This is a genomic window from Mycobacterium neglectum, assembly GCF_002591975.1.
GTDB lineage: Bacteria > Actinomycetota > Actinomycetes > Mycobacteriales > Mycobacteriaceae > Mycobacterium > Mycobacterium neglectum.
Window position 1 is genome coordinate 1 of sequence record NZ_NVQE01000034.1, and the last position, 55839, is coordinate 55839.

Consider the following 55839-nt stretch of genomic DNA (forward strand, 5'->3'; position numbering starts at 1 on the left):
GCTCGTCGCTGTGGGTTTTGGTGATCGAGGGCGGCCGCTCGGGCTCAGGTGGGGGTGCGCAGTCAGGGTCGGGGTCGGTATTGCTCCAGGGATCGGGTTCGGGTTCTAGCGGTGGTTCGGCCTTCAACGCGGTGCCCAGCTGACTGACGGTCGCGCACCGGGCCAGGCCCGCGTAATGCTCATCAGATCCCTCGCCGGCTTTCTCAGCGATGATGCCCACCTGATCCAGCGATAGCCATCCTTCACGCATCCCTTGCGCGCAGCGCGGGAACTGCGGCAGCCGGTGGGCGATGGTGGCGACCTTCGCGGCGTTTCTGGCCGAGCTACCGGTCTTCCACGCCACCAACGCCGCAAGCGAGCGGGCCCCGGTGATGCCCACCAAATTGTCGTGGTCCAGCTCGGCCACAATGTCCACGATGCGCCCATCGATGGCGTTGCGCTGACCCATCAACTCACCCAACTCGCCGAACAACACCTCCAGACGATCCACCGGACGCACCACCGGCGAGTCTGGCGCTGCGGTCGAGGACATAACCCCATCAAAACAGAAGGGTCCGACAAGTTTGGACGCCGCGAACGCGCCTGACCATTGACATGCAGCCGTGCGGCTGCCTATGGTGGAAATGCAGCCAGGTAGCTGCATAAACGGATATGACAGAGATAGACGAGGTATTCAAGGCGCTGGCCGACCCCAGCCGGCGTCTGCTGCTCGACAGCCTCAACGCACGCACCGGGCAGACTCTGCGCGACCTATGCGCGGAGCTGTCGATGGCGCGGCAGTCGGTCAGCAAGCACCTCGCTGTGCTGGAGGCGGCCAACCTGGTCACGACGGTGTGGCGCGGGCGAGAAAAGCTGCACTACCTCAATGCCGAGCCGATCAATGCCATCGCCGACCGTTGGATCAATCAATACGACCGTGCGCGGGTGCAGACACTCGCCGATCTGAAAATCGCACTGGAGGCCGAACCAATGAGCAGCAGCACCGAATTCGTCTACACGACCTACATCCGGACCACGCCCGAAAGGCTGTGGCAGGCCATCACCGATCCCGTGTTCTCAAACCGCTATATGGGCCACGCGATGGCCTCGGATTGGCAGAAGGGCTCCACCTACGCCTGGGAAGACCGCGGGCTGAAGATTGAGCACCCGGAGCAGGTGATCCTCGAATCCGATCCGTACCGCAGGCTCGCCTTCACCTTCCACACCTTCGTGCCCGAGCTCACGGAGCTCGGCCTCGACGCGGACGTCATCGCCGAAGCGGCGACAGAACAGCGGTCGAAAGTGTCCTTCGACATCGAACCGGTCGACGACGGGCAGGTGAAGTTGACCGTCGTCCACGACGACTTCCCGCCGGAAAGCACGGTGCGCGGACTCATTTCGGGTGGCTGGCCGTGGAAGCTGTCGAACCTCAAGACCGCGCTGGAGGAGTCGTGACGGGTATACCTGCGATTGCCGACCGGGCGACGTGGCAGGCCGAGATCGATGCGCTTCGAGTCCGCGAGAAGGCACACACCCGGGAAGGCGATGCGATCGCGGCGGCCAGACGCCGGCTACCGATGGTGGAGCTGGACGCGTCGACCCCGCTACGCGGTCCGAATGGGCCGGTAACACTGCTCGACACCTTCGAGGGGCGTACGCAGTTGATCGCGTACTACTTCATGTGGCACACAGGCCATTCCGCGGCTGAACAGTGCGAAGGTTGCACGTGGTGCACAACCAGCGTCGACGAACTGTCGTATCTGCATTCGCGTGATATCACCTACGCGGTGTTCTGCCAGGGCCCCCTTGACGAGAGCCGCCGCTATCGAGACTTCATGGGCTGGCAGATGCCCTGGTACTCAGCGCAAGAATCCCTCGATACCTTGCTCGTGGGACGTCAGAAAGGCCTCATGCACCTCGTCTGCTACCTGCGCGACGGTGAGCGCGTGTTCGAGACCTACTGGACGAATTACCGGGGCGTTGAGGCGATGGATTACAGCCTCTCGCTCATGGACCTGACCATCTATGGGCGACAGGAAGATTGGGAGGAATCACCGGTTGGCTGGCCGATATTCCCGCTCGGCGACGATCGCCAACCCATGCGAAAGGACGGACGCCCGATCGCCCAGTGGCCTCGGCTGCAGGCTGGTCACTCCGACGATTTGACGTCGCAACGAGATGGGAGACAGAAATGATGAAGACGCCGCCGGTGGTGTCAGCGGGGGAGTGGGACGCCGCGCTCCAGAAGATGCTCGCCGAGGAGAAGGAAGTTCAGCGTGCGCGCGACGCCCTGGCCGCCCAGCGGCGCCGGATGCCTTGGACGCCGGTTGAAAAGGACTATTCATTCGACGGGCCCGACGGCAAGTTGAGCCTGCTTGATCTGTTCGATGGGCGTCGTCAATTGATCGTGTACCGCGCATTCATCGAACCCGGAACAGGTGGCGACGATGTTCCCGGGCATCCCGGCTGGCCCGAACACGGCTGCGTCGGCTGCTCTTTGATGGCCGACCACGTACCGAACCTGGCTCATGTCAACGCCCGTGACACCACGTTCGTGTACGTTTCGCGCGCGCCGCAGGCCGAACTCGACCGGATGAAGGCGAAGATGGGGTGGCGGCACCCGTGGTACACGCTCACTGACGACTTCGACAGGGACTTCGGCGTTGACCTGTGGCACGGCACCAATGCGTTCATCCGAGATGAAAATGGCCGCGTATTCCGCACCTACATGATCAGCGGCCGTGGCGACGAGGTGTTCGTCGGCACATGGAACCTCCTCGACATGACGGCCCTTGGGCGTCAGGAGAATTGGGAGGACTCGCCGGAGGGCTATCCCCAGAGTCCGCCGTATGAGTGGTGGCGTTGGAACGACACGTATGCGGAGGAGCGTGGCGGTCCCGGCGCGTGCTGCTGAGTAATACCTAGGACTTCACGCTCGCCAGTGCCTGTTCGATGAGCTCCGACCATCGCGCAGCATCGACGGCTTCGATCGGCGTTTCGCCGGCGAATGCGCTGGAGATCACGATGTCGGGTTGGACGGTACCCAGCAGCTTGACGCTGTCGCGCATTGCCGCGGCATCGCCTCGACCTGGTACGACGAATGTCGACCAGGTGCCGTCCCCGGCGGGGAAGATCGTGTCGCCGGTGAACAAGTAGCGATCGCCGCCCGCGCCGGTCACGAGGTAGCACGTGCTTCCAGGCGAATGACCCGGTGTGGGAAGCACTTCCACATCGTTGACGTCGACGTGCCTGACCGCGTCCAGTGGTACGTCGACGTGACCGTGCTCGGTGATCTGCTCCAGTTCGGCTGCGGGGGCGTGTAACTGACGTCCGAAGCGGTCGGCGATGCGGTTCAGGTTCGGGCCCGCCTCGTCGAGGTGCGACAGATACTGGGCGCTGACCCCACCGAGCGTGTCGATCGCGTTGAAGTCTGCCTCGCCGGCAGGACTGTAGAACAGGACATTGCCGGCCGGTCGCCGCCACAGGTAGGCGTGAGTGGTCAACCCCGGGAACGGCGAGTCCATCCGGGTCTGAAAGAGATCGTCACGGATCTTGGTCAAAGTAGCCATGACCCCACCGTGCTACCTCAACCATTGTTGAGGTCAAGTGTCTCGCGAATATCGCTCGACAAACCTTCGCAGAATTGAGTGCGGATAGCGGACATTCCATTGCCGGGCTTCGATTTTCAACTCCTCCGCCGACTCGGGCGCAAAGTAACCGTGGTTCTTGTAGGCGTTGAGCCGGACGTCGATGCCGTCGAGGTCGAGTTCGGGATGGAACTGCGTGGCATAGACATTCTCGCCGACCCGGAAGGCCTGGACCGGGCATTGCGGTGAGGTGGCCAGACATTCCGCAATCGTCGGCAGCGTCGTCGCCGCCTCCTTGTGTCCTCCGTAGGCATCGAAGACGTCTGGTGTCTCGGCGAACAGCGGATCGTCGCGACCCGCGCCGGTAACCGTGATCGACATGCCGCCGACCGGTTCCGGATACGAGCGGTCGATGGACGCCCCGATGACGGTGCCCAGCGTGCCCACGCCGTAGCAGCACCCGAGAAATGGGAAATCGTCGTCGACCATGCGCCCGATCAACGCGAACAACTCGGACTCGACACGTTGTTGCGTCGTCGATTTCGACTCCGGCGGGTCGCTGACGTTGTACGGTCCGCCGCCAAGGATGATGCCCGACCAATCACCGAGATCAATGGACCCGAGCGACTCGTGAGTGAGGCGGATGCGGCGCATGCCGGTGGCATCCAGGCCGGCGAAGCGCATGAACGCCTGATACTCGTCGTCTGCCGCTTCGTCCTCGCCGCGGATCGACAAGAGCAGAAAAGGCAATGGATGCACAACACCCCGCGAGCTTTCAGAGCCCGCGGGGTGTTGCACGTCTTCAGTGTCGATCAGGCGAGGTCGAACCGGTCGTTGTTCATGATCTTCACCCAGGCGGCGACGAAGTCCTCGACGAACTTCTGCTTGTTGTCGTCCTGGGCGTAGTGCTCGGCGAGCGCCCGCAGCTGCGAGTTCGAGCCGAACACCAGGTCATTGGCGGTTGCGGTCCACTTCGGCTGGCCCGACGCGCGGTCCACGCCCTCGTAGACGTTCTCCGCTGTCTCCGACGCCTTCCACTGCGTGCTCATGTCGAGCAAGTTGACGAAGAAGTCGTTGGTCAGCGAGCCCGGCTTGTCGGTGAAGACACCGTGCTTGCTGCCGCCGTGGTTGACATTGAGCGCCCTCAGCCCGCCGACCAGCGCCGTCAGTTCCGGCGCCGTCACGCCAAGGAGGATGGACTTCTCCATCAGCAGCTGCTCCAGCGGCGCCTTCTCGCCAGGACGTACGAAGTTGCGGAACCCGTCCCACCGCGGCTCGAGCACCGCAAACGACTCCACATCGGTGGCCTCCTGCGTCGCGTCGGTGCGCCCGGGCGCGAAGTGGACGTCGATCTCGAAGCCGGCGTCCTTGGCCGCCTTCTCAACCGCCGCCGAGCCCCCAAGCACGATCAGGTCGGCCAGCGACACGTTCTTGCCCCCGGCGCCATTGAACTCCTGCCGGACCTTCTCCAGCACCGGCAGAACCTTGGCCAACTCGGACGGCTCGTTGGCCTCCCAGTTCTTCTGCGGCTCAAGGCGAATGCGCGCACCGTTCGCACCACCGCGCTTGTCGGTGCTGCGGAAGCTGGCTGCCGACGACCATGCGGTCTTGACCAACTGCTGCACAGTCAAACCGGAGTCGAGCACCTTCGCCTTCAGCGCCTTGGCGTCGGCTTCGTCGATCAGTTCGCCCTCGACCGCGGGTACCGGATCCTGCCACAGCTGCGGCTCGGCGATCCAGGGGCCAACGTAGCGGCTGATCGGACCCATATCGCGGTGCAGCAGCTTGTACCAGGCCTTGGCGAACGCCTCGTTGAGCTCCTCCGGGTGGTCGAGCCAGCGGCGGGTGATCGCGCCGAACTCCGGGTCCTGGCGCATCGAGATATCGGTGACCAACATCGTCGGCTTGCGGTTCGGGCCACCGAACGGATCGGGGATGATCGCTTCGGCGTCCTTGGCCTCGAACTGCCACGCGCCCGCCGGGCTCTTGGTCAGCTCCCACTCGTGGCCGTAGAGAATCTCGAGGAAACGATTGCTCCACTGCGTGGGCTTGTCGGTCCAGACCACCTCGAGCCCGCTGGTGACCGTGTCGCCGGCTTTGCCCGACCCGAACGGGCACTTCCAGCCGAGGCCCTGCTGCTCGATCGGCGCGCCCTCGGGTTCGGGGCCCATGCCTTCGTCGGGGCCGGCGCCGTGGGTCTTGCCCAGCGTGTGGCCACCGACGATCAGTGCGGCCGTCTCTTCGACGTTCATGGCCATCCGGCCGAATGTCTCCTTGATGTCGATCGCAGCGGCGATCGGATCCGGCTTGCCCTCGGGGCCTTCGGGATTGACGTAGATCAGGCCCATCGTGGTGGCACCGTACGGTTCGGCGAGGTCACGCTCACCGGAGTAGCGCTTGTTGGTTCCGAGCCACTCGTCTTCTTCGCCGAAGAGGATCTCTACGGGCTCCCACACGTCGGGGCGGCCGAAACCGAAGCCGAAGGTTTCGAAGCCGGCCGACTCCAGCGCCACGTTGCCGGCGAACACCAGCAGGTCGGCCCAGGAGATCTTGTTGCCGTACTTCTGCTTGACCGGCCACAGCAGACGACGCGCCTTGTCCAGGTTGGCGTTGTCCGGCCAGCTGTTCAACGGTGCGAAGCGCTGCATGCCCTCGCCACCGCCACCACGACCGTCGTAGATGCGGTAGGTGCCCGCGGCATGCCAGCTCATGCGGATGAACAGACCGGCGTAGCTGCCGTAGTCGGCCGGCCACCAGTCCTGCGAGGTGGTGATCACCGACATGACATCGGCTTTGAGGGCCTCGGGGTCGAGCTTGGCGAACTCCTCGGCGTAGTTGAAATCATCGCCATACGGGTTGGAGAACGAGCCGCGCGCGTGCAGCTTCGATACGTCGACCTGGTCGGGCCACCAGTCCTGGTTGGTCCGGGGAGCGTGCGCCTTCGGCTTGGGCGTGTCGATTACCGGGTTTTCGCTCTCACTACCGCTGCTCGCTGTGGGCTTCTCCGGTGATGGCGGCTTCGCGTCTGATGTATCAGTTGACACAACATTCCTTCCAGGGGTTGATGAAACGGGCTGTGATCACGGTTGTGATCGCGAAACTTGTGATGCGGCGCAGTCCGGGCACAGGCCCCAGTAGATGACTTCGGCCTCATCGAGGACGAAGCCGTCCAGCGCGCCGTCCGGATCCGAGGGGACCAGGCACGGCGTATCGCCGACGGCGCAGTCGACATCGGCGATGACCCCGCAGGAGCGGCACACGACGTGATGGTGGTTGTCACCGACGCGCGACTCGTAGCGAGCCACCGAACCAGAGGGTTGGAGCCGCCGGATCAGGCCCGCGGCCGTCAGGGCCGCGAGCACGTCGTACACCGCCTGGCGAGACACCTCGGGCAGATCGACCCGGACGGCGGAGAAGATCGATTCGGTGTCGGCGTGCGGATGCGCACAAACCGCCTCGAGCACCGCGAGGCGGGGTCGGGTCACCCGGAGGTCTGCCAGCCGCAGCTGCGCCGAGAAATCCGACATCGATGACACGCAACCCATCATGCCCCTTTTCTGGATTCAGTCAAGACTTGATCACCGGCGTGTTGGGGCGTGTCGCGCCGATGGCCCGACGGTTCACTTTTCTGATTCGTCCAGAGCGCCTGGTTGGCAACATTTTTCGTCATTGCACAGCGAATTGACAGCGTGTCTGAGTATGTCGCTGGGGTGGCACCGCTGGTAGCCTGCTGAACTGCTGGAGCGTGGTCGCGGGGAGGCGCACCGCCCGGCCGACGAGCGAAACCGACCGATTCCCACACGAAGAGAGTGTTGTGCGCACCGGCGAGATCAAGGCCTTATCCGGACTGCGCATCGTCGCCGCAGTGTGGGTCGTGCTCTTTCACTTCCGGCCCTTGCTCGAGCAGGCAGCCCCCGGTTTCAGATCGGCGCTCGCCCCGGTGCTCGACTGCGGCGCCCAGGGTGTCGACCTGTTCTTCATCCTCAGCGGGTTCGTGTTGACGTGGAACTATCTCGACCGCATGGGGGAGTCCTGGGCATGGCGATCCATGCTGCACTTCCTGTGGTTGCGGCTATCCCGCGTGTGGCCGGTGTATCTGGTGACGATGCATCTTGCTGCGCTGTGGATCATCTTCACGCTCAATGTCGGCCACGTCCCTTCGGAAGCCGCCAACACGCTGACGGCCACCAACTACGTCCGGCAATTCTTGCTCGTACAGCTGTGGTTCGCGCCGTACTTCGACGGCACCAGCTGGGATGGACCCGCGTGGTCGATCAGCGCCGAATGGCTGGCCTACATCCTGTTCGGGGCGCTGGTGCTGGTCATCTTCCGGATCGCTCGGGCGACCAGGGCGCGCGGGTTGATCTACCTGGCCGTCGCCGCGTCGCTTCCGCCGGTGCTGCTGCTGATGGCGACCGGCCTGTTCTACACGCCGTGGAGTTGGTTGCCCCGGATCGTCATGCAGTTCACCGCGGGGGCCCTGGTCTGTGCCGCAGTCCGTAAGCTGCAGCCGAGCGAGCGCGCCCGCATGGTCGCGGGTGTCGCGTCGCTTCTCATCGCCGTTGTCATCGTCGGCATCCTGTACTGGCTGGACGCGAACCCGATACCGACGATCTACGACTCGGCCGGGCTGGTCGACGTGCTGTTCGTGCCGCTGGTGTTGACCCTGGCGATGGGCGTCGGCACCTTGCCTGCGATGCTGTCGATTCGCCCGATGGTCTATCTCGGGCACATTTCGTTCAGCCTGTACATGGTTCACGAGTTGGTCCACACGACGTGGAATTGGATGGTCATGCAATTCGAGCTTCGCCTCGGCTCCGATCTTGCGGGCAAGGCAGTACTCGTCGGGCTGATCGCGGTCGCGTTTGTGGGTGCGGTGCTGCTGTACCACCTCGTCGAGGAGCCGGCGCGCCGCTGGATGCGCGGCATGATGAGCCCGCCCCGTGATTCTCGCGCGGGTACCGTCCCCGCGAAGCTGCAGACGATCGACGGCCAGCGCGGAGAACCGACATCTGTGGTTTCTGCACGTGCAGGGTGAGTTCGCGCGTCGTCAACGTAATTTGGTCAGATGAGTCATAGGCTGGTCCGGTGAGCCGTTTGATCACGGCCATGGTTGCGCTTGCGCTCCTGGTCAGCGCGGGCATCAGGATGGACCCGGGGCACCCAATGGGGGTGAGCCGCAACGACATACTGCCGCTGAATACCTCCATGAACCGGGTGGCCGTCATCGGCGATTCCTACACGACGGGCACCGACCTCGGCGGTCTTGGCTCGAATGGCTGGACAGCGCGCGCCTGGGGCGAGCTCGGAACACATCGCGTACCCATCACGGCGGACGTTGGCGCCGAGGGCGGAGCGGGCTACGGCACACGAGGCAACAGGGGCAGCCTGTTCGAGGATTTGACTGCCCGCACGGTCATGCCTGACGACGTGCTGGTGGTGTTCTTCGGCTCGCGCAACGACCAGAACGTCGACCCCGCGCAGTTGTCGATTCTGGCCTATGGCACCTTTCAATTGGCCCGCCGTATCGCACCGTCGGCGACATTCCTGGTGATCGGGCCGCCATGGCCGACCGCCGATCCTCCCGCGGCCATCGTGCGGATCCGCGATGCACTGCAATATCAGGCGGGCGTGGCGGGGGCGAAGTTCGTCGACCCCATCGCCGAACACTGGTTTGTGAAACGGCCCGAGTTGATCGGCGCCGACGGCGTGCATCCGACCGACGCCGGGCACAAGTACATGGCGGACAAGATCGCACCGCTCATCGCAGCCCAGTTGCCTGTGCGCTTATGACACTGGCTAGCGCTCGCCACGATGGCCTTCGATGAGGGGCCTCGGCGAGCGCCTATACGAACTGCTGGCGCGGTCGCTGTCGCTGCGCATCATCGTCATCGTCGCCGCGCTCTCGGTCGTTGTGCTGGTGATCACGCTCGGCGCGTGGGTGTGGTTCGGGGTGACAAACGACCAGTACAGTCAGCTGGACCGGCGACTTGATTCGGTGAGCAGTCTCGGCGACATCAGCACCCTGCTGCGCGCCGCGCAACAGACGGGTACCGACCAACCCCAGGCGCCTGACGGGAATCTGGTGCGCACCGCCCGCATCGGCGACGCGACGGTCTCGATTCCGAGCGAAGTGGTGCTGCCGAAATTCGACATCGGCTACGCAAACACCACGATCGAGGGCGTCGAGTACCGGGTCCGCACCTTCGCCGCCGGTGAGGCGATGATCGCGGTGGGTGCGCCGTTGGCCGAAACCCAGCGCCGCATCAACGAGCTGCACCGACGGGTGCTGTTGATCTGTGGCGGCGTGATCATCGGTACCGTCCTGGTCGGCTCGGTGATGTGGTCGATCATGATCAATCCATTCCGGCTGCTCGCACAGCAGGCCAGGGCGATCAACGCACAGTCCAACCCCGACGAGGTGAAGGTACGCGGTGTGCAGGAAGCCGTGGAGATCGCCGAGGCGGTCGAGGGAATGCTTGCCCGCATCGGCGACGAACAACAGCGCACGAAGGCGGCGCTCGAGTCGGCCCGTGATTTCGCGGCTGTGGCCTCCCATGAATTGCGCACGCCGCTGACGGCCATGCGCACCAACCTCGAAGTGCTGTCCACCCTCGAGATGCGTGACGATCAACGTGAGGAGGTCATCGCCGACGTCATGCGGACGCAGTCCCGGGTCGAAGCGACCCTCACCGCGCTGGAACGCCTCGCGCAGGGCCAACTGACAACCATCGACGACTTCGTCCCTGTCGATATCACCGAGCTGCTGGATCGTGCAGCGCATGACGCGGTACGCAATTACCCCGAAGTACGCGTGTCGCTGGCATCCTCGACGACGGTGATGATGGTGGGTCTGCCTGCCGGTCTGCGACTGGTCATCGACAATGCCATCACCAACGCGGTCAAGCACGGCGGTGCAACCGAAATCCAGCTCAGCGCAGACAGTTCCGGCGAAGGGGTGGAAATCATCGTCGACGACAACGGCGCCGGCGTGCCGGAGGATGAGCGGGCCTCCATCTTCGCGCGGTTCTCCCGTGGATCGACCGCAGCAAGGTCCGGTTCGGGGCTCGGATTGGCCCTGGTTGCCCAACAGGCGGATTTGCACGGCGGTACGGCGGCGATGGAGGCCAGTCCGATGGGGGGCGCACGCCTGGTGTTGCGGCTGCCAGCGCCGAGTTAATTTGAGCGGCTGACGAATTGGGCGATGACGGCCGCCAGCTCCTCGCCCTTTTGTTCGGCGATGAAGTGCCCCGCCCCGGCAATGGTGGTGTGCTCCTGATTCTGGGCGCCGGGAACATATTCCTGGAATACCTTGTCCCAGCCACGGGTCGGAGGATCGGCGTCGGAGTAAGCGGTGAGGAAGGGGCGTTCCCACTGTGCAAGCGCCGCCATGGTCTCCCGGCCGATCGCCGCCCCCGGATCGTTGCGCGTCAGCGGGATGAGCGCGGTCATCTGGCGCAGACCGGCCTGGTAGCGCGAGTCCGGGAAGGGTGCGTCATAGGCGGCGAGGACATCGGCGTCGAGCGGACCGGCCACCGCATCGAGGAACATGCTCGGATTGAGTTCCGGTGCACGCTGATATAGCGCGACATAGTCGAGCAAGGTTTCCTGCAGCATCACCCGGTCGTCGTCGACACCGTGGTGCGCCCACGTGAGTCGGCCCGCCAACGCCGGGTCGCAGGTGTGCAGGATCGTGTTCGTTGCGACGACCCTGGCGAACCGGTCGGCCTCGCGGGCCAACACGCTCAACCCGATCGGGCCGCCCCAGTCCTGAACCACCAGCGTCACCTCGCGCAGGTCGAGTCCGCTGACCAGACCCCGGACCCAGTCGATGTGCCTGCGAAAGGTGTAGGCCGTCGCATCGGTGAGCTTGTCTGAACGACCGTATCCGATGTGGTCGGGCGCGATGACTCGCATGCCTGAGTCCGCAAGTACCCGAACGACATTGCGGTACATGAACGACCAGGTCGGCTGTCCGTGCAAGAGGACGACGACGGGGCCGCCGGCGGGTCCGGCATCGACGTAGTGCATCCGCACGGCAGGGATCCCGCGGGCCTCCACCTCGACGTAGTTGGGCGCAAACGGGTAGCCGGGCAGGTTGTCGAATCGTTTGTCGGGTGTTCTGAGGACTTTGATGTCGTTGGTGCCATCCATGATTCGGCGGCGCGGTCCGATCAGTCCTCCTTGGCGATCAACCGCTTGAGCGCCTCGCGATCGGACGCAAGCAGTTCATCGATGCGCGGCTGGTTCACGTCGGCGACGATGATCTCGCCGACCTCCTGGTACACGTTGCTGAAGATGCCGTGGGACTTCATCTTCTCGGTCTGATAGATGTTGTCCTCGGTCGGCGTCACGTAGTACACGATCTCCGGCTTGAAGCGGTGGATCAGCCATAGGTGGATGACGTCCATCAACCGCTTCTTACGCATCTTCTCGGAGAACGTGTTCTGGTCGCGCACCGTGAGGATGTTGCGGCCGTGCCGGTCCTTGATCGGGTCGACGACCACGTTGGCGACCGGATCCTCACCGTCGCCGTAGATGCCGAGATCCAACACGTCGGACCCGGCGCGCCGCGGCCGCAGCTGCACCCGCAGCTTCTCGCCGATCTGATAGTGGTCGCTCCACAGCGCCAGCCATTCCTCCAGCAGCTTCTTCGGCACCTCGGTCTGCACGAGGTGCTGATGCTGTGTGCTGCCCTCGCCCATGGACTTCGTGGTGGCCGTCCGCCCGGATGAAGCGGCGAGCGCGGCATCGCTGCGTGGGCCACCGACCAGGGTTTGCGGTGTGCGATAGGGAGATTCGACCAGTCGCATCTTGCGTTGTAGGCGGGCGAGCGCCAACATGCCCTCTTGTCGCAGCGACGTGGCGAACTCCTCGCAGGCGACTCCGTCGACCTGGTGGCCGCCGTAGGTGATGAAGTTGAAGACGAATCCCATCTTGCCGAGTTCCTCCGGGAACGCGCGCATCTCGTCGTCGGTCATGCCGGTGGTGTCCCAGTTGAACGACGGTGACAGGTTGTAGGCCATCATCTTCTCGGGGAACTCGGCGTGGATCGCGTCGGCGAACTGCTTCGCGTCGGCGAGATCGGCGGTCTTGGTTTCCATCCAGAGGATGTCGGCGAACGGTGCGGCGGCCAGCGACTTGGCGATCGCATAGGGGATACCGCCACGGATCTGGTAATAGCCTTCCGGTGTTTTCGCCCGCTCGCAGTCCCATGCGACGTCGGCGCCCAACGCCTTGGCCTTTTCCCGTGCGGAGTACAGCGATGCCTTGGCGGCGAATTGGCGCCAGTCCGCGGCGCTCGTGTCGGCCGGCTCGCCCTCCCGCTCGCGGAAGTCGAGCAGATCACCGACGGCCTCGCCATAGGTCTGCAGTCCGGCGTCGACCTGCCAGGCGTCGACGAACTTGGACTCGACCTCGTCGAACATCGCGTCGACCGAATCGTCCGCGCCGTCCTGCCACGCCTTGGCGGCGTCGGCAATCACGCTCTGGATGCCGTGGCGTTGCAGCCACGCGTCGGCGGCGGCGTACTCACCGTCGGGTAGCGCGTAGAGCAGATGCCCCTTGAGGTCTGTGACTCCAGCATCGTGGAACTGGCGCATCATGGCGAGGAAGCAGGACTTGTAGGACGGGATCTTGAGGTTGGTGACACCGAGCAGGAAGGGCTGATCGCGCTCGTCGGCTCGGCTGTCCAGCAGGTTGGCGGCTTCGGCGTCCGTGCGGGCAACGATTATGCCGGGCACGCGCATGATGTCGAGCTGAAAGCGGGCGGTGTTGAGGCGCTTGATCTGTTCGTCGGACGGCACCAGTACCTTGCCACCTTGGTGGCCGCACTTCTTCGTGCCAGGGCGCTGATCCTCGATGTGGTAGCCGGGCACACCCGACTCGACAAAACGGCGAATGAGGTTACGCACGTGGGGATCACCGCCGTGGCCGGTGTCGGCGTCGGCGATGATGAACGGGCGGTAGTCGTAGGCCGGGGTCGCCTCGCGTTGTTCGGGGGTCATGCGCAGCCGCAGGTACTGCTGATTGCGGTCCGCGGTCAGCAGGGCGCGCACCAGTCCGGCGGCCTCGTCGGGCACCTGGCTCAGCGGATAGCTGGCCAGGTCGGGCCCGGGATCCTCGCTGATCGAGCCCTTCGCCGAGGTCGCCCAGCCGCCGAGGTAGATCCCCTCGATGCCCATGCGCTTCATGACCACGGCTTGGCCAGGCGAGTAGGGGCCGAAGGTGGTGATGCTCTTCTTCTGGGCGAACAGCTCGCGCAGGCGCGGATGAAACGCCGCGGCCGCCTCGCGCGCGACGGTGTAATCGGTCGGGATCGTCCCGCGCTGCTCGACTACCTGGCGCGCTGAGTACAGACGAATGATCCCGTCGAACCGCGGGCTGTCGAAGTACTGCTGGGTGTCTGCTACGTCTTTTTCGAAGGACCGCTCGGACTGGGTCTGGGGCGCTGCATCCGCTTCGATAATGGCCATAACCTCACACTACGACCGACGCCTTGGAGTCGATGGCGTTATCGCCTACGGCCGGCCCCGCCAGGACCGGGGCGTGGTCCCGTGGGTGCGGCGAAACAGCCTGCTGAAGTACCCGGCGTCGGCGATCCCAACCCGCCTGGCCACTTCCTGAATTGGCAGGTCGGTGTCGGCGAGCAGCCGACGACTTTCGGTCATTCGGCGGTCGATGATCCAGTCACCCACGGTGCGACCCGTCCGGCGGCGCACGATGGTCGTGAGGTGACCGGGCGTCATGCCGACCTCACGGGCCACGTCCCGCAGTGACAGCGAGTCAGCATGGCGACGTTCGATCACGGCGAACACGTCGGCCAGCACCGGTTCCCCGCTGTGCCGAAGGTCGCTCACGACATCGGTGGCGAGCCGGGCGAGGTCGATGAGAAGCAGAGTCAGGTGGGCCAGCGCCGCCTGGCGATATCCCTCCAGCCGCGAAGCCAGCTCCCTGTCGATCGCTTCGATCGCGGCGTCCCATACAGGCCGGTGCGCGGCGGGCAGCCGCAGTTCCAGAAGTCCGCCGGACTCTCCGTGCACGAACGGAAACAGCAGGGGATGGCTTCGCCATGCCGGCCACGCAGATTCCCCGTCCACACCCAGTGCGGCGGGGTCGAAGATCACGCCCACCCCGCCCGCAGATCGGCCGACATGACGCGGATCGACGACTTCTCGCGCCGCGACGACGTACACGGTCGCTCTTGCCTGGTCGTACCAGATTGCGGGGAAGTCGTGGATGTGTCGTCCGCGGTCGAGCACGTCGTCGCGTGCGGCGTGCACCACCTGTACCGGAGGCGTGCCGGGATCGGTCGGATACCGGTACATCGGGATGCCGCTGCGGAGTCGGATCAATCGGGACGCGAGCGCCACAAAGACAGAAGATAGTCCTAGTCTTGCCGATTATCACCCGAGTCGCTTGAGAACAAGTGCCTCACCATGGAGATATGACCAAAGATCATCCGAATTCTACTAAGCACCACGATGGGCACGGCCACGACTACCTGCCGGCCGCAGGCCGGGACGCGTTTCTTCCGTTCTACGACTTGCTCACCCGCTTGCTGGGCATGCCCACGGTTTACGACAGCCTCATCGATCAGGCCGACATCGCAGAAGGGATGTCTGTCCTCGAAATCGGTTGCGGTACCGGTAACCTCACCACGCGAGTGCACCGGGCACATCCAGCCGCCAGCGTCGTGGGCGTCGATCCCGATCCGCGTGCGCTGACCCGGGCCGAAAAAAAGGCCACCGTCGGAGACGGCATCGGGTTCGTGCGCGGCTATGTCCAGAAGTTGCCGTTCGAAGACCACGCGTTCGACCGTGTGCTGTCGTCGATGATGTGGCACCACCTGGGCGGTGAGACCAAGACCGCGGCGGCGAGCGAGATTCTTCGCGTCCTCCGGCCCGGCGGCAGCCTGCATCTCGTCGACGTCGGCGGCGACATGACCGCGGAGGACGGACTTTTCGCCCGGCGGCTGATGCGCAGCGACCATGCGGCGGGCAACCTCGGTGACGCCATTCCGATGCTGTTTCGCAGCATCGGCTTCGAGTGCACTCAGGTCGCAACGCATCGTCAACGCGGCGTCGGACGGCTCACGTACTACCGGGCTACCCGGCCGTAGGCGCGAAGCGCTAACGCACCGGGTTGGTCAGCGATGCGAGCTCGTCGCCCAGCTCACATCGCACAACGTCGCCCGGCTCGATGGCGACGGCGCCCGGCGTTCCGGTCGAAAGGATGTCACCTGGATAGAACGGCATCACCTGGCTGTGGAAGCTGAGCAGCTCGGCGGGCGAGAACGTCATACCCGAGACGGTGTCCTTGCGGTGGACGGCGCCGTTGTGCACGGTCGCGACCCGAAGGTCCGCCAGTGGCCCATGGGCCAGCACCTCGTCGAGCGTGATCAGATCGGGCCCGAAGGAGAAGAAGGTGGGATAGTTCTTCACCCGCGTCAGGTAGCGCGGATTCTCCATCAGCACCGTCTCAGCCGTCTGGTCGAGAATCGGTACCACCCCCGCCACGAACGACATCGCCTCATCGACGCCGACCTGGTAGCAGGTGCGGCCGATCACCAGACCCAACTCGGCCTCCGCGGTCACCTTTCCGATGCCCCGCGGTACGACGATCGGTTCGCCAGGGCCGACGATGGTGTGGTCGCCCTTGATGAACGACGCGGGCGACGTACGCGGCGTCTGCTCACCGAGGTCGCCGGCGTGCGCTCCGTAGTTGAGCCCGATGCCCAGGATCTTTCGCGGTCGCGTCCACGGGGCCAGCACTGGCACACCCGGGTCCACACAACCGTCGTCGTCGACTCCGGTGGCCATCGCCACGGCCAGAGCGTCCAGCTGCTCAGCCGCCATGAGAGACAACAGGTCCGAAGGCCCGCCGGGTAGCAGCCGGTCGATCCTGGCGAGGCGGCCGTCGGCCAGAGCGACGCACGCGATCGGTTCGTCACCCAGCTTGACGGTGCGCAGGCGCATCAGGCGACCCCCCGGATCAGGCCGCCGTCGACGCGGACCACGGATCCGGTGACGTACGAGGCCCTTTCGCTGCACAGGAATGCCGCCATGTCGGCGTACTCTTCGGGACGGCCATACCGTCCCAGCGCCATCGTCGCCGCACTGTCTCGCATCACCTCGTCGGCCGTGCGACCTTCCCTTTCCGCCCTACGCTCGTCGAGGAATCGTGTCCGGTCGGTCTCGATCCGCCCCGGCACAATCACGTTGGACGTCACGCCGTCACATCCCACTTCCTCGGCGAGCGTCTTCGACCACGCGTGCAGGCTCGCCCGAAGGGTGTTCGACAGGCCGAGATTGGGGATGGGAGCGAGCGCGCCCGACGAGGTCGACGTCAGGATGCGACCCCACCGCCGCTCGCGCATCCCGGGCAGGACGCGGTCGGTCAGCATGATCACCGACAGGATCATCTGATCGAAACTTGTCCGCCAAACAACGGCCTCCTGGCCGGTGACGGTCGTCGGCGGTGGGCCGCCGGTGTTGTTCACCAGGATGTCGACCGGCCCCAGCGTCCTTTCGATTTCCGTCACGACGGACTCCATGCGATCCAGATCGCCGAGGTCCCATTCGAGTGGCAATGCCTGCACGCCCGCGGCCTCCACCCGGGTCGCGGTCGCAGCCAGCGCATCGGCCGACCGTCCCGCCACCGCGACATGGGCGCCTTCATCGGCCAGCCGCGCCGCGATCGCACTACCCAGGCCGCCACTCGCGCCGAGCACCAGGGCCGTGCGTCCAGAAATTCCGAGATCCATTGTGGCGCTCCTTCAGTGGTGTACGTGGTCAAGCGCGGGCAGCGCGGCAAGATGCTGGTCGAGAAGCGGCACCATCGTCGCGGGCAGCGAGCGCGCCGGTCTTCGCACCCGACTTGAGGTAATGACCCCACGGCGTCGAAGCACCTCTTTGCGAATCGCCAGACCCACCCGCAACTGTCCTTCGAAGTTGGCCAGGGGCAGCCACGGCGCCCACACGTCGCGGGCGGCGTGAAAGCCGCCGTCGCGGTGCGCGGCCAGCACCGCGGCCAGCGCCGCGGGATGGCTGAATCCGGTCATCGCACCGGCCGAACCGGCGGTCAGTTCGTCGAGAAGACCGACACCTCCGAGTCCGCCGAACACCGGAACGTTCAGCCTGGGCGCCAAGTGTGCGATCGCCACGGACGTAGGTGGTGACTCAGATTTCACGCCGACCACGAAGGGGCATGACTCCACGATGCTCACCACTTGCTCATCGCTGACGGCGATACCCGAAACGACCGGATAGTCCTGCAACAGGATGCCGATGCCCGTCGAGTCGTACAGCCTGCGAAGTGCCGAGGCGGCCACCGCCGGATCCCCGTCGGCGATCTGTGCCATCAGAGCTACCGGTGGGCGCGGCGCTGCGGCGATCAGTCGTCGCGCCTGCAGCACCGTGGCATCGGGATCCCGTTCGGACAGTCCAAGCACGTACGGCAGATCGGTTTCGGAAGCGACGGCGTTGGCCACTTCGTCGGCCTCATCGGCAGTCAGTGCCGCGGCCTCACCGAAGACGCCGAGCACTACCAAACCACCGCATCCGTCGGCGGCAAACGATTCGACCTCGCAGCGCAGTGATGCGATATCAACGGCGAGGCCATCGTCGAAGGGTGTCGCCAGAACACCCCAAAGCCCCTTGGAAAGAACTCTATTCACCCACACTCCCGTCATCGGCGATCATGGAGACGATATGTTCGGCGATCGCGAGTGCCGACGTCGCGGCCGGTGACGGCGCATTGCGCAGGAGCACGATGCGGTCGCGGATGCTGATCCGAAAGTCGTCGACCAACGCGCCGTCGGCTTCGAGAGCCTGCGCGCGGATTCCGGCGGTGCCCGGCACCACGTCGTCGTCCCCGATTTCGGGGACATAGGCACGGGCCGCCGCGACGAACCGCCGCTTGCTGAGCGAGCCGTACATCTCGCGAATCCCGGTGCGCCAGTGCTGACGGGCGAATCGCCAGAACGCCGGTGTGCGAGCGATTTCGGCCACGTCGCGCACCGAGGCGGTCCGCCAGGTGTAGCCCTCGCGGGCCAATGCCAGTACCGCGTTGGGGCCGACGAGCACTTCGCCGTCGACGCGCGGGGTGATGTGGACTCCGAGGAAGGGGTACCGCGGGTCGGGCACCGGATATACCAGGCCGTTGACCAGACCGCGTCGCGCCGGCTTCAACGCGTAGTACTCGCCGCGGAACGGCATGATGACGGGTTCCGGTCCGTCCCCGGCGAGTTCGGCGAGCCGGTCGCTCTGCAGGCCGCCGCACGCGACGACCTGATCGAAGGCCTCCTGATAGGATCCGCCTGCCGTGCGCGCGGTGACGAGGACCTCGGCGCCCGTGGACCGCAGGCCGATGACCTCTTGCCCGAGAAGCACTTTCGCCCCAGCAGTGACGGCATCGGCGGCAAGCGCCTTGGTGACCTCTGCGAAATCGACGATCGACGTCGTGGGTGAGTGCAGCGCGGCAACACCGCGCACGTGCGGTTCGATCTCACGCAACTCTTCGGGTCCGATCGTGCGGACACCGGGGACTCCGTTGGCCAGTGCACGCTCTTCGATGTCGCCGAGCCGTGCACGTTCGGTGTCGTCCAGCGCAACCAGCACCTTGCCGCACTCGACGCGCCGGATTCCGCGCTGCGCACAGAACTCCTCGAGAAGGCCAACGCCGCGGCGGCAGAGCACAGCCTTGTTCGAACCGGGCTGGTAGTACAGGCCCGCATGGACGACCCCGCTGTTACGTCCGGTCTGGTGCGCGGCGAGACGGTCTTCCTTCTCGAACAGCGTCACCTGCGCGTCGGGCCTGCGGGTCAGGATCTCGCGCGCAATGGCGACACCGACGATGCCACCGCCGACGACAGCGACGCGGTCGGTCATCGGCCGCCCTCGGCGCGCACATAGTCGGCGAACACGTCGTCCTGATCCACTCCCAGCGCGGGCGGCGCCTCGCGGCGCGGTTCGGTGTGCTCGGACAGGCGCAGCGGTGAACCGGGGACGTTGAGGTCACCCAGTGTGGGATGCGGCAAAGTCAGCACCATCGATTCGCGAACCTGTTCCCAATCGTAGACCTCGGGGATGGTGCGGATCCTGCCCGCGGGGACACCGGCGCCATCCAGGGCAGCAAGAACCTCCCCGGCCGGGCGGTCGGCGAGCAGCGCGTCGATCTCCTTCTGCAGTGCCTCGGCATGTGCCACTCGCTGGGTGTTGGTGGCGATATCGGGCCGGTCGGGGTCCAGTCCCATGATCGGCGCGAACTTCCGCCACAGCGAATTCGATGCCACCGCGATCGCGATATCGGCATCCGCGCAGCTGAACACCCCGTACGGCGCGATCGAAGGATGCCGGTTGCCGGTCAACACCGGCTCGACGCCCGCGGCGAGCCAGCCAACACCGTGAAAGACATGTACGCCGACAACTGCTGCGAGAAGCGAGGTTTCGACGTGCTGACCGCGGCCGGTGCGTTCACGTGCCTGCAGGGCGGTCATCACGCCGAATGCACCGAACATGCCCGCGAGGATATCGGCAATGGGAATGCCGACACGCTGTGGCGAGCCGCCGGGGTGGCCGGTGAGCGTCATCAGTCCACCTTCGGCCTGCACAATCTGATCGAACCCTGGGCGTTTTCCGTCCGGCCCGCCCCGGCCGAAGCCGGTGATGGACAAGGTAACCAATCTGGGGTTGGCGGCTCGCAGATCGTCGAGTCCGAGTCCGAGGCGGTCGAGTACGCCGGGACGGTAATTCTCGACGAGCACGTCGGACTGGCCGGCGAGCCATCGCAGGCGGTCAGCGCCGTCGGCGGACTTGAGGTCGAGCACGACGGAGCGCTTGTTGCGATTGGCGCTCATGTAGTACGCCGACTCGCGGTGCCCGTTGCGGTCGACGTAGGGCAGCCAACCCCGGCTGTCGTCGCCGGCCGGCGGTTCGACCTTGATCACTTCGGCGCCGGCGTCAGCCATCATCATGGTCGCGTAGGGCCCGGCCAGCGCGCGGCTCAGATCCACGACCCGCATGCCGGACAACGGTCGTTGTGCGCTCACGCACGCCCTCCCATCATTTTCAGGCCCACCGTCATCAGCACGATCACCGAGGTGATGCGGAGAACGTGGATGGTCAGCACGATCGGGACATTGGCTCCTGCGCCTGCGGACAGCGCACCCATCTGGGCGATGCCGCCCGGCGCGGTGGCCAGCAGCGCGGTCAACGAGTCGAACGAGGTGAACTTCCACAGCAGCCACGCTGCCACCAGCCCGAACACCAGGAACGCCACGACCGTCACGACGATCGGCACCGCGGCGGCCTTCAACTGCTTCAGCGTCTCGGTGTTCACTCCAACGCCAAGCAGCCAGCCGAGGCACGCGAACACGATCCACTTGCCGGCTGACCCGATTTCGAACGCCGACGACGTGAAGATGTTCACCAGTGCGACACCCACCATCGCGCCGAGCAGCGGCGCGGCCGGCAGATGCAAAAGCGTCGCAATCGTGGCACCGACCATTGCCGCTGTGGCCGTCAGCGCCAGCGAACCGAGGTTCATGCGACGTGTTCCGGGTCACGGTCGCCGTCAGTGCGCCTGCGTGCCGAAAGTGACTGCAGTGCATGCGCAGTCGCGTTCCGCAAGGGATTCGCGACCAGGGGGATGGTGAGCAGGAACACGATGAACACCAGGATGCCCACCGAGGTGCCACGCTCGACGAACACGCCGAGGCTTCCGCCGGAGATCAGCATGGTTTGTCGCAGCGTCTCCTCGGCCATCGGTCCGAGCACCAGGGCGATGACGAGTGCCGCGGGAGAGAGCCCGTATTGGCGCATGAAGAACCCGAGAACACCGCACACCAGCATGATCTGGACATCGACGAAACTCTTGTTGACAGCGAAGGTGCCAAGGACACACAGCACGATGATGATCGGGCCGAGAACCCGGAACGGGACACGAGCGATGCTGGCGAAGGCCGGGATGCAGAAGACGTTGACGCCCAACAACATCACGTTGCCAAGGAACATGCTCGCGATGAGGCCCCATGCGAACTCCGGGTTTTGCTCCATCAGCAGCGGTCCGGGCTGCAATCCCCACATGAGGAATCCGCCCAGCAGGACAGCGGTGGCCCCACCACCGGGGATGCCGAGGGTGAGCAGCGGGATCATCGCGCCCGACGACGCGGCGTTGTTCGCGGCCTCCGGCCCGACCAGACCGGGCATCGCACCCTTGCCGAATTTCCACGGCGTGCGGGAGATCGACTTCTCGACGTTGTAGGACATCAGCGAGGCGACCGTCGCGCCGGCGCCGGGCGTGGTGCCGACGCCGAACCCGAGGAACGAACCTCGCAGCGACGGTCCCACGGACTCGCGGAAGTCATTGCGATTGGGCCAGAATCCGCGGCTGCGCGCCGAGACCCCGAAGAACTTCAGCTTCTCGAGATGCCCGCCCCGCCATAGTGTGTGCAGTACTTCGCCGATCGCAAACAGGCCGATCGCGACGGGGATGAAGTCGACGCCGTTGATCAGCTCCACCGTGCCGAAGGTGTAGCGCTGCTCGCCACCGCCGATATCGACACCGACGGTGCCGATGGCGAATCCGATCAATGCCGACAGGGCGCCGAGAAGCTTGTTTCCGCGCAGGATCACGATGACCGTCAACAGGCCGGCCATGACGACGAGGAAGTACTCCGGCGGCCCGAATGTCTTGGCGAACGACGCCATCGCCGGGGCGGCGAAGGTCAGAAGGCAGGCTCCGATGATGCCTGCGACGAACGACGCGACTGCAGCCATCACCAGCGCGGGCCCGGCCCGACCCTGTTTGGCGAGTGGATACCCGTCGAATGTGCTTGCCACTGTGGCTGATTCGCCAGGCGTATTGATCAGCACCGACGTGATCGTCCCGCCATACATCGCGCCGTAGTAGACGGCGGCCAGCATCACGATGGCGCCTGTGGGGTCGAGCCCGAAGGTCACCGGTAACAGAATCGCCAGGCCCGCCGAGGGGCCGACGCCCGGGATGACGCCGACCACCATGCCGATCGTCACGCCGAAGACGAGCAGGAGAACATTCTGCACCGTCAGCAGGGCGACGATACCGGTCATCAATTCATGCATGTGTCACACCTCAACCGAGTGGCAGGATGCCTTGCGGCAGTCCGACGTTGAGTCCGGTCTGGAAAGCCAGGTACAGGAGGACGGGCACGGCGACCGCGATGATCACGGCGCGAATGTGGTGCTCGGGATCAAGGAACCACAACGTCGCGCCGAGGAACAGGATGCCCGCGACGACGGCGCCCAGGATGCCGAACAACGCGACGAACAGCGTGGCCGCGACGATGAAGCCGATCAACGCGATCGGGTGCCGCCCGAGGTCGGGTTCGGCGATCTCATCGGCCGCCTCGGCCACGGAGACACGCTTCTCGGCGCGCCGCGAGACGATCTCACGGACACCCGCGAGCACCGTGACCGCCATCGCGGTGAAGCCGAGGATCCGCGGGAAGAACCCCGGACCGATCCGACCCGCCTGCGTGCGCCACTCCATGCCCATCGCCGACTCGGTGTAGACGGCGAAGATCAGTAGCAGCACAGCCAGGAAGGTCAGCTTGGGCCAGTCGACTTTCCGGCTCGACGGCTGCTCTGACACATTCACGCGGGTCGGTTGCGGTGCCGTCGCGGTCACAGCGCTCCCTGCTCCTTCAACGTGCTCTCGAACTCGGCCGTGGTGGTCTCGAGGTACTTGGTGAAGTCATCACCCCACAACTCGTTCTTGGTCAGATAGTTCTGCGCGAGGTACTGCGTCCACTGGTCGGACTTCGCCACTTGCTGCATGGTCTTGATCCACCAGTCGCGGGCGTAGTCCGGCACCTCGGGCGGAAGGATCAGGCCGCGCGGCATCGAGGGCAGGTCGGCCATGCCCTTCTCGGCGCCGGTCGGAACATCGGGCAGCGCGGGGAGGCGCTCCTTTCCGGTGAACAGCAGCGCCGTCATCTCGCGACCTTCGACCTGACCCAGGATGGAACCCGGGTTGGACACCATGGCGTCGAGTGCGCCACTGAGCAGCGAGGTCTGCACCTGGCCCTCTTCGTTGTAGGGCACGTACTCGATCTCGTAGCCGGCGTGCTCGGCGATCAGCGACTGCAGGATGAAGTCAACGTTCACCGTGCCGATGCCGCCGACGACCACCTTGCCCTTGCCCTTGGCGAAGCTGACCCAGTCTTCAAAGGTCTTGATGTTGCTCTTGCCGTCGACGAGCAGCAGCGCGTCATCGGTGGCCATCAGGCCGACATGCGTGAAGTCTTTGTACGTCCATCCCGGGTCCGACTGGAGCGGTGTGGTGAGGAACGAGCCCGACGTGGTCGAGATATTGTACGGATCACCGGCTTTCGACATCAGGTAGCCCCAGCCGGTCGCCCCGCTGCCACCCTCGCGGTTCTCCACCGCGATATTGGCGGGATAGAGCTTCTCGTCGCCAATGATCTGGACCAACTTGCGGGCCATCAGGTCGTTGCCGCCGCCGGGCCCGAACGCGATCGTCCAATCCAGATCCTGGGACGGGTAGTCCTCCGCGGATTCGGAGCTGGTGCTCCCACCGCTACATGCGGACAGCACAAGGGCTATCACGGCGAAGACTGTCGTCACTACGACTTTCAGTCGCATGGTGTTCTCCTCGTTGAGTTGGGTGGGGGGCTATTCGGTGGCGTCGTGTCTGAACCAGGAGCCTGAGGCGACGGCGGCAAGTCGCCCTTGGTCGTCGAGCATGCGCGATTCGAGCGAGACGATCCGCCGGCCCGGCTTGAGGATGCGACCGGTGCAGACCACGTCACTCTTGACGGGGCGCAGGAATCGCATCTCCATCTGGATCGTCGATCCGGCCGACAGGAAGTGCTCGCACGCATGGCCCATCGAGATGTCGAGTGCGGTCGACAGGACCCCGCCATGCATGGCGCCGCCCGCGTTGCACAGGTGCAACGCGAAAGGCATTGTCACCGAGCATGATTGCTCATCGTCCTGATAGGCGATCGACAGCCCGAGGAAGTGGATGAGGAAGTAGCGTCCGAACTCCGGGACGGCGGCGGCCGCCGCATACTGCGCGGCCTCGACGGGGTCGGGTATCGAACGTAGGGAATCGGTGGTGGTCATGACCAGGTGAACCTCGGTGGCCGCTTCTCGAGAAAGGACCGAACGCCTTCGGCGTAGTCCTCGGTGTCGAAGGATGAATTGCGGATGTCGACGGTGATTTCGTCGTCCGCGGTCTGGCCCCCGACGACCAGGTCGACGATCCGCTTGGCCGACCGCACGCTGAACTGAGCGCGCGTGGTGACCAGTTTGGCGAACTCGTAGGTGTGCTTCTCGAGATCGTCGGCGGGCAGCAACTCGTCGATCAGACCGAGTCGCAACGCATCGTCGGCGTAGACGTGTTGGCCGGAGTACAGGATCCACTTCGCGCGCGAGGGCCCGACGACATCGACGAGGCGCTTGGTGGATTCGAGGCTGTAAACCAGCCCGAGCTTGGCCGGCGTGATGCCGAAGCGGGAGCGCTCGTCGGCAAACCGGATGTCACACGCGAGAGCGATGCCGCACCCCCCGCCGATGCAGTAGCCGTGCACCATCGCGATGGTCGGCTTGGCAAAACGTTCGATCGCATGCTCGGCGCCGGCCACTTGCTCGTTGTAGGCCTTGGCCGACGCGCTGTTGCCGCGAACCTCTTCGAACTCGCTGATGTCGGCGCCGGACGCGAAGCTGCGGGTGCCCGCGCCGCGAACGACGACGACCTTGACGCCTGCCTCGGCGTCCAGTTCGGCGAATATCTCGGGGATACGCCTATACATGCCAAGCGAGATCGCATTGTGGGTGTCGGGCTTGTTCAATACGACGGTGGCGATCCCGTCGTCATGCTCGACGATGATGTCGTTGGTCGTGCTCATGCGGTGCGTCCCTCCTGCAGGTCGGGGTGAGCGTCATACAGCGTGCCGTCGGCGAACAGGCGATCGAGTTCGTCGGACCCGACTCCGATCTCGGTGAGGACGGAGGAGGTGTGCTGGCCGAGCCACGGGGCGGGGGAGCGCACGCCGAACTCGAGTTCGGAGAACCGCGTCGGCGGTGCGATCGTCTTCATCGGCCCGATGATCGGATGCTCGAGGTCGACGATCATGCCGCGGGCCTGCACATGAGGATCTGCGAGCGTCTCCTCGTAGGTGAGCACCGGCCCGCCCGGCACGCCCGCGACATCGAGCCGGTCCACCCATGCGTCGGTCGGCAAAGTCGTTGTGATCGATTCGATTTCACGCTCCAGATCGTCGAGATGGGCCATCCGCGCGGGCAGATCGACGAATCGGGGATCGGCGGCCCAATCCGGCCGTTTCAGGACATCGTTGATCAGTCGCAGCCACAGGCGGTCGGTGTTGGCGCCGATCGTGACGTACCCGTCTGCGGTGCGGTACGCCTGATACGGGGCGGAGCGGCGATGCCGGGTCCCGGTCTGGGCCGGTGCCTCGCCACTGCCGAAGAAGGCGCCGGATTCCCACACTGTCCAGGCCAGGCCCGCATCCACGAGTGAAATGTCGATGTACTGGCCGGCGCCGGTCTTCCGACGTTCCAGTTCCGCGGCGAGGATCGAGTAGATCGCGGTGGCGCCTGCGGCGATGTCATTGATGGCGATGCCGACCTTGGTGGGCTTTCCGTCTGGCTGACCGGTCATTCGCAGGAAGCCGCCGATGCCCTGGGCCATGATGTCGAACCCCGGCCGATCGCGATACGGGCCGGTCTGGCCGAACCCGCTGATCGAGCAGTACAGGATGTCGTCGCGGACTCGTCGCATCGACTCGTAGTCAATCCCCAGTCGACTCGTGACCCCGGGGCGGAAATTTTCGATCACCAGATCCGCACTGGCCCCCAGTTTGTGGAAGAGGTCCCGGCCGCGTTCGGATTTGAGGTCCAGGGCGATGGAGCGCTTGCTGCGGTTCGGCATCGCGAACGGATAGCTCTCGCCGTTGATCTTCGGGGCCATCCGGCGCGAGTCGTCGCCAGTGCCTGGCTGCTCGACCTTGATGACATCCGCACCGAGCTCGGCGAGAACCATCGTGCAGTAGGGGCCAGACAGGAAACGCGTCAAGTCAAGGACCCGGAAACCGGTGAGGGGATGCATTCGTCCTTCCCGCATTGTGGAATCTGTATTACGCTATGCAGGAAGCCTAAGACGGTGATCGGCATCACGTCAACCATGAACAGCGCCGTGGATCACAGTGCAAACCCGCGGGCGTGTGCGATCTTGAGACGGGGAGCGAATGAGGGGAAGCCGCGTGGAAAGCGACGAAAATGGTGTGGAACTGCAGCGACGCAGCGGCGTGCAATCGATCGATCGCGCCGTGGCGATCCTGCGGTGCTTCGACGGCCGTAAACCCGAATTGGGCATCAGCGAAATCGCGCGATCGACGGGGTTGTCCACCAGTACGGTGCATCGGTTACTCGGCGCCATGCAGGAAAACCACTTGGTACGGCAGACCGGTACCAAGCGGTACGGCCTGGGGCCGCTGCTGCTGCAGTTGGCCAATTCAGGTGCGATGCCGAGGACTCTTCGCGAGGCCGCGCTGCCGTTCATGACGGATTTGCGCGACGAGTTCGACGAAACGATCGGGTTACACGAGCTGCACGGTGACCACCGGATCGTCGCGGCCCAGGTGGAAAGCCATCAGGAGCTCCGCCGGACCTACACCGATATCGGCGTGCCGATCAGGCTGGCCTACGGGGGGCCGGGAAAGGCGATCCTCGCCGTGCTGCCTGCGGCAGAGCTCGAACGTCACCTCGCGGAGCCGATCCAACCGATCACCACCGCCACCGCGGTCGCGGTCGCCGATATCGAACAAGAACTGCAGACGGCGCGCCTCCGCGGATACGCCGCGTCCAAAGGTCAACGCACAGTGGGGATCTACGCTGTCGCCGCCCCAGTGTTCGACCACACCCAACAGGTCGTCGGAGCACTCGGGGCTTCGGTTCCCGAGGTCCGGATGGACGCCGAGCGCGCGCAACAGATCGGAGGTCGTGTCCGCGAAGTCGCCTGGCAGCTGTCCACCGCGCTGGGCGCGACGGCCGAGGGTGTGCACGCGGTGATACCGGACATCAGATTGGGCTAGGCATCGCGGGGATCGCGTCCCGCATAACGCCATTGGGCTACGGTGTGACGCCGTCAGGGTGACGCGAACCACTTGAACGGCGTCTGTCGGTCACTTTTCGATCACGGTACGACAACTCATTGGCCATGTGCCACGAGGCAATTGGGCTGCACGCACGTGCTGGCTGTACAAGTGGAGTAGCGAACTGTGGGTCGGAGTGGATCCACACCGTGCGCGTCGTATTTCGAGAAAGAAGAATGTCCGATGAGAAGTATCTACGCCTTGGCGATCAGCCTGGCGCTGTTGGTTGCGACACCCGGTCTGGCGACCGCTCAGCCTTACCAGCGGTCCGCCAGTCAGCAGCAGGCGATCCAAACAGTGATTGCGCGTGGACTTGCCCAACGGGGCGTTCCCTTTTCGTTCGGTGGTGGCGACGTCAATGGGCCCACCCGCGGTAGCGGCCCAACCGCCAACGCGCTCGGGCTGGACACCGAGGGCAGGGTCGTGGGAGCCGACCCGGCCGCAGACGTCGTCGGATTCGACGCGTCCGGCCTCATGGTCTATGCCTTCGCCGGAGTCGGCGTCAAGCTGCCTCGCTCCTCGGGGGCGCAGTACAAGGTCGGGCAGAAGGTCACACCCGCGCAGGCGCTTCCGGGAGACCTGCTCTTCTATGGGCCCGAGGGCAACGACAGCGTCGCACTCTTCATCGGCAACGGCCAGATGCTCGAGGTCGGCGATACCGTCACGGTGTCGCCAGTGCGTACCAACAACATGACGCCATACCTCGCCCGCATCATCGCGTAGGGCCGAAAAACCGCGCGACTCCGGCGGGTGACCCTCAGTAGGGTCGTACGGATGGCGGTGCTCACAGCGCAACGCGACGACTTTCCGCGGTGGTATCAGGATGTCCTGACCAAGGCGAAGCTCGCCGAGAGCGGCCCGGCCCGCGGGACCATCGTCATCCGGCCCAACGGATACGCGATATGGGAGCGCATGCAGGCCGAGGTCGACGGGCGGATCAAGGCCGCCGGAGCCCAGAATGCGTACTTCCCACTACTGATCCCGATGAGCTTCTTCGAGCGCGAGGCCGAGCACGTCGAGGGGTTCAGTCCTGAACTTGCCGTCGTGACCCATGGCGGAGGCAAGGAGCTGTCTGAACCGCTGGCCATCCGTCCGACCAGTGAGACCGTCATCGGCGAATACATGGCGAAGTGGATCGACAGCTATCGCGACCTTCCGCTGATCCTCAACCAGTGGGCCAACGTCGTGCGCTGGGAGATGCGTCCGCGAATCTTCCTGCGCACCACCGAATTCCTCTGGCAGGAAGGGCATACCGCGCACGCAGGAGAACCAGAGGCTCGGCAGTACGCCCGCCGCATCCTGCACGAGGTCTACGAGGACTTCATGCGCAACACCCTTGCCATGCCGGTGATCGTCGGTCGCAAGACGGCAAGGGAGCGCTTCGCGGGCGCCGCCAATACAATGACGTGCGAAGGGATCATGCGCGACGCCAAGGCGTTACAGATGGGCACATCGCATGAACTCGGCCAGCGGTTCAGCCGCGCCTTCAACATCGCTTACTCGACCGCCGGCGGCACCCTCGAGCACTGCTGGACCACCTCGTGGGGCGCGTCGACGCGCATGCTCGGGGGACTGATCATGTGTCACGGCGATGACTTCGGGCTCGTTCTGCCGCCGGCGCTCGCGCCGGTCCAGGCCGTGGTCGTGGTGGTGAAGGAGAGCGACGGCGCCGTCACCCGAGCCGCTTCGGCACTCGCCGAGGAACTCAACGCCGGTGGGATACGAACGAGACTGGACGACAATGTGTCTCAAGGGTTCGGCTGGCGGGCGACCGAGTGGGATCTGCAGGGTGTGCCGATCCGGGTGGAGATCGGCCCCCGCGACGTCGCGGACAACGCGGCACTGGTCTACCGCCGGGACAGTCGGGAGAAGTCCACCGTGGCACTGGGCGGCGTCGTCGACGAGGTGCGGCAGCTGGCTCCTCGCATCCAGAGGGAGATGCTGGCGGCGGCGACGGCGCGCCGAGACGCAGTCATCTCCGACTGCGCCACTCTCGATGATGCGCGCGCGGTCGCGCAGACGGGGGTCGCCAGAGTCCCGTGGGCGTCGGTCGGAGCCGCCGGCGAGGCCGAGCTCGCCGCGGGTGGACTGACCGTGAGGTGTCTGCAACGTCGCGACGGGTCGTTGCCCGAATCCGACGACGACGCAGGCGCGCTCGCTTATGTCGCCCGCGCCTACTGAGTGGGCGTCAACGTTCCGTCGATGACCAGCGCGCGCAGTGCTCTGCGGTTGAGCTTGCCGCTTGCGAGTATGGGAATCTGCTCGCTGGTCGCGAACACCCACCGGGTGGGAACCTTGTAGGCGGACAACTGATCCCGCGTACGCGCCGTGAGAGTTTGCACGTCGATGCCGCCGGCGGCGGGCACGACGACCGCACATACCTCCTCGTCGCGGACCGGATGGTCGAGTCCGACGACGATGCATTGCGCCACGTCGGCGAACTGCTCGATGACCGCTTCGACCTCCAGCGGCGACACGTTCGCCCCCGCGGCCTTGATGAGCTCGCTGGTGCGGCCCACATAGAACAGCCGGGGATCGCCGTGGTTGCGGTAGACGCGGTCACCGGTGTGATACCAGCCGTCCTCGTCGAACGTCTCGGCCCGCTCCCGCTTGTTGTAACCGGCCATCACCCCGATCCCGCGAACGAGGAGTTCGCCGACGCTGCCGTCCGGGACGGGATTGCCGTCGTCGTCCACGATGCACATGTCGGTGAACACGAAACCACCTGCGGTCTCAGACATGGTGCGATGCACGGGAAATCCGTCGGGCACATCGGTCATAGCGATATCCAACGGACCCTCACGCAGCATCGGCGCGCTGGACAGATCACGGTGGGAGAACGTCGGATGCTCACGCAATCGCTGGGTGAAGGCCGGCCATCCCACGATGCCCGTCGCCCGTTCGCGTTCGATGAGATCGAGGGCCGTCCCGGCGTCGAGTCGGGGCATGACGAGGAGTGTGACGGGCTGGTGCAGTGCACCCGTCGTCGCGAGCAGCCCGCCGATCCAGAAGAACGGCATCGCGCACAGAATCCGGGCGTCAGCGACCGAACCCGTCACCGCACGGATTGCGTCCGGCCATGTCGACGTCTGCCGTACCAGCGTGCCGTGGGTGTGCAGCACGCCTTTGGGGTCGGCCGTGGAGCCCGACGTATGGATCATGATGGCCAGATCCGCGGGAGAAATCTCGGCTTCGACCGCCGCCAGAATCTGTTGTGGCACTCCGGGTTCGGACTCGTCGTAACGCATCGCCCAGCGCCGGTCCGAGTCGCCGGTGAACGCGATGCGACGCAGGTAGGGCGCCGCCCGCAGCGCGAGCCGGTTGGTCGGTTGGCCGGACAGCTCTGGTAGCGCTTCTTCAAGGCGTTCGGCCACATCGATGGTGAGTATCTTCGTCGGGGCGATCAACAGCCCGACATCGGCCAACCGGACCACTTTGGCGATCTCCGCCGGGGCGTACAGCGTGCTCAGCGGGATCACGACCGCACCGATCCTGGACGCGGCCAGCCACCAGGACACCCAATCGGCACCGTTGGCGAAGAACAGCCCGACGCGTGCGCCCTTGCCGACGCCCTCGGCCAGCAGCCAGCGGGCGAGTTGGCCCGACCGATGCTCCGCCTCTCGATAGGTGAGCCGTTCAGTCGGCGTGACCAGATATGTCTCGTCGCCGAACTCGTGCGCGCTGCGCTCCAGAAGTGCAGGGATGGTCGGGCGCGGCTGATTCACGAGCGAAGTCTATGGGCCGGAAAAATTACGCGTCGGTGGGTATCGAAATTCCCCTTGGTGCGGTTAAGGTCAGCACATGACGACGACTGTCGAAGCGGCTGACCGGGTTGTGGGGCTCGCACGGGGCATGCGCGAGCTCGTGAAAGCACAGGCAGCGGAGTCCGAACAGGCGCGCACCCTCACCACGGAGGTCGTCGACGCGCTGTGGGCCAGCGGTCTGATGACGGCTTTCAATCCCGTCGAGGCCGGGGGAGTCGAGCCAACGTTCAGCGAGATGATCGAGACCTGGATCGAGATGGCATGGCAGGACGGCTCCTTCGGCTGGGTGGGTATCGCGAACCTGCCGTCGTCGTTCGCGGCGGCGGCGTATCTGCCCGACGAAGGATTCGCGGAGGTGTTCACCGCACACCAGAACCGCGTGACGATGGGCGGCCAGTTCTTCCCCAACGGACAGGGCCGCGCGGTCGACGGCGGTTTCACGCTGAGCGGGGCGTGGAATTTCGGCTCGGGGACCGGCCATGCGGAATACGTCACGGCTGGGTTCTTCCCGATGGACGACGGCGAGATGCGCTGGATCAGCGAAGGTGTGCCCGATATGCGGGTGGCCGTCATCCCTCGCGAGGAGATCGATTTCAAAGACGGGTGGTTTGTCCAGGGGCTCAAAGGAACCGGGTCCTACGACTACAGCGTGCAGGAAATATTCGTCCCTGAGCACCGGACATTCGCGCTGTTTTCGCGGGAGGCGCTGCGGGGATCGTCGCCCGCCACCCGGATGGGGCTGATGCCCGTCACGGCCGCGGGACATGCTTCGTGGGCCCTTGGTGTCGCCAAGAGCATGCTCGACGACGTCCAGGACCTCGCGGCCACCAAGTTCCGGATGAGCGATATGGCGTCACTGGCGAGTCGCCAGACTTTTCAGAAGGATCTCGCACATCATGTCGCGGCCTGGCGTGCCGCGCGACTGCTGGTGATTGACGCATTCACCACCGCGGAGGCGGTCGTTGCATCGGGGGAGGAATTGACCCCGACGCTGCGTGCCGATATGCGCGTTGCCGCTGTCTATGCCACCGATATCTCGCGACAGGCCGCCGAATGGGCGCATCTGGTCGCGGGCACGAGTTCGATCCGGGAAGGCAGCCGCCTCGAGCGCGCATTCCGGGACTTGTACACCGGCAGTCAGCATGCGTTCATCAGCGAGAAGGTGGCCATGGACGCGGCGCAGATCTGGCTCGGCATCATCGAGGATCAGTTCGGACTCTGATCCAGCGCGCGCCACACGTCGGTCGGCATCGGGTAGGCGATAGCCTGCGCGACTTTGTCCGCCGTGGCTTCGCCGAGTTCGCGTCGCACCAGCCACAGCGCCAGATCGATGCCCGCGGTGACCGCGCCGCCGGTCACCACATTGCCGTCATCGACCACGCGATGGGGCTGGACGACGGCGCCGTACTGCGAAAGTGCCTCGAGCGCTGCCGGATTCGTGGTGGCGTTGCGATCGCGCAGGATCCCCGCCTCGCCAAGGAGTAGCGCACCCGTACACACCGACCCCACCCATCGAGCCGAGGTCGACAAATCGGCGATGAGGCGGGGCAGCGTGCCGCGCCGAATCTCACGTGGCACACCGGTGTCCGTTCCATCCACCCAGCTGCCGCCCGGAACGAACAGCGCGTCGGGCGCCCCGAGCTCGTCGACAACATGCAGTTGCAGCCCGTTGGCGGCAGACACCACGGGAGGGCCGTCGAGGCGTACCACCGCGACTTCAAGGTCGGGATCGATGGTCGCAGCGCGGGCGAACACCTCCCACGGCGCGACGACGTCCAGGGCGTCGAACCCCTCGAACACGACGATCTCAATTCGCATCTACTCAGTCTTGTCCTGCCATAAGCTGCACGCCATGCCTTTGGACCGCGCAGCACTCGCCGTGGGCGGCATCCGCCTCGCGTCGGGAATTTCGTTCCTCGTCGATCCGCTCCGCGCCAACAAGCTGTGGGGAGATTCCGGCGAGCCGGCCCCGACGGCGCAGCTTCTGCTGCACTCCATGGGTTATCGCGATGCGCTCATCGGAGGCTTGATGCTGTCCGCTGCCGTGCGCGGAAAGGACACCCGCGGTTGGTTTCTCGCGTCGGGCGGCGCCGACGCGTCTGACCTGTTGGGCGGAATGAGGGTGCACAACGAGATGAGCCGCTCACAGCAGATCATCGGACTCGGCGGCGCGGTCGTCGGCATCGGGGTCGGACTGTGGGGTGCGACCCGTCGCCGGCCAAAGCCGGCTGCGTCGGACTGACTCACGCCGCGCGGTAGCGCGTCAGGCTCGGCCGGGCGTCAGCCGGCGACTCACGTAGTTCTTGAGTTCCACGGAGAGCGCATCGGCGGCCAGCAACTGCGGAAGCAGCTCGGGTTCCGACATTTTGGCGCGGAAAACCAAGCTGATCGTCACGTCATGGTCGGGACGATCTTCGATCGAGATCGTGTCGCCTGCCTGCACCGCCCCCGGCGCGACAACCCGAAGGTATGCACCGGGCATGGCCGACGCGGTGAAGGTCTTGATCCAGTCATCGATGTCCAGGAACGCCGAGAAGGTTCGGCACGGGGTACGGGGCGCGGACACCTCGAGTAGTAGGCCGCCGGTTCCGACGCGCCAACGCTCACCGATCAGTGCGTGCGTGACGTCGACGCCCGAGGTGGTGAGATTCTCGCCGAACATTCCATCGGTGAGTGGACGGTCGAGCCGCGTCTCCCACTCGTTGAGGTCTTCGCGGGCATAGGCGTAAACGGCCTGGTCGTCGCCCCCATGCAGTTTCTGGTTGCCGATGGAGTCGCCGACCAGACCACTACCCAGGCCGCCGCGCATCGGCCCTGGCGAACGAACCATGACAGCCTCGGCCGTCGCCGATTTATCGATGCCGGTCTGCCTCGACGGCGCATCGGGATTCGCGCGCACACGCGCCAGATTGACGGACAACACCTTTGACACGACTTCAGGGTAGTGGCGGCCCCGGCCAGGTGCCCGGCGTGAGGCGTCCGTATCAGCAGTCGAGTTGAACGACAGCCGCACTGACGATCTCCCCGGCAGCGGAAATCGACACGCCGAGATCGTTGCGCACCATGATGACCGCCTCCGATGCCGGCGTGCCGCTACCGAGAACGCCGCAGATCTTGGCTCCTTCGGCCCGCAGTTGTTGGTCAGTGAGGAACGCATAGCTGGTCTGCATCGTCCGAACGAACTCGTCTTCGTCCGCCGCAGCGGGGGCGGCAAACGCCACTGCAGAAACGACCGATAAGAGGGCCCCGACCACATATTTCAAAACTCAATCACCTCCGGACCATGCGCGAGCTCGCCGCGCTCATCAGGGAGCGTCGCGGACGGGATCACGGCTTACGCTTCGGCGCTCGATTCAGTCGGTACGCCGGCGCACGGAAATTTTCGTGTGCGTTATCTCTAGCCTAACTTACTTTCTGCCGAAGAGACTGTTGGCCTCATCTACTACATGACGTAGTATCTGCCTTGAACATTGCCGAAAGATCCTTGGAGGTGTTCTGTGAAGTGGAGTTTTGCCCAGGTCGGCCTGCTGATCATCTGTGTGTTCCATGTCGTGCAGGCGGTGATCGGGTTCATCGCAGAACCGAGTTTCGCGACGGGACCCGACGCGCCGACCGTCCAGATCCTGGGGATGGACTACAACGGCTGGCATGCCGTGGCCGGGCTTGCGCTCTTTGCGCCCGGCCTGGTGTTCGCGATTCGCAAGTCGTGGTCGGTGCTGTACCTACTCGTGGCCGGGGTCGCCGGGGCGCTGCCGGGCATCTGGGCGTTCTTCTCGAATCAGGTCGCCTACATCTTCGCGTTTCCCAACAACATCACCGACGCGATCGTGCACATCGTGACGGCGGCGGTGATGTTCTCAGTGGCCGCGATCCAGATCCGCCTCGACGGTGGTCTTCGAAACTCGCTGGCCGATCTCCGCAGGCGCGGATAGCGCGAAGGCCGTCGCCGCTCCTACCGATCCCAACTTCCGACACCGCTTGTGTTATTGGGATCGGTAGCGTGGGGGCCGCCGTGTACTTGCGGTCACGACGCCGCCCAGGTGCGGTGCATGACCAAAGGAATCGCCATGAATATCAATCACATTCGGACGCGGATCATCGCCGGCGGACTGATGGCGTTAGGCATAGCGGTAGCCGGTTCGGGTTTGGGCCCATCGAGCGCCCAGGCTCTGCCGGGCGAACCGGTGCCGATGAGGGGGGCGTGGCCCGGCTGTCCGGAGAACAACCCGTCCGGCCCATGTCATTGGTGTCCGGGGGACCCGCCGGTGCAGACCGGCAATCTTCGTGTTAACCCGGTGATTTGGGACAACAACGTCTGCCACACCTACTGGTACGTCTACCACGGACAGGGCAACGTCGCCCAGAACATCTTCGAGGGCGAGGTGCCACCGCCGCCACCTCCGCCACCGCCGGGATTCACACCACCCCTGCCGCCGGGATGGTGCTGGTCACTCTTCATCCCGGGGCCGTGCCCGTAACGGCAGGCGACAGCTAGTCGCCCGTGCGCTCGAACTCGTCGGTGAAATCCCCACCGCCTGCGCACGCGCCACCGGCCGCTATGGATTGCTTTCCCCGCCCGGTGAGCAGCGCGATCGGATCGTCCAACTGCGGGGGCATCGGATACTCCGCGGTGATCGTCGATTGTGCCGTGCCGCCGTCGGGGCACGTCGTGGTTCCTGCTTCGTCACGCGTCCACTTGTCGTCCGCGAATATCAGCGTGACGACTCCGTCTACGGCGTGGAACAGGCTCATGCACCGATCGCCGGTGCGCAGGCAGTAAGTGTTGGCGGACAGCACCTTTCCGCGTACGACATTGCCGTTGGCGAACGTCGTCTTCTGCTGATAGCTCCCGTGCAGCGCCTCGGCCGGGGTGACCACCCTCGGCGGGAGGACGGCGGGATCGGCAACCTTGTTGGGGTCGGGGTCGCCGGTGCGGGTGAACTTCACGGTGCGTTTGGCGGCACAGGCGCCGTTCGTCGAGGCCCTGATCGTTTCGCCCGACAAGGTACCGTCGGGATGCGGTTGCAGAGTGAACACCACCCAGAGCTCTTCGGGTTGATCACCCGTGCACTGCGCGGACGCGAGGCCCACCGCGACCCAGGTACCGCCCAATTGATCAAAAGTCAGGTTTGACAGCAGGGCCATACCGGCGCCGCTGATGTTCGCCGCCGTCGCGACACAGCCGCTGGCGCCACATTCTGAACGAACGGCCCAATTACTGGTCGTTGCAGGCGCATTCGGGACTGTCTTGCCTTCCAGATCCGTCCCGGGGCCGTAATCGGCGGTGTAGTTGCCGATGAATTCACTCCCGCTTGGCGATGAGGACGAGGGGCTCTCAGTGGAGCCGTCCCGCCCAGTGAACTCCACGACGGCGACGACACCGGCGACCACGATGAGGGTGGCGATGAATACCAGAGCGCCGACGAGCAGTCCACGGTTTCGCCCTGGCCGTTTCGGTGGTGCGCTCCGCTGTGGTTGGGCCCACGGTTGTTGCGGCAGCATCGGCGAACTCGGTGGGCCGGCCTGACCAATGGTGGGCGGTGGGATAGGTCCGCCGATGCTTGGTTGACTTGGCCGGGTGATGACTTCCTTTGCGGCGGAGGCCATATCGAGGGCACTGGCGTAGCGGTCCGACGGTTGTTTGGCCAGACCGGTGGCGATCACCGCGTCCAACGCTGTCGGGACAGTTCGGCTGATTTCGGACGGCCTCGGTGGTGGCATGAAGATGTGCCCGCTGGCGACCCGCTCGAAAGTGTCGCCGGGGAACGGCTGTTGACCGGTCAGGCACTCGTAGAGCACACACGCCAGCGCGTAGATGTCAGAGCTGGGGTTGATCTGGTCGGCGCTGAAACGCTCCGGGGCCATGTAGGCCCAGGTGCCGATCGCCGCACCGGTCTGCGTCACCCCATCCTCGGCGGTGCGGGCGATCCCGAAGTCGATGAGATACGCGAAGTCGTTCTCGTCGATCAGGATGTTCGACGGTTTCACGTCGCGGTGTACGAGTCCCGTCTGGTGGGCCGCGTGCAGCGCCGCGGCGATCTGCTCGACGATCGCGACCGCGCGTGGTGGCGTGAGCGGACCGTCGTCGAGCAGGCTGTGCAGGTCGGTGCCGGCGATGAGCCGCATGGTCACGTACAGCCGGCCGTCGATTTCGCCGAAGTCGTAGATGGGTACAACGTGGCGGTCGTCCAAGCGTGCGGCGGCACGGACCTCCCGGCGGAATCGCTGCTCGAATTCGGGGTCCTCACTCAGATTCGAGAGCAGCATCTTGAGCGCCACGACGCGGTCGATCTGGCCGTCGTAGGCGCGCCAAACCTCACCCATTCCGCCGCGACCGATCAACTCGATCAGCTGGTAACGGCCGAATGGCGTGCCCTCCACCGGCATACGATAACGGCCACTCGCCCGAATTATCCCGATAGTGAGGTGAACCTGGTGCCCGACAAGACCGACCACCGCCCGCCGCGGGCCGGCGTGGGGGAGAAGGAAACCTTGGTGGAGTTCCTCGACTACCTGCGCCGGGCGATGGTGTCAAACATCGAGGGTGCACCCGAGCCACAGGCGCGAACCGCGGGGGTGCCGTCAGGAACGAGCGTGCTGGGCTTGGTCAAACACCTGGACCATGTCGAAAGGTTCTACTTCCTAGGGGAGGACGTCAGCGACTGGAGCGCGACCTTTCGACCCACTTCCGAGGACACGATCGACGCTGTGGTGGCCTCCTACAAGGAGGCCGTTTCACAAGCGAACGTGATCATCGATGCCTGCGGGGACCTCAGTCAACCCGCGCCGCGTTCGGCCCGGCCGCAGGCAGCGCCGACGATGCGATGGATTCTCGTGCACATGATCGAAGAGACGGGTCGGCACGCCGGCCACGCCGACATCTTGCGCGAGCAGATAGACGGCACGACCGGTCGCTGATCCCGGTTACCCAGCGGCGTCGAGGATCTTGATCGCGAAGACGAGCGTGTCACCGGGCAGAATTCCCGCTGCGGGCTGACCGTCCGCGTAACCGTCGGCCGATGTCATCGCGACAGCGACAGTGGATCCGACTTTCTGGCCGGCGATGGCCTTCTGGAAGCCCGGAACGACGCCGGTGAGCGGGAACTGCTCGGGAGCGCCCCGTTCGTAGCTGCTGTCGAACACCGACCCGTCACGTCCATTGACGCCCATGTAGCAGACCGAAACCGTCGCCGTGGGTGACACGACTGGCCCGTCACCTGCCTGCAACGTGTGCACCTGGGTCTCGGTCACGCTGAAAGGCATGCCCACCTTTACCTCCGGCGCCGTCGCATCAGTGGATCCGGTGACCGCGACGTCGCCGGTGGCGCCGTTCAGCGTCCACTCGGGCGTGCCGACGGTCGGGGCCACCGTCGGGCACGTGGTGGCTGCGGCCGGGGTCGGCGGGGCTGCTGGTACCTGGGTTCGGGTGACCGAGAACGGGTCCGCAGCGGCGCTGCTCGTGGACGGCGCACTCGTCGACGAAGCATCGGCGTCGGAGTCCGAGCCGCACGCGGCGAGCGTCGTCACGAGCGCGGCGGCAATGCCTGCGAGCGCGACGGAAGAAGACAGACGAGAGGAATTCACCGTCGCCACGCTACAGCCGCGTTACGCGGTCACCGTCGGTAGGTGGCTGAACTGCTCATATCAGCAGAACTGGTACTCGACGGCCCAGTTGTCGACGGCCCACGTGGCCGCGAACTGACCGCCGAGCGCTGGGTTGGCGTCATGAATCATCCCCGTGCCGCCCTCCGGCGTGAATCCCGGGGGATCCCAGGTGACGGATTCGAAAGCAGGGGAGAGTTCGGGGGTGCAGACCGACTGCATGGCGATGTAGCCGTCCGCGATCGCGAACTCGGCGTTGTCCTGGGTTTGGACCGGCGTGTAGGGGTCGGCACCGGCCGCCGGCGAATGGGCGACGAGGGTGGCGACGGTGATTGCCACTGCGGACAGCACGGCCACCGGTCGGTGGTGGTTTAGCTTCCGCATGATGGCTCCCGGATCTTGATGGTGTTGCGAGTATCCACTGCAAACGTCGTCATTGTTCGTGAAACGACAGGTCCCACGATGAGTATGTCTCATCGCGACGGTCTATTCACCGGAGCGATACGAGATGGAAGGTCCAACGATGGGAACCAAGCCTTCGCGCGGTGGTTATCTGCCGATCAACGGGCTGAAGCTCTATCACGAGGTGCACGGCGACCTGGGCGCATCGAAGGCGCCATTGCTCTTGATCCCCGGTGCGTTCATGGCCGCCGACTCGATGCCTGACTGGGTAGAGGCGTTCGCACGTGAGCGCGCCGTGATCGTGTTCGACCAACAAGGACATGGTCGCACCCCGGATACGTCGCGGGAGATGTCCTACGAGCAGTTCGCCGATGATGGCGCGGAGTTGTTGCGCGCCTTGGAGGTCGAGCGTGCGGACGTGATGGGGTATTCACAAGGCGGCGGTGTCGCGTTGCAGCTCGCGATCCGCCATCCCGCGATGGTGAACAAGTTGGTTTCGATGTCGGCCACATTCCGCAAGGAGGGGTGGTACCCGACCGTGCTCGAATCCATTGGGGGCCTTACTGCCAAAGATTTCGCGGGTACGCCTGTCGAGACTGCCTTCAAGGCGCACACTCCGGGTGCCAAGGCCTACGACGCCTACCTCGAGAAGATGAAGGCCTTGAACATCAACGACCAGAACATCAGCGACGAGGAGATGCGGTCAATTTCCGCCAAGACGATGGTCATCGTCGGTGATGCGGATGGCGTGACACTCGAACATGCGCTGGCAATGTTCAAGCTCCGCGGTGGAGGCGATGTGGCCGCGGCGGCCGCAGGGCTGCTGCAAAAGGTTCCCGATGCGCGCCTGGTGGTGCTGCCGGCGATGTCGCACATCGGCCTGTCGGGGGAGTCGGAGTTGTTGATCCCCTTGGTGAGTCGGTTTCTCGATGATGTGCCGCCGAAGGTCCCGGAGCTGTTCTAGGCGGCCGACCTGCTCGGCGCCGGCGGTTAGGGTGGATCGTCATGCGGGTGTTGGCGGCTGTCGCAGGCATCGGGCAGTCGGACTGCGAGCGCGTCGTGAACGACATCTTGGCCCAGCCTGTCTTGGCCATTACCAGCCTGGGCTATGTCGTGGTGGGTTTGGCCGTGTTGTGCTGGGCGGCGCGAGGTAGGGGCGCACTGGCCGCGGCTGCCGGCGTCGTGCTCATCGCCGTCGGAATAGGCAGCTTCGCCTACCACGGGCCGCAGCCGTCATGGGCAGGGCCCGCCCACGACTGGCCCATCGTGGCGCTGGCAGCCGTGTGCGCCCTGGGCCTGGCCCGGACCGCCCGACGGCGACCGCGGATGTGGATGGCGGCGGGCGGAATCTTCGCGATTGCTCTAATCGCCTACGCGGCAGGACGTTCCGGGTCGCCACTGTGCCGGCCCGACAGCCTGTGGCAGTACCACGGCGCCTGGCATGTCCTTACCGCAGCGGCGGCCGGATGCGCCGCCGCGGCGATGGGCCGCCGACGTGAGGGCGCTTCGGCCACTCACGGTCGGCGCTGATCCAACGAAAGGTCAGTAATCCCAGGTCGCGGGGACGCAGCGGAAGACGTCGCCGTGGGTCGCCACATGGCAGACGGACGGGAACGGCAGGTGGGTGGCAACCATCGCCTCGCCCGTCGCCGCCAGCTCCCGCAACAACTGGATGCGGACGCGGGCGGACTCCTCGGGGTCGTGTTCAAAGCCGTTGTGCCACTCGGGGTTGTCGAATCCCGGTGCGAACACGGAGTCGCCGGCGAATGTCAGAGCATCGCCGCCGGATGCGAGGCGGACGATGCTGTGCCCGGGAGTGTGACCGCCGTTGCGGGTGACCAGAACCCCCGGCGCAATTTCGTATTCCGTCTCGAACGTCCGTAAGTTGCCGCGGTACTCGTTCAGGAATCGCGAGGCGATGGACCGGAGCGCGTCCGGCACCGGCGCCGGCATGTCGGTTTTGGAGAAATCGGGCGCCTCCCAGAACTCGGCTTCACGTGTCGCGACGTGGACGCGCAGATCCGGGCGCAGCCGCTCCTTCAGACCTTGGGTGAGCAGTCCGCCTACGTGGTCCATATGCAGGTGGGTGAGCACCACGTCGGTCACGGCCGAGGGATCGATGCCGGCGGCCTCCAGTCGGTGGACCGTCTGCCCGGCCCTGGGGAAGTCGGGGAATTCCACGCCGAGTCCGGCGTCGACGAGGATGGTTCGGCTGCCGCTGCGCACCACGACCACGTTCAGCGGCCAGTCGAGCACGTCCTGGGGCAGGAACATGTCGTTGAGCCAGTTTCCGTACTCGGTCGGGTCGGCGTTGGTCGCCATCGTCCGGGCCGTGATGGGCAGCACCCCATCGCTGATCACGAGCACCTCGATGTCACCGACCTGCACCGCGTAGCGCGACGGAACCAATTCGTCGAGTCCTGTGTTACCCAGTGAAATGCTGTCCACGCTCATGGTTTCTCCTCCAGGGGCTGTATCCGAAGACATGGTGATGACCTGTCATTCCCGGGGAACGCCGTCCAGCGGCTGGATTCATCCATCCGGTCGGATCACTCCGAGACCTCGTGCCGGTGCTTGGGTCAGCAACTGCGCATTACGATGCGGCGATGGGCTCGTCAATGTTGCTCTAATAGCAAGAAAAGGATCGTGAGTGTAATTCCGCATCGAGACGACACCTGCCGGGGGTGAGGGATGGCCCGACGCGTTGAGCGGTGGTGGAAGCAGCCGGACCAGTATGACTGGCTGAGCGCCTACCTGAATGAGCGCGGACTGCAGATACTCTGGCGCCGCGCAACGTTTGGCTTCACCCTGGCGACGGGGGCGCTGCCGATCGTGATGCTCTGGAGCCCGTTCGGACCAGACAATCCCGCGACCGTCGCGATCGCTTTCGCCGCCGCGGCAACCGCCGTCGCCGGTGGTTTTCTCTGGCTGCTTCGTTGGCCCACCCGGCGGCAGTCCGTCATCTTTTGGGCGATGTCCACGGCGGCAATTGCGGCAACCAGCTTCGCCTTTTCAAACCCGTACTCGGGGTTGGGTGCGTGTGCGACCTTCGCCGTCATCGGTGGTTTCGCCGCCTACTTCCACACGATGGGTCACGTGGTCGTCAACCTCGCAGTCGCTACGGTGTGTTCGGCGATCCTGGCGCACCGACTCATTGCCGCCACCGGTGACGTCGCGCTGGCGATCGCAACCTTGGTCACGGTGGCGTCGCTCAATATCGGCGTGCCGTTTGGAATCGAGTCGTTGGTGCACACGTTGCGGTCTGACTTGCGGGGTTCTGACCGCGATCCCCTGACCGGGCTGCTGAATCGGCGCTCCTTTCACCGCTCGGTCTACGAACTCATGATGCTCCATCGGAGTCCCGCAGGGACCTACCTGGTGATGGCGATGATCGATCTCGACAATTTCAAGCACCTGAACGACACCCGGGGCCACGCCGCGGGTGATCAGGCATTGGTCGGTGTCAGCGCCGCGCTTCATGAGAATTGCAGTTCCGCAGCGGTCATCGGCAGGGTAGGAGGGGAAGAATTCGTGGTCGCAGACATCGATACGTCGCCGAACCCTGCCAAGCTGGCCGAACGACTACGCCAGGCAATCGACACAATCCACTTACCGGTGACAGCGAGCATAGGTACTGCGGGCGCCCCGCTCGAAACCGACTCAGGTACAGCGAATCTCCAACTCATCGACGATCTGATCCGCACGTCGGACGCGGCGATGTACGAGGCGAAACGCGCGGGCGGGAATCAGGTGTGTCACTATTCGACGCTGGTACCGCCGCAGTGAATCGAGGCCCCAGCCAGAAGCGTTGAACGTGGCGTTCGTGTTCTTTCAATTGTTGGTCGCCGGCAATCGATCTTGAAAAGCGTTGGGCTGGTACGCCCACTCGATTGATACGCAACGTTGCCGTATCGGACAAGTTTGGGCAGTGTGGGGGTATGAGCAACGAAAAGGTCACTGTCGAAAGAACCATCACGGCACCCGTAGACGAGCTATTCGACGTCCTTTCCAATCCCGAGCGACACCAGGCGCTCGATGGCTCTGGGTTCGTCCGCAGTGTGGACCACGCCGATCGGATACAAAAGGTCGGCGATGTGTTCACGATGAACATGCAGGGTGATCACATGGGTGGTGAGTACAAGACTGACAACCACGTGTCCGGCTATGTCAAAGACAAGCTTCTGGCCTGGAAGACTGCCCCCGCGGGCACTGAGCCTCCCGGGTGGGAGTGGCTGTGGGAGCTGGAACCGCAGGGGCCTAACGAGACCTTGGTTCGCCATACCTACGACTGGTCGAAGGTCACGGACAAGAAACTGCTCGAAAAGGTGAAGTTCCCGTTGGTGACAGAGGATCAGCTGACCGACACGCTAGCTCGACTGGCTGCCGAGGTTCCGTCCTGATCGGGTAGCACCCCCGCGGGACCGACATCCTCGATCGCTAAGCGGGGCGCGCGTCCCCACGGTGTTCGATAGCGAACTGACGGATACAAGCGTTTACCTCGTCTGGAACCTCGGCCGGCAGGGAGTGTGTCGCGTTGGGCCACAGGTGGTATCGCCACGCGGGCACCACCGACCGGATTCTTGCAATGCCCGCCGCTGGGTTATGAATAGTGTTGCCCGCCAGAAGGACTTGGACCGGAAGTGGCACCGAACGCAGTAGACCATTACTAGGAAGTCGCAGCGCCGGCGTGCGCCAGGGCGGTGCGAAGGTGGCGAATCCGGCCACAAACAACCCGGTGAGCATATCGATGGAACTGCCCGCTTCGGGGTGACCTGTTATCCACGCCGCGGCCTGCCCGGCCCGCGCGGAAGACGGGCGCGACGACACGACCGCGAGACGTCGCCAGAACTTTGCAGAGGTTCGAGCCACCGTGCTGGCCGGATCAACCAGCGTGACAGTCGCCAACCGATGCGGCGCCCGCGCCGCCATGTGGGTGGCAAGCCAACCCCCGTACGAATGCCCAACCAGATGCACATCACTCAGCCCCAGTCCCTCCAGCACCGCGTCAATACAGCGAGCGGAATCTGCGGGGGAGAACATCGCCTTTGTCTGAAGGCTCGCTCCGGGTTGACCCAACATATCCATCGCATAGACGGTGAAATCACTTGTCAAGCCCTGAACTTGATCCCACCACATGGCCGACGTCAGGAAGAATCCGTGTATCAGGACGATGGGTACACCGCTGTTTGGCCCGTGCTGATACACCCGAACCGTGCCGAATTTTGTTGGCACATCGTGCACGACATCCGGTCGCGGGCTCAATGTGCGTAACTCGTCATACGCAGTCAGATACCGCAGCCGCGTGTCCGCGTCCTTGAACCCGCCGTCAGCCAAGCTCAAGAAGTAACCCTCCGGTCAACGCGACAATCCACCGCGGAGGTCACGGTAGGGAGGGATCGGGGGTCAGTCAATCGCTGCGCACCTTGCCGGGCGGATAGGAAATCCTTCCCTTTCGGGCGTCGAATCTGGCTTCGCGGGGATTACGGAGGACAAGCCGCCCGTCGGACACTTGCGTGGACCACCTGGAAAGCGGCTTCCGCCGGACACCGCGACGCAACATGAGGAGACACCACCATGAATAATTCCAACCGCCCCGTCACCGTTTCCGCGCCCTCACGTTGGATCGTGCGCGCCACGCTGTCCGCAGGTGCGCTTGTCCTCGCGGCCAGCCCGTTCGGGGCTCTCGCCGTGGCGAACGCCGACTACAAGGAAGTCGATTTCGCATCGTGTCTGGAGCGCGATATGCCGACGGACTACTGCTGCGAGCACGCCGGCGGCGTTATGCGCAACGGCGCCTGCATCAATCCGAATGACCTCTTGCAGCCAAGCGGAGGAGCTGTTCTCGAGGTTCAGCCGGATCCACCGACGAACGTTCCGCCGTACGTAATCGGCGATCTGTCCTCGGGAACGGTTCTTGAGGTTCAGCCGACTCCGCAGACGAAGGTTCCACCGCGCGTAGTCACCAAGGCGCCCGTGTTGATCGCCACTCGGTGACGCTCGCAGCCGTCACGCAGGTAGCTGTGCCGTCGCGTCGCCGCCGTCGCGTTTCGCATTGAACATCGAATGGTCGGCTCGCTCGATGAGGGTGTCGAGCAACACCACAGGATCAACCTTCGGCGCTGCGAAGCTGGCGACGGCAACGCTGACGACCCCGACACTGGCGGTAATCGCGTAGTCCGTCGGCGCGGCGATAGCGCGCCGGACGCGATCGAAGTCCCAGTCGGGACGACTGCCTGGCTCGGCAAAGTCGACGATGACGAATTCCTCACCGCCGAGCCGCGCCACCAATGCACTGCCCCTAACCGCGGACTTGATCCGCCATGCGCTACGAACCAAAACCGCGTCGCCGACGGTGTGACCGAATCTGTCATTGACGTCTTTGAAGCGATCCAGATCCACGACCATCACGATCACGTCGCTGTTCGAGGTGGCGGCATCGCGTACGAAGGTTCCGACCTGCATATGCAGGCCACGCCGGTTGAGCAGACCGGTCAGCGGATCGGTGACAGACTCGTTGGCGTCGTTACGCAATGCCCAGATCGAGGCCTGGATCCCCAGCGGTGTCCCGACGACCAGTGCCACCGACGCGAGTGTCATCGCGGTGAAATCAACGACGTCTAGCTGCGCTGCGACAGCAACTTGTGCGGCAAAGGCCGCCGTCGTCGCAAGGATCCACACGATATGGCCCGCAAGCGCTTTCGGGCCATCGAAGAAAATCAAGAACACCGAGAGCATGGTGAAGAAACTGAACCCGAACGAGGCCAGCACCCAACTTGGATCCAGCAGGACCATCACGGTGATTGCGACGTCGGCGGAGATGACGAACGCAAGCGACATCCGCCGCGAGGGCCACGACCGAAAACACCACACCCATGCCCAGAAGACTTGTAACGCGACGAACACCGCCACGGCGATCCGCGACGCGAGGGTGCTCGCGGACGGCAGCAGGATCACGGCGCAGATCACCGCGTCCAGCCCGGTACCCAGGCCGATCAAGACTTGGACCGCTCCGGACATCGCCCGCTTGGTGAAGTACTGGACTTGCGCGTCGTAATCGACCGGCGCACTCCACCATTCGCGGACGAGGCGGCCGAACACGACGGCACTCTTCGAATACGCTACCAACCCGAACTCCCACTAGCCGCGCTACTGCCGACCTTCCTGGCCGGCGGTTGAGCGGACCCCTGCCTGGCGCAGCAAACCAACTATAGGGCTAATGAACACCGACATACCGTTGTCGCGACAGGGTCTGATGCTGGTGTCATGGACAAAAACACGGACATGGTGGATACCAACTCGGCTGCAGCGGATGCGGCGCTCGCAGTGTGGTTGGAGATGTGGAACAAGGACAGTGCGATCGCCCGTCGGATCTGCAGTGAGGATTTCCGGATTTATTTCGGGAACTCCGACACGGATGGGTCGAACCCGGGCGACGACGTGCTGGGCGCCGAGAGTTTCGCTCGGTTCCTGGACCGGTGGCGCGAGAAGCATCCGGATGTGGTGTTCACCGAGGTCACTCGGGCCATAGCCGGCGCGCACGGGCGGATGGTGTGGAACATGCAGGTCGGGGAGCTTGCTGTGGGCGGGATCGATGTCTTCGACTTCACCGAGGACGGGCTGATCCGCCAAGTGTGGTCGGTGGGTGGGACGCGCGCGTTCACCTGAGACCGGTGGAGACTCAAATCCATGAGGAGAGCCGAGCGGTTGTACGCGCTGGTCGATCTGCTGCGGGGAGCACGCCGGCCGTTGTCGGCGGCTCGGCTCTCCGAGGAGTTCGAGGTGTCCAAGCGCACGATTGAGCGCGACATCCAGTCGCTCCAGCTCGCGGGGGTCCCGATCTATGCCGACTACGGGGTGTCGGGCGGGTATTCGATCCTGCGGGAACACTCCCTGCCGCCGCTGAATCTCACAGTGCCGGAGTCGCTGGCCGTGCTCGCGGGGCTTGGCTTACTGGAGACCTCGCCCTATGGTGCGGCGGCGCGTCGAGCGCGGGCGAAGGTCCTCGCGATCAGCCGCGAGGATCAGCTCGCGCCAGTCGATGAGGCGTTGGCGTCGATGTTCGTCATCGACGCCCAGTCGCCGTCCGAGGCGGCGATCTCGCTGATTCCCGAGGCGATCGCCGCGCGCCGGGTCGTACGGTTGGATTACATCTCCGAGGACGGCCAGACTCACACCACCCGCGACGTGGAGGCGATGGGTCTGCTCCGCGGAGGTGATGCGTGGCTGTTCGTGGGATGGTGTCGGCTGCGCGAAGGCATCCGCGGATTTCAGCTCCACCGCATCCGGCAGCTGGAGATCACCGGAGACGTGTTTCCCGAACGCGATACTGCGGTGCTGGACGCGGATCTGTCGCGGTGGCGCACTCGGCGGCTCGGGTGAGGCCCCCTAGCTGGGCAGTCTCCGCTCCACCGGTCTGATCGTGGTCACCCGTTGTCCCGCCATGTGAGCAACTGCTTGAGCGACGCGAGGTCGTAACCGTCGTCGGAGGTGAGTTCGGTCTGGAACAAAGTGACGCCTGCCTCGCGGAAGGCATCGGCGCTGTGGGCGTTCTCCCACAGCGTCGAACGTTCGATATCGGCGCCGTTGCGACCGAACGTCACTGCCAACTCGTCGACGCGGTCGCTGGACCTGCGGAAGGCGTCGAGGTCGGCGAACGCATGCCAGATGTCGGCGTGCCGGGCAACGGCGGGCAGCGAGCGCTTTGGCCCCGTGCCGCCGATGAGGATCGGCAGTTTGCGCACGGGCGGCGGAATCAGTGCAGCGAGCCGGTTCTCGATTCGGATCAGGCTCTCGTCGAAAAGATCGAAGCGGGAGCCGAAGGTGCCGAATTCGTAACCGTATGTGGTGTAGTCCTTTTCGTACCATCCCGCGCCGAGGCCGAGGATGAGTCGGCCGCCGCTGATGTGGTCGACGGTGCGTGCCATGTCAGCGAGCAGGTCCGCGTTGCGGTAACCGACGCCGGTGACGAGAAGCCCGATCTCGGCGTGTGAGGTGATCTCGCCCCACGACGCGAGCGCGGTCCAGCCCTCGAAGTTGGAGACATCGGGCTGCTCGTCGAACAGGACGGGCTTTCCGTCGACGAGGGCCTCCATGGCCGGGCGGTGGAAGTGGTCGTAGCCGAAGATGACGTCGACTCCGAGATCGTCGGCGGCCAGGACGGCGTCGCGCCACGTGCGGTAGTCGGGTGTGCCGCCGGGCTGGATCTGCACGGCGACGCGGACGGGACGGGTCATGAATGCTCCTGAGTCGGGGAAGGGGCGACTCTTGAGCCAAGTTCACCGGGTGGGTATTTATTCCGGGTCGGTCGTCGACGTCGGTACACCGTCGCCGCCAGTGAACTCAGGCGCTTCGCCGCGACATCGATAACCTGATCATCCTGGCGCGAAACCCTTTGGGCTACTTCGTAGTCACGGCTGCTTCATCGAAGCGGACGAAGCTCCAATTGTCTCATCGAGCAGATCTAGCACCGCCCGCCACGCCCGTGTCGCGTGCAAAGCGTGATGTCCTACACCGGGCACGGTGGCGATGGCGTGGGTGGTGCCACCGGTTAATGAGCCGTCAGGGTTCATCGGAGCAGCCCAGAAAGCGTGCTTGGCTCCGCCGTAAACGTTTACGCGCCAGTCAACTCCGGCGTCCTCAAGCGCGCTGGTGAAGGTGAACAGTTGGCCGGGGGTGCAGAGGGGGTCTTCGGAGCCTGTGCACAGCAAGACGGCTGCGCCCACGTCGATCCAATCCTCGGTTCGGGCGGGTGGCAAGCCCGGATGGATCGCGGCGAGTGCCTTGAATGGCACTCCCGCGCTGGCAAGTTCCAGCATGATTCTGCCGCCGGCACCGTATCCGAGCGCAGCGAGCCGGTCGTGATCAGCGCCGGGCACAGCGAGTAGAACGCCGAGCGCAGCATGGCCAATGGCGTGCATGCGGGCGGGGTCAGCCATCAGTGGCATGACCCGAGCCAGCATCGCTTGCGGGTCACCGAAGAACGTCCGGCCAGCGTGGTAATCCATCGCGAGTGCGATGTAGCCGTGTTTGGCAAGGTCGTCGGCGCGGCTGCGTTGATAGTCATCGAGACCGATACCGTCATGTCCGATGAGCACTGCCGGCCGGGGACCCTTGTCGTCAGGCCGCGCCAAGTGAGCGACCATCGTCAGTCCGTCGACCTCGTAGGTGACTTCGCGCGTGACGACCATGTGGTCACGATAGCCAGGCGCCTCAGGACTTCAGTACCGCGTTCGCGCTAAGCAGACCGACCGTTAGGCGCGCCCGAACACCCCGCGACAGGCGTGTCACTATCTTCGCGGATATTGGCATTGCCGCCACTGGAGCGTGCGGATCGTGCGCGCGACACTGGGAAGGAATCGCCCGCCCGGCGCGTCGCGCACCCAAAACCACGATGAGGAACACCGATATGACTGATCAGATGAAGGCCGTTGTGCTCGCCCGTTTCGGAGGAGCCGATGCGTTCGAACTGCGCGACGTCTCTGTACCGCACGTCGGACCCCGCCAGGTACGGGTGCGCGTCCACGCGACCGCCGTCAACCCGCTCGACTATCAAATCCGTCGCGGAGACTACGTGGATGATGTGCCGCTTCCGGCGATCATCGGCCACGACATCTCCGGCGTGATCGAGGAAGTCGGATCCCACGTAAGCGAGTTCCGCGCCGGCGACGAGGTCTACTACACACCCAAGATCTTCGGCGGGCCCGGCTCCTACGCCGAGCAGCACGTCGCCGACGTCGACCTCATCGGCCGCAAACCGGAGAACCTCAGCCACCTGGAGGCGGCGAGTCTCACTCTCGTCGGCGGAACGGTCTGGGAGTCCCTGGTGACGCGAGCCCAGCTGACCGTGGGGGAGACGATCCTCATTCACGGAGGCACGGGCGGTGTCGGCACGATCGCGATCCAGATCGCGAACGCGATCGGCGCACGAGTGATCACCACCGCGAAGGTCGGCGACCATGAGTTCGTGCGTTCTCTCGGAGCGGATGCGGCGATCGACTACACGTCGACGGACTACGTCGATGCCGTGGCCGCGATGACGCGAGGCAAGGGGGTCGACGTCGTCTTCGACACGATCGGTGGCGACGCGCTCACGCGAAGCCCGCTGACGCTCGCCGACTCCGGACGTGTCGTCAGCATCGTCGACATCGCGCAGCCGCAGAACCTCATCGAGGCGTGGGGCAAGAACGCCGCCTATCACTTCGTCTTCACGCGACAGAACCGAGGAAAGCTGGACGCGCTCACCACGCTGGTGGAGCGCGGTCTGGTGAAGGCGGTCATCGGCGCGACTCTTCCGCTGGCTCGAATGGGCGAGGCTCATGAGCTCCTGGAGGACAGGCGGTCGTACGCACTTCGCGGCAAGGTTGCGATCGATGTGGCGGGCGAAACTGTTGCGCTTCCCCCTCGCACTTCGTAGCGAGCGCCTGGAGGCCCTGCCGTCGCCCAAAATTGGTGCACGGAAGAACCGTCTCGGCGACTTAACCTTGGATCATGGGTGAGGGGACCGTCGACGGTTCATTGCAACGGGCTTACGACGCCATGGTTTCCTCCGATGTCGTGCCCTTCCTGCGAGTGCGCGGCTTCGATTCATCCGGCCCCAGCTTTGAGCGGGAACGGGGACCGCTCTACGACATGATCAACTTTCAGGCCGACTGGCACAACCGCACCATGTCGTGGCATGGATTCTTTGTCAACGTGGGCATCGGATCGGCTGAGGTCGACACCGCGTGCCCTGGATACGAGCGAGCGGCGCATCCCCTCAAAGGTTCGCTACTGCAACATCGTTGGGAAGACTTGGTACCCGATCTGCCATACGAGGTGCGGTTCGACCATCGCTCCGACATGCGGCAGCTCGCTGCCGCGCTCCGCGACGGCCTTGACCTGGCGCTGGCTGAGATGGAACGCATAAGCACCACAAAGCAGTTGGTGCGATACGCAGTCGACAACAACTTGCTGATCGAATACGACAAGACCTGCCGGTACCTGGCCGCAATCGACGATATCGAAACGCTGACGGAATACGTCACGACGTTGCACGATTGCTTCGGGCGTCAAGACCGTTGGTCGATCTTTGACCGCAACATCACCGCGGCTGTTGGGCGCTGGGCGCGGGTGCTGCGGGAGCGAGGCGTGCTTGGCCCGATTACAGCCAGTGGCGTGTTCAAGAACGTCCGACGACAGTAGAAACCGCCAAGCCCATTGGAAACCCCGAGGTATTCGATCCGTGCATATTCCGCTGTAGGGTTCGCAGGCGTCTCGCATCCCACCCAAGCGTGGATATATACTGAATTGGCATTCGGTATATATAGGTGGAGGGTTAATAGATGACAAAGCGCCTGATCGATATCGACGACGACCTGCTGGCTGCCGCACAGAACGAGCTTAAGACCTCCGGCGTATCGGATACGGTGCGCATCGCATTACGGCAAGCGGCGGCATCATCTGCTCGCGCACGCCAGGTCGCATGGTTGCAGGCCGGCGGTCTAGGAGAGATGGCTGATCCCGATCAACGTGGTGACGTGTGGCGCTGATCGCTCGGCACCTCATCGATACCAGTGCAGCAGCACGGATGGCACACCCCGAGGTTGCCGCCAGACTCTCCCCACTCATTGAAGCCGGATTGGTCGCGACCACAGCTCAACTCGACGCCGAGGCGCTCTACAGCGCCCGCGATCCTACCGACTATGAACAACTCTGGTCAGACCGCCGTTTGGCGTACGAATACCTACCGACGAATGACGAACACTGGCAGACGGCACTCGGCGCGCAACGGCAGTTGGCGAGCACTGGCCGCCACCGTGCTGTCGGCATGACCGACCTCCTGATCGCCATCCTCGCCGATGCCCATGACGTGACGTTGATCCACTATGACGCCGACTTTGAGATTGCTGCAGAGATACTACCGTTCCGACACCAATGGGTTCTGGAACGGGGCACCATCTGAGTGCTCCTTCAAATGCACTGCACCACAAAGCAATACGGAGTGATGCGGACAACCCGCCATACTCGGTTCGGCCGTATTCCTCGGTGCAACTCAACAAAACATATGTCACGCACCGCGGGGTGGTGCCTCATCTGCAGGGAGATCTTGCAGACAAGTTGGGGCTCACCTTCGCAATAGGTGCTCGGATAGTTCGTTGCTGTCGCTCAAAGTCGACGTTGACCCGTCGCACGAAAAGCCGGGTCCTTGCCTAACGGCGGGGCCCAAGCTGAACTTGTCAATCGGGCGGCCCTTGCAATAACAGTGCACTTTCACCACGTCGAATCCCTGTTGGCGTCGAGGAGCTTTGCACAACTCGACCCAACGCCGCGGGTGAGGGGGCCGCTCAAAGCGTCCTGATTCATTCAATGAAGACGGCGTACATTACTGGTAACCCGCCATATTCGATTCCGCCGCATCCCTTCTGGGCAGGGCGGCGATGCAGGTCGGCCCAAGGATGAGCGCAGCCCCTGATTCTTGATGATGGCGGGGGGCTATTGAGAGCGATGTCCGGGCTGAACCGGATGCGCATGTTCTGTTTGCTGCAGAGCCACCAGCGTGTCAGGTCATCCACGCTAGCTGAACGCCGGATTGCCGGATCAGAACGGGATCTACCGGTGGTACCGCTGGCTAGCCCGGCGCATTAATACCTGGCCGCCCGCGGGGGCTACCCGGAAGACGTAACACCGGCAAGCCAGGGTCGGGGTGTCCGACCTCGCGCATAGGGTTGACTTCGCCTGGACGGATCACGCAATGCGACGGGGGAGGGCGCCACGATGGACCCGAGGCTGGCCGATATGGACCCTACCGAGTTGTTCACTCGGCTGTCCGAGAAGCTGACGACCGCCGACGCGATGCGCCGGACACTTATGCGAGCGCAGCGAGGAAAGGAGCTGTACACGTGGGGGCTCAACCCTCAATACGTGGACCCGAACAGCAGCCTGGCCGCCGATGACGCGGGGTTCATGAACGAATACGCGGGCGACATGGTTAGCGGGACAGCCCGGTTTCCGATCATGAACGCTATCGACTGTCTCTGCGCGACTGCAGAACTGATTGAGTGGCGACCAAAGTCGCGTGACAGTCACACGACGTCGATCCTTGCCCAGTGTCGTACGGCGATTGAGTCGGCGGCGACGACGATATGGCTACTGTCCGACCGTGATCGTCGGATGCGCCGCGGTTTGAGCGTGCGGTTCACCACCTCGGAGTTGAATGCTCAGCGTTCCTACCACGCGTCGACCACCAAGTGGTTCAACACCGACCCCAATCATGCTGATACCCAACCATATAAAGACTTTGCGGAGCACGTTCGGCTGTTCGACAATCGTGTGAAAATGCTGCGACGGGGCGAGAACATCACACCTAAAGCACCCGTACGCACCAGCGACGCGGTGGTGCGGTTCGCGGCGAAGTGGCTGGACAAACACCCACCTGCGCACGCTGCAGAAGGCGAGCCATACGGCCGCAAAGCGTTCGGATTTGAAGACACGGCATCGGGTTTCTACTTAACAAGTTCTGCGATCATGCACGGGCTCAAATGGCCGCTGGACTACATGCCCAGCGGCGAACTGGACATGTCGCGTTTGATCGTGGACGGGGTCAGCATCGCTGTCGGAATGGCAGAATGCGCCGTCGCGTTGTTCGAGGTTCACGCGCAGCAGAAAACACCCAAAACACAACGAAAACCGTTGTATCCGGACCGACTTCGGCCGACGATCAAACGGTGGGCTGGACACTTTTACCAGCCGGTACACCCACCTGTCGATCCGTCGTTGCTTGCGCTGCCCGGTCCGCCGATCACCTAGCCATCCAAGGCCTGGAGGTTGGCCGTCGACGATGCCTTCGCCTCGTCGACGCACATGTCCGGCCTCAGTGCAATTGGCGTGCGGTACAGCCGACTGGATTGGTGGGTGAGGTTTCGCAGGTCCGTGCGGGTGCAGCGGATACTGGTGGCGCAACGGGTGATCGCAGCGCCAGCCGAAAGCCCTGTTTGCTGAGCTTCACACCTCTTCGTCGGTCTCTTCATCCCGTGCGGGTTGGTTCTTTCTGTCGACGAGGTACTGCCACACGCCCGCCAGGGCGGGGTACGGTCCCGACCTAGCACGGCGGGCGCCGGAGACCAGAGAGATCGGCGGGTACATGTCGAACGAGTCATCGCGGCCGAGCCATACGCGGCTATTGGCGTCGTACTCGGACGAGATCTCTGCGGTGAGTTCCATTTCTGGGCTGCTGAATTCGAGGGTCCATTCGCCGGCGATCGAGCCTCCTGAGACCTCCCCGTCGATGCGTTGGCCTTCGGGGCCGCGGAGTTCGAATGACGTAGGTAGGCCGTCCTTTGCTGGCGTGGCCGGGGTGAAGCTGATGCCGTCCCATCCTGTGATCGTGTCCAACACGTCTTGGTACGCGTCCCACTCGTCGGCGAACCGTGGTCGGCCAGCATGGACGGTGGCGGAGTCGGATTGGCGCGGCTGAAGGAGCTTGCCGTCGACGATGTCCGCGTCGAAGGGCACGGTGACGATGCTCTCGTACAAAATCATCCATTCGTGAACGGCGTTGCCGTCATTGTTGATCACGTAGCCCTCGGCGCGGACGTCAGCGAGGAGCACGACGGTATATGAGACCAGGTCGGTGTCCTCGTCGATGACTTGCAGTGAGACGTTGGCGACGTAGACGAGTTCGGCGGCCGGCTCGAGTTCGAACTCGGGGTCGATAAGCTCATCGAACTCTCGCCGGTCGTCGGAGTCGACCTTGTTAACAGTGATGTCGTCGACGTTGATCCAGGCTGGCGGCGGGCCGTGGCGGTCGTCTGCGGCTGCGGCCTCGGTGATGCTTTCGAGAAGATCATCGATGATGAGTCGGCGGGCGGTGCCGGCGTCGTGTTTCGGGTGCACCGGAGCCGAGAGCTTGCCGAACAACTGATGGGTGGTATTCGCGGAAACAAAACCACTGTGGCCCAACGCGATTACCGCTGGCCTGAAGTCTTTAATGTTCTTGGTAAGGAAGACGATCTGGTCGGGATCGTTATCGACGCGGCGCAGTGTATCGCGGACGATCGAAGAGTCAACAGCACCGGTGCGAGTGCCGTCCTTACTGCGTCCGCCGGCGCCTTCGCCGAGCACTTGGTCACGGATAGCGTCGACGGCGCACTGCCCGTCGAGGTCCAAGACCTTGACGTTGGGGATCGCTCGGCACAGCTGGTCGATGTGTGCCGCGACATCACGGGCCGTCAGGGGCGGAGGTGGATCCCCGGCGATGGTTAGGTGCCCCAGTTTCGTGTACGCGGCCTGCAGATCCTTGAACGCTTCGAAGGCATGGATAGCCCATTCGTCGATGACCTGCCCGGGAACC

At 64.5% G+C, this 55839-nt stretch carries 60 protein-coding genes (1 of these 60 only partly in view); 27 read left to right on the forward strand and 33 right to left on the reverse strand.

Annotated features, from left to right (window positions below):
• The coding region (locus tag CSQ99_RS22460) for a DUF222 domain-containing protein (RefSeq protein ID WP_141562715.1) at positions 1–532 on the reverse strand (532 nt) is incomplete at its 3' end.
• A 119-nt stretch (positions 533–651) separates the two neighbouring features.
• Between CSQ99_RS22460 and CSQ99_RS22465 the strand changes: the two genes are divergently transcribed.
• Genes CSQ99_RS22465 through CSQ99_RS22475 form a run of 3 tightly spaced genes read left to right on the forward strand, consistent with a single transcriptional unit; the run spans position 652 to position 2893 of the window.
• Entirely contained in the window at positions 652–1434 is a 783-nt protein-coding gene (locus CSQ99_RS22465; RefSeq protein ID WP_245909042.1) for an ArsR/SmtB family transcription factor, read from the forward strand.
• Complete coding sequence (locus CSQ99_RS22470; RefSeq protein ID WP_099041217.1) at positions 1431–2174, forward strand: DUF899 family protein; 744 nt, start codon at positions 1431–1433, stop codon at positions 2172–2174. Before CSQ99_RS22465 ends, CSQ99_RS22470 begins: the two co-directional genes overlap by 4 nt.
• Positions 2174–2893, forward strand: a complete 720-nt coding sequence (locus CSQ99_RS22475) for a DUF899 domain-containing protein (RefSeq protein ID WP_099041267.1) — start codon at positions 2174–2176, stop codon at positions 2891–2893. Before CSQ99_RS22470 ends, CSQ99_RS22475 begins: the two co-directional genes overlap by 1 nt.
• A gap of 7 nt (positions 2894–2900) precedes the next feature.
• Here the strand turns inward: CSQ99_RS22475 and CSQ99_RS22480 are convergent, their stop codons facing one another.
• The 4 genes from CSQ99_RS22480 to CSQ99_RS22495 are packed head-to-tail and all read right to left on the reverse strand — an operon-like array spanning position 2901 to position 7093.
• Positions 2901–3548 (reverse strand): MBL fold metallo-hydrolase, encoded by a 648-nt coding sequence (locus CSQ99_RS22480; protein ID WP_099041218.1) that lies wholly within the window; start codon positions 3546–3548, stop codon positions 2901–2903.
• A 33-nt stretch (positions 3549–3581) separates the two neighbouring features.
• Positions 3582–4325 (reverse strand): glutamine amidotransferase, encoded by a 744-nt coding sequence (locus tag CSQ99_RS22485; protein ID WP_176561161.1) that lies wholly within the window; start codon positions 4323–4325, stop codon positions 3582–3584.
• 53 nt (positions 4326–4378) lie between these two features.
• Positions 4379–6610: a catalase/peroxidase HPI gene (gene katG / locus CSQ99_RS22490; RefSeq protein WP_099041220.1), complete on the reverse strand. Its 2232-nt coding sequence runs from the start codon at positions 6608–6610 to the stop codon at positions 4379–4381.
• 36 nt (positions 6611–6646) lie between these two features.
• Positions 6647–7093, reverse strand: a complete 447-nt coding sequence (locus CSQ99_RS22495; RefSeq protein ID WP_425437852.1) for a Fur family transcriptional regulator — start codon at positions 7091–7093, stop codon at positions 6647–6649.
• Positions 7094–7380: 287 nt separating this feature from the next.
• Between CSQ99_RS22495 and CSQ99_RS22500 the strand changes: the two genes are divergently transcribed.
• Genes CSQ99_RS22500 through CSQ99_RS22510 form a run of 3 tightly spaced genes read left to right on the forward strand, consistent with a single transcriptional unit; the run spans position 7381 to position 10746 of the window.
• On the forward strand, positions 7381–8604 hold the full coding sequence (locus CSQ99_RS22500; RefSeq protein WP_099041221.1) for an acyltransferase family protein: 1224 nt from the start codon (positions 7381–7383) through the stop codon (positions 8602–8604).
• Positions 8605–8654: 50 nt separating this feature from the next.
• A complete protein-coding gene (locus CSQ99_RS22505) occupies positions 8655–9359 on the forward strand; it encodes an Rv0518 family GDSL lipase (protein WP_099041222.1) in 705 nt (234 codons plus the stop codon).
• A 31-nt stretch (positions 9360–9390) separates the two neighbouring features.
• Positions 9391–10746, forward strand: a complete 1356-nt coding sequence (locus tag CSQ99_RS22510) for a sensor histidine kinase (RefSeq protein WP_099041223.1) — start codon at positions 9391–9393, stop codon at positions 10744–10746.
• On the opposite strand, the gene CSQ99_RS22515 is transcribed toward CSQ99_RS22510, so the two are convergent.
• Genes CSQ99_RS22515 through CSQ99_RS22525 form a run of 3 tightly spaced genes read right to left on the reverse strand, consistent with a single transcriptional unit; the run spans position 10743 to position 14938 of the window.
• Positions 10743–11720, reverse strand: coding sequence for a haloalkane dehalogenase (locus CSQ99_RS22515; protein ID WP_245909043.1), 978 nt, complete (start codon positions 11718–11720; stop codon positions 10743–10745). The two genes, CSQ99_RS22510 and CSQ99_RS22515, sit on opposite strands and share 4 nt — an antisense overlap.
• 20 nt (positions 11721–11740) lie before the next feature.
• Positions 11741–14041 (reverse strand): isocitrate lyase ICL2, encoded by a 2301-nt coding sequence (gene aceA, locus CSQ99_RS22520; protein ID WP_099041224.1) that lies wholly within the window; start codon positions 14039–14041, stop codon positions 11741–11743.
• Between the two features lie 45 nt (positions 14042–14086).
• Positions 14087–14938 carry a helix-turn-helix transcriptional regulator gene (locus tag CSQ99_RS22525; protein ID WP_099041225.1) on the reverse strand — a complete coding sequence of 284 codons (852 nt, stop codon included), beginning with the start codon at positions 14936–14938 and terminating at the stop codon, positions 14087–14089.
• A 74-nt stretch (positions 14939–15012) separates the two neighbouring features.
• Here CSQ99_RS22525 and CSQ99_RS22530 point away from each other — a divergent pair, with 74 nt between their 5' ends.
• Positions 15013–15687: a class I SAM-dependent methyltransferase gene (locus CSQ99_RS22530; RefSeq protein ID WP_099041226.1), complete on the forward strand. Its 675-nt coding sequence runs from the start codon at positions 15013–15015 to the stop codon at positions 15685–15687.
• Positions 15688–15697: 10 nt separating this feature from the next.
• On the opposite strand, the gene CSQ99_RS22535 is transcribed toward CSQ99_RS22530, so the two are convergent.
• From CSQ99_RS22535 to CSQ99_RS22590, 12 genes are read right to left on the reverse strand one after another with little or no spacing between them, the layout of a single operon-like run.
• The gene (locus tag CSQ99_RS22535) at positions 15698–16543 is read right to left on the reverse strand and encodes a fumarylacetoacetate hydrolase family protein (RefSeq protein WP_218014609.1); all 846 of its coding nucleotides are present in this window, start codon (positions 16541–16543) and stop codon (positions 15698–15700) included.
• Positions 16543–17331, reverse strand: coding sequence for an SDR family oxidoreductase (locus tag CSQ99_RS22540; RefSeq protein ID WP_099041227.1), 789 nt, complete (start codon positions 17329–17331; stop codon positions 16543–16545). The genes CSQ99_RS22535 and CSQ99_RS22540 overlap by 1 nt, the downstream gene beginning before the upstream one ends.
• Positions 17332–17343: 12 nt before the next feature.
• Positions 17344–18243 (reverse strand): dihydrodipicolinate synthase family protein, encoded by a 900-nt coding sequence (locus CSQ99_RS22545; RefSeq protein ID WP_245909044.1) that lies wholly within the window; start codon positions 18241–18243, stop codon positions 17344–17346.
• On the reverse strand, positions 18236–19456 hold the full coding sequence (gene lhgO, locus CSQ99_RS22550; RefSeq protein WP_099041229.1) for an L-2-hydroxyglutarate oxidase: 1221 nt from the start codon (positions 19454–19456) through the stop codon (positions 18236–18238). The genes CSQ99_RS22545 and lhgO overlap by 8 nt, the downstream gene beginning before the upstream one ends.
• Positions 19453–20589, reverse strand: coding sequence for a CaiB/BaiF CoA transferase family protein (locus tag CSQ99_RS22555; protein ID WP_099041230.1), 1137 nt, complete (start codon positions 20587–20589; stop codon positions 19453–19455). The genes lhgO and CSQ99_RS22555 overlap by 4 nt, the downstream gene beginning before the upstream one ends.
• A gap of 23 nt (positions 20590–20612) precedes the next feature.
• Positions 20613–21113, reverse strand: coding sequence for an AbrB family transcriptional regulator (locus CSQ99_RS22560; protein WP_099041231.1), 501 nt, complete (start codon positions 21111–21113; stop codon positions 20613–20615).
• Positions 21110–22669, reverse strand: coding sequence for a tripartite tricarboxylate transporter permease (locus CSQ99_RS22565; RefSeq protein WP_099041232.1), 1560 nt, complete (start codon positions 22667–22669; stop codon positions 21110–21112). Before CSQ99_RS22565 ends, CSQ99_RS22560 begins: the two co-directional genes overlap by 4 nt.
• A 10-nt stretch (positions 22670–22679) precedes the next feature.
• Positions 22680–23234 carry a tripartite tricarboxylate transporter TctB family protein gene (locus CSQ99_RS22570; RefSeq protein ID WP_099041233.1) on the reverse strand — a complete coding sequence of 185 codons (555 nt, stop codon included), beginning with the start codon at positions 23232–23234 and terminating at the stop codon, positions 22680–22682.
• Positions 23231–24211, reverse strand: a complete 981-nt coding sequence (locus CSQ99_RS22575) for a tripartite tricarboxylate transporter substrate binding protein (RefSeq protein ID WP_099041234.1) — start codon at positions 24209–24211, stop codon at positions 23231–23233. Before CSQ99_RS22575 ends, CSQ99_RS22570 begins: the two co-directional genes overlap by 4 nt.
• Positions 24212–24241: 30 nt before the next feature.
• The gene (locus CSQ99_RS22580) at positions 24242–24694 is read right to left on the reverse strand and encodes a PaaI family thioesterase (protein ID WP_099041235.1); all 453 of its coding nucleotides are present in this window, start codon (positions 24692–24694) and stop codon (positions 24242–24244) included.
• Entirely contained in the window at positions 24691–25479 is a 789-nt protein-coding gene (locus tag CSQ99_RS22585; protein WP_099041236.1) for an enoyl-CoA hydratase-related protein, read from the reverse strand. The genes CSQ99_RS22580 and CSQ99_RS22585 overlap by 4 nt, the downstream gene beginning before the upstream one ends.
• Positions 25476–26699 (reverse strand): CaiB/BaiF CoA transferase family protein, encoded by a 1224-nt coding sequence (locus CSQ99_RS22590; protein WP_099041237.1) that lies wholly within the window; start codon positions 26697–26699, stop codon positions 25476–25478. Before CSQ99_RS22590 ends, CSQ99_RS22585 begins: the two co-directional genes overlap by 4 nt.
• 154 nt (positions 26700–26853) lie before the next feature.
• Here CSQ99_RS22590 and CSQ99_RS22595 point away from each other — a divergent pair, with 154 nt between their 5' ends.
• The 3 genes from CSQ99_RS22595 to proS all read left to right on the forward strand — a co-directional run bounded on the left by CSQ99_RS22595 (position 26854) and on the right by proS (position 29925).
• Positions 26854–27684 (forward strand): IclR family transcriptional regulator, encoded by an 831-nt coding sequence (locus tag CSQ99_RS22595; protein WP_099041238.1) that lies wholly within the window; start codon positions 26854–26856, stop codon positions 27682–27684.
• 243 nt (positions 27685–27927) lie between these two features.
• Complete coding sequence (ripD, locus tag CSQ99_RS22600; RefSeq protein ID WP_099041239.1) at positions 27928–28467, forward strand: NlpC/P60 family peptidoglycan-binding protein RipD; 540 nt, start codon at positions 27928–27930, stop codon at positions 28465–28467.
• A 51-nt stretch (positions 28468–28518) separates the two neighbouring features.
• On the forward strand, positions 28519–29925 hold the full coding sequence (gene proS, locus CSQ99_RS22605; RefSeq protein ID WP_099041240.1) for a proline--tRNA ligase: 1407 nt from the start codon (positions 28519–28521) through the stop codon (positions 29923–29925).
• On the opposite strand, the gene CSQ99_RS22610 is transcribed toward proS, so the two are convergent.
• Entirely contained in the window at positions 29919–31469 is a 1551-nt protein-coding gene (locus CSQ99_RS22610; protein ID WP_099041241.1) for a class I adenylate-forming enzyme family protein, read from the reverse strand. The two genes, proS and CSQ99_RS22610, sit on opposite strands and share 7 nt — an antisense overlap.
• A gap of 76 nt (positions 31470–31545) precedes the next feature.
• On the opposite strand from CSQ99_RS22610, the gene CSQ99_RS22615 reads away from it, so the two are divergent.
• Positions 31546–32730 carry an acyl-CoA dehydrogenase family protein gene (locus tag CSQ99_RS22615; RefSeq protein WP_099041242.1) on the forward strand — a complete coding sequence of 395 codons (1185 nt, stop codon included), beginning with the start codon at positions 31546–31548 and terminating at the stop codon, positions 32728–32730.
• On the opposite strand, the gene CSQ99_RS22620 is transcribed toward CSQ99_RS22615, so the two are convergent.
• Positions 32715–33326: a DJ-1/PfpI family protein gene (locus CSQ99_RS22620; RefSeq protein WP_099041243.1), complete on the reverse strand. Its 612-nt coding sequence runs from the start codon at positions 33324–33326 to the stop codon at positions 32715–32717. The genes CSQ99_RS22615 and CSQ99_RS22620 overlap by 16 nt on opposite strands.
• Before the next feature lie 34 nt (positions 33327–33360).
• On the opposite strand from CSQ99_RS22620, the gene CSQ99_RS22625 reads away from it, so the two are divergent.
• Positions 33361–33750, forward strand: a complete 390-nt coding sequence (locus tag CSQ99_RS22625; protein WP_099041244.1) for a DUF4267 domain-containing protein — start codon at positions 33361–33363, stop codon at positions 33748–33750.
• A gap of 21 nt (positions 33751–33771) precedes the next feature.
• Here the strand turns inward: CSQ99_RS22625 and CSQ99_RS22630 are convergent, their stop codons facing one another.
• Entirely contained in the window at positions 33772–34440 is a 669-nt protein-coding gene (locus CSQ99_RS22630) for an MOSC domain-containing protein (protein WP_099041271.1), read from the reverse strand.
• 52 nt (positions 34441–34492) lie between these two features.
• Positions 34493–34729, reverse strand: coding sequence for a DUF732 domain-containing protein (locus CSQ99_RS22635; RefSeq protein WP_245909046.1), 237 nt, complete (start codon positions 34727–34729; stop codon positions 34493–34495).
• A gap of 276 nt (positions 34730–35005) precedes the next feature.
• Between CSQ99_RS22635 and CSQ99_RS22640 the strand changes: the two genes are divergently transcribed.
• On the forward strand, positions 35006–35440 hold the full coding sequence (locus tag CSQ99_RS22640; RefSeq protein ID WP_099041246.1) for a DUF4383 domain-containing protein: 435 nt from the start codon (positions 35006–35008) through the stop codon (positions 35438–35440).
• Between the two features lie 117 nt (positions 35441–35557).
• Complete coding sequence (locus CSQ99_RS31055) at positions 35558–35986, forward strand: hypothetical protein (protein WP_176561157.1); 429 nt, start codon at positions 35558–35560, stop codon at positions 35984–35986.
• Positions 35987–35999: 13 nt separating this feature from the next.
• Here CSQ99_RS31055 and CSQ99_RS22645 read toward each other — a convergent pair whose 3' ends face one another.
• On the reverse strand, positions 36000–37895 hold the full coding sequence (locus CSQ99_RS22645; RefSeq protein WP_099041247.1) for a serine/threonine-protein kinase: 1896 nt from the start codon (positions 37893–37895) through the stop codon (positions 36000–36002).
• Positions 37896–37943: 48 nt separating this feature from the next.
• Between CSQ99_RS22645 and CSQ99_RS22650 the strand changes: the two genes are divergently transcribed.
• Positions 37944–38426, forward strand: coding sequence for a DinB family protein (locus tag CSQ99_RS22650; RefSeq protein ID WP_099041272.1), 483 nt, complete (start codon positions 37944–37946; stop codon positions 38424–38426).
• A gap of 6 nt (positions 38427–38432) precedes the next feature.
• Here CSQ99_RS22650 and CSQ99_RS22655 read toward each other — a convergent pair whose 3' ends face one another.
• Both CSQ99_RS22655 and CSQ99_RS22660 read right to left on the reverse strand, forming a co-directional pair.
• Positions 38433–39092, reverse strand: a complete 660-nt coding sequence (locus CSQ99_RS22655; protein ID WP_176561158.1) for an FKBP-type peptidyl-prolyl cis-trans isomerase — start codon at positions 39090–39092, stop codon at positions 38433–38435.
• Positions 39093–39152: 60 nt separating this feature from the next.
• Positions 39153–39494: a hypothetical protein gene (locus CSQ99_RS22660; RefSeq protein ID WP_099041248.1), complete on the reverse strand. Its 342-nt coding sequence runs from the start codon at positions 39492–39494 to the stop codon at positions 39153–39155.
• Positions 39495–39633: 139 nt separating this feature from the next.
• Between CSQ99_RS22660 and CSQ99_RS22665 the strand changes: the two genes are divergently transcribed.
• Together CSQ99_RS22665 and CSQ99_RS22670 are read left to right on the forward strand one after the other, a co-directional pair.
• Positions 39634–40476: an alpha/beta fold hydrolase gene (locus CSQ99_RS22665; RefSeq protein WP_099041274.1), complete on the forward strand. Its 843-nt coding sequence runs from the start codon at positions 39634–39636 to the stop codon at positions 40474–40476.
• Between the two features lie 41 nt (positions 40477–40517).
• Positions 40518–41042 (forward strand): hypothetical protein, encoded by a 525-nt coding sequence (locus CSQ99_RS22670; protein WP_099041249.1) that lies wholly within the window; start codon positions 40518–40520, stop codon positions 41040–41042.
• 12 nt (positions 41043–41054) lie between these two features.
• Here CSQ99_RS22670 and CSQ99_RS22675 read toward each other — a convergent pair whose 3' ends face one another.
• Positions 41055–41966 carry an MBL fold metallo-hydrolase gene (locus CSQ99_RS22675; RefSeq protein WP_099041250.1) on the reverse strand — a complete coding sequence of 304 codons (912 nt, stop codon included), beginning with the start codon at positions 41964–41966 and terminating at the stop codon, positions 41055–41057.
• A gap of 237 nt (positions 41967–42203) precedes the next feature.
• Between CSQ99_RS22675 and CSQ99_RS22680 the strand changes: the two genes are divergently transcribed.
• Both CSQ99_RS22680 and CSQ99_RS22685 read left to right on the forward strand, forming a co-directional pair.
• Positions 42204–43298 (forward strand): GGDEF domain-containing protein, encoded by a 1095-nt coding sequence (locus CSQ99_RS22680; RefSeq protein ID WP_099041251.1) that lies wholly within the window; start codon positions 42204–42206, stop codon positions 43296–43298.
• Between the two features lie 152 nt (positions 43299–43450).
• Positions 43451–43912, forward strand: a complete 462-nt coding sequence (locus CSQ99_RS22685) for an SRPBCC family protein (RefSeq protein WP_099041252.1) — start codon at positions 43451–43453, stop codon at positions 43910–43912.
• 37 nt (positions 43913–43949) lie between these two features.
• On the opposite strand, the gene CSQ99_RS22690 is transcribed toward CSQ99_RS22685, so the two are convergent.
• Positions 43950–44852 (reverse strand): alpha/beta fold hydrolase, encoded by a 903-nt coding sequence (locus tag CSQ99_RS22690; protein WP_176561159.1) that lies wholly within the window; start codon positions 44850–44852, stop codon positions 43950–43952.
• A 234-nt stretch (positions 44853–45086) separates the two neighbouring features.
• Between CSQ99_RS22690 and CSQ99_RS22695 the strand changes: the two genes are divergently transcribed.
• A complete protein-coding gene (locus CSQ99_RS22695) occupies positions 45087–45506 on the forward strand; it encodes a hypothetical protein (RefSeq protein WP_099041253.1) in 420 nt (139 codons plus the stop codon).
• Positions 45507–45518: 12 nt separating this feature from the next.
• Here CSQ99_RS22695 and CSQ99_RS22700 read toward each other — a convergent pair whose 3' ends face one another.
• Positions 45519–46610: a GGDEF domain-containing protein gene (locus CSQ99_RS22700; RefSeq protein WP_099041254.1), complete on the reverse strand. Its 1092-nt coding sequence runs from the start codon at positions 46608–46610 to the stop codon at positions 45519–45521.
• Between the two features lie 165 nt (positions 46611–46775).
• On the opposite strand from CSQ99_RS22700, the gene CSQ99_RS22705 reads away from it, so the two are divergent.
• Positions 46776–47177 carry a nuclear transport factor 2 family protein gene (locus CSQ99_RS22705; RefSeq protein ID WP_099041255.1) on the forward strand — a complete coding sequence of 134 codons (402 nt, stop codon included), beginning with the start codon at positions 46776–46778 and terminating at the stop codon, positions 47175–47177.
• A 21-nt stretch (positions 47178–47198) separates the two neighbouring features.
• Entirely contained in the window at positions 47199–47891 is a 693-nt protein-coding gene (locus tag CSQ99_RS22710; RefSeq protein ID WP_176561160.1) for a helix-turn-helix transcriptional regulator, read from the forward strand.
• Between the two features lie 44 nt (positions 47892–47935).
• On the opposite strand, the gene CSQ99_RS22715 is transcribed toward CSQ99_RS22710, so the two are convergent.
• The gene (locus tag CSQ99_RS22715) at positions 47936–48745 is read right to left on the reverse strand and encodes an LLM class F420-dependent oxidoreductase (RefSeq protein ID WP_099041256.1); all 810 of its coding nucleotides are present in this window, start codon (positions 48743–48745) and stop codon (positions 47936–47938) included.
• A gap of 174 nt (positions 48746–48919) precedes the next feature.
• Complete coding sequence (locus CSQ99_RS22720; protein ID WP_099041257.1) at positions 48920–49699, reverse strand: dienelactone hydrolase family protein; 780 nt, start codon at positions 49697–49699, stop codon at positions 48920–48922.
• Between the two features lie 218 nt (positions 49700–49917).
• On the opposite strand from CSQ99_RS22720, the gene CSQ99_RS22725 reads away from it, so the two are divergent.
• From CSQ99_RS22725 to CSQ99_RS22745, 5 genes are all read left to right on the forward strand, one after another.
• Positions 49918–50925: a zinc-dependent alcohol dehydrogenase family protein gene (locus CSQ99_RS22725; RefSeq protein ID WP_099041277.1), complete on the forward strand. Its 1008-nt coding sequence runs from the start codon at positions 49918–49920 to the stop codon at positions 50923–50925.
• 74 nt (positions 50926–50999) lie between these two features.
• Entirely contained in the window at positions 51000–51692 is a 693-nt protein-coding gene (locus CSQ99_RS22730) for a DUF4304 domain-containing protein (RefSeq protein WP_099041258.1), read from the forward strand.
• 140 nt (positions 51693–51832) lie between these two features.
• Positions 51833–52039 carry a DUF2191 domain-containing protein gene (locus tag CSQ99_RS22735; RefSeq protein WP_099041259.1) on the forward strand — a complete coding sequence of 69 codons (207 nt, stop codon included), beginning with the start codon at positions 51833–51835 and terminating at the stop codon, positions 52037–52039.
• Positions 52030–52452: a PIN domain-containing protein gene (locus CSQ99_RS22740; protein ID WP_099041260.1), complete on the forward strand. Its 423-nt coding sequence runs from the start codon at positions 52030–52032 to the stop codon at positions 52450–52452. Before CSQ99_RS22735 ends, CSQ99_RS22740 begins: the two co-directional genes overlap by 10 nt.
• A 959-nt stretch (positions 52453–53411) precedes the next feature.
• Positions 53412–54296, forward strand: coding sequence for a hypothetical protein (locus CSQ99_RS22745; protein WP_141562718.1), 885 nt, complete (start codon positions 53412–53414; stop codon positions 54294–54296).
• A 195-nt stretch (positions 54297–54491) separates the two neighbouring features.
• Here the strand turns inward: CSQ99_RS22745 and CSQ99_RS22750 are convergent, their stop codons facing one another.
• Positions 54492–55839 carry the 3' portion of a hypothetical protein gene (locus tag CSQ99_RS22750; RefSeq protein WP_099041262.1) on the reverse strand. It continues 158 nt past the right edge of the window, so only the last 1348 of its 1506 coding nucleotides appear in the window; its start codon lies beyond the right edge, outside the window — the gene reads right to left on this strand; its stop codon occupies positions 54492–54494.

What these genes read in the sequence shown, in the direction of transcription:
- CSQ99_RS22465 (WP_245909042.1), top strand. Translation starts at nt 652, where the DNA reads ATGACAGAGATAGACGAGGTATTCAAGGCGCTGGCCGACCCCAGCCGG.
- CSQ99_RS22475 (WP_099041267.1), top strand. Translation starts at nt 2,174, where the DNA reads ATGAAGACGCCGCCGGTGGTGTCAGCGGGGGAGTGGGACGCCGCGCTC.
- CSQ99_RS22480 (WP_099041218.1), bottom strand. Translation starts at nt 3,548, where the DNA reads ATGGCTACTTTGACCAAGATCCGTGACGATCTCTTTCAGACCCGGATG.
- CSQ99_RS22495 (WP_425437852.1), bottom strand. Translation starts at nt 7,093, where the DNA reads ATGTCGGATTTCTCGGCGCAGCTGCGGCTGGCAGACCTCCGGGTGACC.
- CSQ99_RS22510 (WP_099041223.1), top strand. Translation starts at nt 9,391, where the DNA reads ATGAGGGGCCTCGGCGAGCGCCTATACGAACTGCTGGCGCGGTCGCTG.
- CSQ99_RS22515 (WP_245909043.1), bottom strand. Translation starts at nt 11,720, where the DNA reads ATGGATGGCACCAACGACATCAAAGTCCTCAGAACACCCGACAAACGA.
- aceA (WP_099041224.1), bottom strand. Translation starts at nt 14,041, where the DNA reads ATGGCCATTATCGAAGCGGATGCAGCGCCCCAGACCCAGTCCGAGCGG.
- CSQ99_RS22530 (WP_099041226.1), top strand. Translation starts at nt 15,013, where the DNA reads ATGACCAAAGATCATCCGAATTCTACTAAGCACCACGATGGGCACGGC.
- CSQ99_RS22535 (WP_218014609.1), bottom strand. Translation starts at nt 16,543, where the DNA reads ATGCGCCTGCGCACCGTCAAGCTGGGTGACGAACCGATCGCGTGCGTC.
- CSQ99_RS22540 (WP_099041227.1), bottom strand. Translation starts at nt 17,331, where the DNA reads ATGGATCTCGGAATTTCTGGACGCACGGCCCTGGTGCTCGGCGCGAGT.
- lhgO (WP_099041229.1), bottom strand. Translation starts at nt 19,456, where the DNA reads ATGACCGACCGCGTCGCTGTCGTCGGCGGTGGCATCGTCGGTGTCGCC.
- CSQ99_RS22555 (WP_099041230.1), bottom strand. Translation starts at nt 20,589, where the DNA reads ATGCGGGTCGTGGATCTGAGCCGCGCGCTGGCCGGGCCCTACGCGACC.
- CSQ99_RS22560 (WP_099041231.1), bottom strand. Translation starts at nt 21,113, where the DNA reads ATGAACCTCGGTTCGCTGGCGCTGACGGCCACAGCGGCAATGGTCGGT.
- CSQ99_RS22565 (WP_099041232.1), bottom strand. Translation starts at nt 22,669, where the DNA reads ATGCATGAATTGATGACCGGTATCGTCGCCCTGCTGACGGTGCAGAAT.
- CSQ99_RS22575 (WP_099041234.1), bottom strand. Translation starts at nt 24,211, where the DNA reads ATGCGACTGAAAGTCGTAGTGACGACAGTCTTCGCCGTGATAGCCCTT.
- CSQ99_RS22580 (WP_099041235.1), bottom strand. Translation starts at nt 24,694, where the DNA reads ATGACCACCACCGATTCCCTACGTTCGATACCCGACCCCGTCGAGGCC.
- CSQ99_RS22585 (WP_099041236.1), bottom strand. Translation starts at nt 25,479, where the DNA reads ATGAGCACGACCAACGACATCATCGTCGAGCATGACGACGGGATCGCC.
- CSQ99_RS22590 (WP_099041237.1), bottom strand. Translation starts at nt 26,699, where the DNA reads ATGCATCCCCTCACCGGTTTCCGGGTCCTTGACTTGACGCGTTTCCTG.
- ripD (WP_099041239.1), top strand. Translation starts at nt 27,928, where the DNA reads ATGAGAAGTATCTACGCCTTGGCGATCAGCCTGGCGCTGTTGGTTGCG.
- proS (WP_099041240.1), top strand. Translation starts at nt 28,519, where the DNA reads ATGGCGGTGCTCACAGCGCAACGCGACGACTTTCCGCGGTGGTATCAG.
- CSQ99_RS22615 (WP_099041242.1), top strand. Translation starts at nt 31,546, where the DNA reads ATGACGACGACTGTCGAAGCGGCTGACCGGGTTGTGGGGCTCGCACGG.
- CSQ99_RS22620 (WP_099041243.1), bottom strand. Translation starts at nt 33,326, where the DNA reads ATGCGAATTGAGATCGTCGTGTTCGAGGGGTTCGACGCCCTGGACGTC.
- CSQ99_RS22625 (WP_099041244.1), top strand. Translation starts at nt 33,361, where the DNA reads ATGCCTTTGGACCGCGCAGCACTCGCCGTGGGCGGCATCCGCCTCGCG.
- CSQ99_RS31055 (WP_176561157.1), top strand. Translation starts at nt 35,558, where the DNA reads ATGACCAAAGGAATCGCCATGAATATCAATCACATTCGGACGCGGATC.
- CSQ99_RS22645 (WP_099041247.1), bottom strand. Translation starts at nt 37,895, where the DNA reads ATGCCGGTGGAGGGCACGCCATTCGGCCGTTACCAGCTGATCGAGTTG.
- CSQ99_RS22660 (WP_099041248.1), bottom strand. Translation starts at nt 39,494, where the DNA reads ATGCGGAAGCTAAACCACCACCGACCGGTGGCCGTGCTGTCCGCAGTG.
- CSQ99_RS22665 (WP_099041274.1), top strand. Translation starts at nt 39,634, where the DNA reads ATGGGAACCAAGCCTTCGCGCGGTGGTTATCTGCCGATCAACGGGCTG.
- CSQ99_RS22670 (WP_099041249.1), top strand. Translation starts at nt 40,518, where the DNA reads ATGCGGGTGTTGGCGGCTGTCGCAGGCATCGGGCAGTCGGACTGCGAG.
- CSQ99_RS22675 (WP_099041250.1), bottom strand. Translation starts at nt 41,966, where the DNA reads ATGAGCGTGGACAGCATTTCACTGGGTAACACAGGACTCGACGAATTG.
- CSQ99_RS22680 (WP_099041251.1), top strand. Translation starts at nt 42,204, where the DNA reads ATGGCCCGACGCGTTGAGCGGTGGTGGAAGCAGCCGGACCAGTATGAC.
- CSQ99_RS22685 (WP_099041252.1), top strand. Translation starts at nt 43,451, where the DNA reads ATGAGCAACGAAAAGGTCACTGTCGAAAGAACCATCACGGCACCCGTA.
- CSQ99_RS22695 (WP_099041253.1), top strand. Translation starts at nt 45,087, where the DNA reads ATGAATAATTCCAACCGCCCCGTCACCGTTTCCGCGCCCTCACGTTGG.
- CSQ99_RS22705 (WP_099041255.1), top strand. Translation starts at nt 46,776, where the DNA reads ATGGACAAAAACACGGACATGGTGGATACCAACTCGGCTGCAGCGGAT.
- CSQ99_RS22710 (WP_176561160.1), top strand. Translation starts at nt 47,199, where the DNA reads ATGAGGAGAGCCGAGCGGTTGTACGCGCTGGTCGATCTGCTGCGGGGA.
- CSQ99_RS22715 (WP_099041256.1), bottom strand. Translation starts at nt 48,745, where the DNA reads ATGACCCGTCCCGTCCGCGTCGCCGTGCAGATCCAGCCCGGCGGCACA.
- CSQ99_RS22720 (WP_099041257.1), bottom strand. Translation starts at nt 49,699, where the DNA reads ATGGTCGTCACGCGCGAAGTCACCTACGAGGTCGACGGACTGACGATG.
- CSQ99_RS22725 (WP_099041277.1), top strand. Translation starts at nt 49,918, where the DNA reads ATGACTGATCAGATGAAGGCCGTTGTGCTCGCCCGTTTCGGAGGAGCC.
- CSQ99_RS22730 (WP_099041258.1), top strand. Translation starts at nt 51,000, where the DNA reads ATGGGTGAGGGGACCGTCGACGGTTCATTGCAACGGGCTTACGACGCC.
- CSQ99_RS22735 (WP_099041259.1), top strand. Translation starts at nt 51,833, where the DNA reads ATGACAAAGCGCCTGATCGATATCGACGACGACCTGCTGGCTGCCGCA.